Consider the following 56,470-nt stretch of genomic DNA (forward strand, 5'->3'; position numbering starts at 1 on the left):
GGCCAGGAGCTCCCCCGGTATCCTGCGGATGTCCACCATCCGAAGCCGAAGGGCACATCCGTGTGCGCCGGACCTCCTCAGGCCCCCGGCGCCGCTCGATCAGGGGAGGCCCCCATGGCAGCCGTCATCGTCCTCGCAGCGGGTGAGGGCACCCGCATGAAGTCGAAGACCCCGAAGGTTCTGCACGAGATCTCCGGGCGCTCACTCGTCGGGCATGTCGTCACCGCCGCACGCGAGCTCGACCCCGAGCACCTCGTCGTGGTCGTCGGCCATGCGAGCGAGCAGGTCACCGCACACCTCGCCACCGTCGACAGCCAGGTGCGGACCGCCTACCAGGCTGTCCAGGGCGGGACCGGCCACGCCGTGCGCACCGCGCTCGAAGAACTCGGCGGCACCGTCGAGGGCACGGTGATCGTCGTCTGCGGCGACACCCCGCTGCTCTCCGGCGCGACGCTCACCGCGCTCGCCGCCGTCCACACCGCCGACGCGAACGCCGTCACCGTGCTGACCGCCGAGGTCCCGGACGCCACCGGCTACGGCAGGATCGTCCGCGACGCCGCAAGCGGCGCGGTCACCGAGATCGTCGAGCACAAGGACGCCACCGACGCGCAGCGCGCCATCCGCGAGATCAATTCCGGCGTCTTCGCGTTCGACGGACGGCTGCTCACGGACGCCCTCGGCAAGGTCCGCGCCGACAACAGCCAGGGCGAGGAGTACCTCACCGACGTGCTGTCCATCCTGCGTGAGGCCGGGCACCGCGTCGGCGCCTCGGTCGCCGCCGACCACCGCGAGATCCTCGGGATCAACAACCGCGTCCAGCTCGCTCAGGCCCGCACCCTGCTGAACGAGCGGCTGCTGGAGCGGGCGATGCTCGCCGGCGTGACCGTCGTGGACCCGGCGACGACGCTGATCGACGCCACGGTGACGTACGAGCAGGACGCGATCGTGCACCCCGGCACCCAGCTGCTCGGCACCACGCACCTCGCCGAGGACGCCGAGGTCGGCCCGAACAGCCGGCTGACGGACACCACCGTCCACGCGGGCGCCCGGGTGGACAACACGGTCGCGGTCGGGGCGGAGATCGGCCCGGGCGCGACGGTCGGCCCGTACGCGTATCTGCGCCCCGGCACCACGCTCGGCCCGAAGGCCAAGGCCGGTACGTACGTGGAGATGAAGAACGCCACGATCGGCGAGGGCACGAAGGTGCCGCACCTGAGCTATGTCGGCGACGCGACCATCGGCGATCACACCAACATCGGCGCCGCCAGCGTCTTCGTGAACTACGACGGGGTGTCGAAGCACCACACGACGATCGGGTCACACTGCCGCACCGGGTCGGACAATATGTTTGTGGCACCTGTCACGGTCGGGAACGGCGTGTACACCGCCGCGGGCTCGGTCATCACGAAGGACGTACCGGCCGGTTCGCTCGCCGTCGCCCGCGGCCAGCAAAGGAATATCGCGGGTTGGGTGGCACGTAAGCGTCCGGGCAGCGCCGCCGCACAGGCGGCTCAGGCCGCCACGGAGGAGACCGACAGCGAAAGCTGACCGGAAACGGGTACGCCGCGCACGGCGTACCGTGATAGATGCTCACCCCATTTCGGCTGGCTCGTTGCACATCGGGACACATGCGTGCAGCGCCAGGAACACGTCTGAGGAGACTGTGCTGTGACCGGGATCAAGACGACCGGCGAGAAGAAACTGATGCTCTTCTCCGGCCGCGCCCACCCCGAGCTGGCCGAGGAGGTCGCGCATCAACTGGGTGTCGGCCTCGTGCCGACGAAGGCCTTCGATTTCGCCAACGGTGAGATCTACGTCCGCTTCCAGGAGTCCGCACGCGGCGCCGACTGCTTCCTGATGCAGAGCCACACGGCTCCGATCAACAAGTGGATCATGGAGCAGCTGATCATGCTGGACGCGCTGAAGCGCGCGTCGGCCCGCTCCATCACGGTGATCGTGCCGTTCTACGGCTACGCCCGCCAGGACAAGAAGCACCGTGGCCGCGAGCCGATCTCGGCCCGCCTGGTCGCCGACCTGATGAAGACCGCGGGCGCCGACCGCATCCTCACGATCGACCTGCACACCGACCAGATCCAGGGCTTCTTCGACGGCCCGGTCGACCACCTCTTCGCGCTGCCGATCCTCGCCGACTACGTCGGTGCCAAGGTCGACCGCTCGAAGCTGACGATCGTCTCCCCGGACGCCGGCCGCGTGCGCGTCGCCGACCGCTGGTGCGACCGCCTGGACGCCCCCCTGGCGATCGTCCACAAGCGCCGCGACAAGGACGTCGCCAACCAGGTGACCGTCCACGAGGTCGTCGGCAACGTCAAGGGCCGGGTCTGCGTCCTGGTCGACGACATGATCGACACCGGTGGCACCATCTGCGCCGCCGCCGACGCCCTGTTCGCGCACGGCGCCGAGGACGTCATAGTGACGGCGACGCACGGCGTGCTCTCCGGCCCGGCCGCGGACCGGCTGAAGAACTCCAAGGTCAGCGAGTTCGTCTTCACGGACACCCTGCCGACCCCGGGTGAGCTGGAGCTCGACAAGATCACGGTGCTCTCGATCGCGCCGACGATCGCGCGCGCGGTGCGCGAGGTCTTCGAGGACGGCTCGGTCACGAGCCTCTTCGAGGAGCAGTAGAAACACCTGACCCAGAAGATCCACTTTGGGTGCGGCCTCCCCGCCGGGTAGACTCAGCGAGTTGCTCGGCGAGGGAGGCCGTACTCATAGGTACGGCGGTCCGTTATCGACGCGCTCTTCGTAGCAGGCCTGTCGTGGGCCGGGTGACCATCCAGTTTTCGTCACCCCACGAGGAGTGCAGTCATGGCCGAGATCAAGCTCGCCGCCCAGCCCCGTACCGAGTTCGGCAAGGGCGCCGCCCGCCGCGCCCGTCGTGACAACCAGGTCCCCGCGGTCGTCTACGGCCACGGTGCCGAGCCGATGCACGTCACCCTGCCGGCCCACGAGCTGCTCCTTGCGCTCCGCACCGCCAACGTCCTGATCGGCCTCGAGCTCGAGGGCAAGGACGCGCTGGTCATCCCGAAGGCCGTGCAGCGCAACCCGCTCAAGGGCGACATCGAGCACGTCGACCTGCTGACCGTCAAGCGCGGCGAGAAGGTCAACGTCGAGATCGCCGTGCACGTCGAGGGCGAGCTGGCCCCGGGCGGCAACCTCCTCGAGTACGTGCAGAACACCCTGCTCGTCGAGGCCGAGGCCACCCACATCCCCGAGTCCGTCACGGTCTCCATCGCGGGCCTCGACGCCGGTGACTCCATCGTCGCCAAGGACATCCCGCTGCCCGCCGGCTCCGTGCTGGCCGGCGACGAGGACGCCGTCGTGCTGCAGGTCGTCTCCGCGCAGGCCGAGGAGCCGACCGCCGAGGCCGAGGCCGAGGGTGCCGAGGCCTGAGCCTCGTCCTCCCCGCTTCACCTGCTTCACTGACGGGGCGGCGGTTCCTTCCCCAGGGACCCGCCGCCCCGTCCGCCTGTATCCGGGTCATCCGGAACCATCCGTACGCGAAGGAGACCGAGCGCAGATGTCCGACGCCACCGACCCCTGGCTCATCGTGGGCCTCGGCAACCCCGGCCCCGAGCACGCGGCGCAGCGGCACAACGTCGGCTTCATGGTCGCCGACCTCCTCGCCGAGCGGATCGGCGGGAAGTTCAAGCGGGCCCAGAAGGCGCAGGCGCAGGTCGTCGAGGGCCGCATGGGCCCGCCCGGACCGGCCAACCGCCGCGTGATCCTGGCCAAGCCGATGTCGTACATGAACCTCTCCGGCGGCCCCGTCACCGCGCTCCGCGACTTCTACAAGGTGCCGACCGATCACATCGTGGCGATCCACGACGAGCTGGACATCGACTACGGGACGCTCCGGCTGAAGCTGGCCGGCGGCGACAACGGGCACAACGGACTCAAGTCGATGACCAAGTCGATGGGGTCCGGCTACCACCGGATCCGGTTCGGGATCGGCCGCCCGCCGGGCCGGATGCAGGTCGCCGACTTCGTCCTGAAGGACTTCTCGTCCACCGAGCGCAAGGAACTCGGCTATTTCGTGGACCGGGCGGCGGACTCGGTGGAGTGCCTGCTCGCGGAGGGTCTTGAGCGCGCACAGAGCGCGTACAACTCATGAGATAGCAGGGCGATCCCGGACCATTTCCGACCGGGGTCCGACGTGAAGTTGACCGAAAGCGTTCGCCTGCCCAAGGATCGCTCCCCATGAAGCGGAGCACCTCCCACCGCGCACTGCTCTACGGCCGCAGCGCCGCCCTGGGCTGCGTCGTCCTGCTGCTGCTCGTCGCGGGCGTCCTGACGTCCTGGTCCTCGACGCAGCACATCGTCCTCGCCAAGGGCCGTGAGCACGGCACGATGACCGTCACCGGCTGCGGCGCCGATGTCTGCACGGGACCGTTCGCCCCCGCCGAGCACGCCACCGCGCGCTCGCGTGTGACGATCGAGCGGTCCGTCGCGGTGAAGAAGGGCGGCAGGTTCCCGGTCGTCGTGAAGCCCGGCACCGACGAGGTCGTACGCACGGGGATGCCGGGCTTCCTGCACTCCTGGGTGCCGCTCGGCGGCGCACTGCTGCTCGCCTCCTTGATCATCGGCGGCGGCCTGCGGCTCACCCGGACCGCATGGGGAACCGGGATCGCGGGCGCGGCCCTGCTGGTGGCGACGTTCCTCGCCCTCTGAACCTCGCCCTGAGCGGCTTCCGGGCCACGCGCTCCGAGCCCTTCCCCAGGGCGCCCCGAGTCGTGGACTCCCGCACCGGAGCCGCGTGTTCGTTCGATCGTTATCCAGAACCATTGAGGCAGAGCGCTACACAAGGGACGGATGTGGACACATCAACCTTGACCGGCGGAAGCAAGAACAAGAGGCTTGACCGACCCCCCACGGCATCCCTCATCCTCTACGTTGGACTGCCCATGCGCATACTCATTCCCGCCGGCGCTCTGGTCACCGCGGTGACCGCCTCGATGCTGCTGGCACCTTCCGCCTTCGCGACGCCCAAGGGCGACAACGGCACGGTGAAGATCCACGACGCCAAGACCGGCGAGGAGCTCCGCAGGAACGAACCAAAGGTCTGCTCCTTCTACCTCGACGCCTTCGGCTTCGACGCCACCCAGAAGGTCCAGTGGCACATCGAGGCCTGGGCCAACAACGACCTGGACAAGGGCGAGACGGTCAAGACGGGCGCCTTCGCGCTCGACGGTTCCGGCCACGGCCGTACCACCGACATGACCCTGCCCGACGGCCAGTACAAGCTGTTCTGGAACTTCGAGGGCGAGAACGGCAAGGCCAAGCACAAGGTCTTCAAGACCGACTGCGAGCCGGGCAAGCCCGGCGAGGAACCCACCAAGCCCGGCGAGGAACCCACCAAGCCCGGCGAGGAACCCACCAAGCCCGGTGAGGAACCCACCAAGCCCGGCGAAGAGCCCACGAAGCCCGGCGAGGAGCCCTCAGCCACGCCGTCCACCAGCCCGTCCGCTCCCGGCGGCGAGCAGCCGTCCGGTGCCCCGTCCCCCTCGGAAAGCACCCCGGCCGGTGCCCCGTCCACCCAGGGCGGTGCGTCGGGCAACCTCGCCGAGACCGGAAGCAGTGCCCCGGTCGGCACGATGGCGGCGGTCGCCGCGGCGCTCGCCGCGGCCGGCGGCTTCCTGGTGATGCGCCGCCGCAAGGCCCAGCAGCACTGACGTCCGCGCAGCACAGTGCCCCCACCGGATGCGTCCGGTGGGGGTACTGCCGTACTGCGGGCGAGAGGGTCAGCCGGTGTTGCGCAGACCCGCGGCGACACCGTTCACCGTGAGCAGCAGGGCCCGGGCGAGCAGCGGGTCGGCCTCCTCGCCGCGTTCGGCGGCACGGCGCTGGCGGGCCAGCAGCGAGACCTGGAGGTACGAGATCGGGTCCAGGTAGGCGTCCCGGATGGCGAACGTCTGCTGGAGCACGGGGCTGGTGCCGAGCAGCTCGGTCCCGCCGGTGACCTTCAGGACTTCCTTCACGGTGAGCGCATGTTCGGCCTCGATGCCGGCGAAGACGTGCTTCAGCCCGTCGGGGACGAGCGTGTCGACATAGTGGCGGGCGATCCGCAGGTCGGTCTTGGCGAGCGTCATCTCCACGTTCGAGATGAAGTTCCGGAAGAAGTGCCAGTGCTCGTGCATCTCGTCCAGAACGGTGCCCAGACCGGCGTCGCGCAGCGCCTTGAGCCCCGAGCCGACGCCGTACCAGCCCGGCACGATCTGCCGCGACTGGGTCCAGCCGAAGACCCACGGGATGGCCCGCAGGCCGTCGAGACCGGCGCCGGAGTCCGGGCGCCGCGACGGACGGGAACCCAGGTGCAGCTCGGCGAGCTGGTCGACCGGGGTGGACGCGAAGAAGTACGCGGGCAGGTCCGGGTCCTCGACCAGCTTGCGGTAGGCGTCGTGCGCGGCGTCGGAGACGGTGTCCATCGCCGCGTCCCAGCGGGCCAGTGCCTCGTCGGACTGGCGGGGCGCGGTGTGCAGCGCGGAGGCCTGGAGGGTGGCCGCGACGGTCAGTTCCAGGTTCTCCCGGGCGAGCGCCGGGATGAGGTACTTGTCGGAGATGACCTCGCCCTGCTCGGTCACCTTGATCTCGCCCTCCAGCGTGCCCCACGGCTGCGCGAGGATCGCGTCGTGCGAGGGGCCGCCACCACGGCCGACGGTGCCGCCGCGGCCGTGGAAGAGCCGCAGCCGAACGCCGTAGCGGTGCGCGACGTCACGCAGCCGGCGCTGCGCCCGGTGGATCTCCCACTGCGAGGTGGTGATGCCGCCGAACTTGGAGGAGTCGGAGTACCCGAGCATGACCTCCTGGACGTCGCCACGGAGCGAGACGAGCCGCCGGTACGACGGGTCGGCGAGCATCTCGTCGAGGATCACATCGGCGGCGCGCAGCTCGTCGGTGGTCTCCAGGAGCGGCACGATGCCGATCTTGGCCCAGCCGCCGTGCAGATCGATCAGACCGGCCTCGCGGGCGAGGACGGTGGCGGCGAAGACGTCGTCGGCGCCCTGGCACATCGAGATGATGTACGACTCGATGACCTCGGGGCCGAACCGCTCGAACGCCTCCTTGACGGTGAGGAAGACGCCGAGGGTCTTCGCGCCCGCGGCGTCCAGCGGGGCCGGGGTCGGGGCGAGCGGGCGGCGCGAGCGGAGCTCCTTGGCGAGCAGCTTCTGCCGGTAGTCGCGCGGCATGTCGGCGTACCGCCAGGACTCCTCGCCGAGCCGGTCGAAGAGCTGGCCGAGGGCGTGGTGGTGGGCGTCCGCGTGCTCACGCACGTCCATGGTGGCGAGCTGCAGACCGAACGCGGAGAGCGTGCGGATCGTGCGGTTCATCCGGCCGTCGGCGAAGAGACCGCCGCGGTGCTCGCGCAGCGAGGTCTGGATGAGCACCAGGTCCTCGATGAGCTCGGCGGTGCCGAGGTAGTCGCAGCCGGGGCGGTGCGGGGTGCCGTTGGCGAGGCGCTCGCGGGTGTTGACGAGCTTCTGCCGGATGCAGGTGGCCTTGAGGCGGTACGGCTCCTCGGAGTTCAGCCGCTTGTAACGCGGGCTGATCTCGGGGAGCCGCTCCAGGTCGGCCTGGAGGGAGGTGAGCAGCTCGTCGGTGGCGCCCGTGTAGCGGATGGAGTTGGAGAGCAGTCCGCGCAGGTGGTCGACGAGTTCCAGGGCGTCGGTGATGCCGTGCTCGTGCTGGAGGATCAGCACTTCGCGGGTGACGGCGGGCGTCACGTTGGGGTTGCCGTCGCGGTCGCCGCCGATCCAGGTGCCGAAGGTCAGCGGGCGGGTGCCCGCAGGCAGTTCGACGCCGACCCGCTCCAGCTCGGCTGCGAGGTCCTCGAGTACGTCCCCGACGGCGTTGGCGTGCAGCTCGTCGAGGTAGTAGATGGCGTTACGGGCCTCGTCGGCCGGCTCCGGGCGGACGACGCGCAGCTCGTCGGTCTGCCAGATGAGGTCGATGTTCTCGGCGAGCCGCAGGTCGTGGCGGCGCCGGTCGGCCTCGATGACGGGGGTCTCCAGCAGCTCGGCGATGCGGCGGAGCTTGTTGAGCACGGAGCGCCGTGCGGCCTCGGTGGGGTGCGCGGTGAAGACGGGCCGTACGTTGAGGTTCTTGACGGTCGCGCGCAGGTGCTCGGGGTCCGCGTCCTTCAGCCGGTCGGCGGTACGGGCCAGCAGACCGCCCTCGGCGGCGCGCCGGTCGCGCATCTCGTGGGCGCGGTGGACCTGCTCGGTGACGTTGGCGAGGTGGAAGTAGGTGGAGAAGGCCCGCACCAGCTGCGCGGCGGTCTCCAGGTCCGTTTCGCCGAGGAGTTCGGCGGCTGCCTCGCCGTCGGTACGGGTCAGGGCGCGGACCCGCTCGACGAGGTCGAGGAGTTCCTGGCCCTCCTGACGTACGAGGGTCTCGCCCAGCAGATCGCCGAGGCGCCGGATGTCGGCGCGCAGCTCGGGGCTGGCGGCGGGGGTCTGGTCGGCACTGCTCACAGTGTGCGGCTCCTTGCAGTGATTGAGGAGGTGCGTCGCGAAGCGTCTCCCCACAAGGGGGGTCCGGGGTCCGCGGCTGCAGCGGTGCTGTCGCCGCCCCGGGAAAGCAGAGTGCGGACCGCGCTGTCCGACGCTTCCAGGATAGGTGTCCGTGCCGTCGGCGTTGCCCGGAGCCCCCGGCGGCCCGGTGGAGCGGTAGCTCCGACGGCTCAGCTCTCGTGCTGCGGGCCTCCGCGCTGCCATACTTACGAAACCGTAGGTTACGGATGCGTAGCCAGAGTTGTCCTCGTACTCCTCACCCTCCAGGGGACTCCCCATGAACACCAGCCCCGATGTGATCGACGACGCCCCGGCAGCGGCGGCCGACGGTCCGGTCCTCTCTTCCGCCACGCTCGGCGGCGACAACAAGCGGTCGATCGAGCAGATCGCCCTGCTGCTGTTCATCGTGGTGCCGTTCATGGCCCTGGTCGCGGCGGTGCCGCTGGCCTGGGGCCGCGGTGTGAGCTGGCTCGATCTCGGTCTGCTGGTCACGATGTACTTCATCGGCTGCCACGGCATCACGATCGGCTTCCACCGCTACTTCACCCATGGCTCCTTCAAGGCGAAGCGCCCGCTCCGCATCGCCCTGGCCGTTGCCGGATCGCTGGCCGTGGAAGGCCCGCTGGTGCGCTGGGTGGCCGACCACCGCAAGCACCACCGCTTCTCCGACGCCGAGGGCGACCCGCACTCGCCGTGGCGGTTCGGCGAGACGCTCCCTGCCCTGCTGAAGGGGCTGTGGTGGGCGCACATCGGCTGGATGTTCGACGAGGAGCAGACCCCGCAGCAGAAGTACGCCCCGGACCTGATCAAGGACCCGGCGATCCGCGGGATCTCCCGCCACTTCCTCACCCTCACGATCGCGTCGCTGGCGATCCCGCCGCTGGTCGGCGGTCTGGTGACGATGTCGTGGTGGGGAGCGGCGACGGCGTTCTTCTGGGGCTCTCTCGTACGGGTGGCGCTTCTGCACCACGTCACCTGGTCGATCAACTCCATCTGCCACGCGGTCGGCAAGCGCCCGTTCAAGTCCCGTGACCGGTCCGGCAATGTGTGGTGGCTGGCGGTCCTCTCCTGCGGCGAGTCGTGGCACAACCTGCACCACGCGGATCCGACGAGCGCCCGGCACGGGGTGATGAGGGGCCAGGTCGACTCCAGTGCCCGGCTGATCCGCTGGTTCGAGAAGCTCGGCTGGGCGTACGACGTGCGCTGGCCGGACTCCGCCCGGATCGAGTCCCGCCGGATCGACTCCCGGCGCGAGTCCGCGCACGCCGACGCGGCATGATTGACGACGTGGCGACCGACGGCAGCACGAGCAGCGAGAAGAACCGTCCCTCCACCCGGCGTACCCGCCGCGTGAGGATGACCGGCAAGGAACGCCGCGAACAGTTGCTGGACATCGGCCGCACCCTCTTCGCCGACAAGGGCTTCGAAGGCACCTCGGTGGAGGAGATCGCGGCCCGCGCCGGCGTCTCCAAGCCGGTCGTCTACGAACACTTCGGTGGCAAGGAGGGCCTGTACGCCGTCGTGGTCGACCGCGAGATGCGCCAGCTCCTCGACATGGTCACCAGCGCCCTGACCGCAGGCCACCCGCGCGAACTCCTGGAACAGGCGGCGTTCGCGCTGCTCGACTACATCGAGACGTACACGGACGGCTTCCGCATCCTGGTCCGCGACTCCCCGGTCGCCCAGTCGACCGGCACGTTCGCATCCCTGATCAGCGACATCGCCACGCAGGTCGAGGACATCCTGGGGCTGGAGTTCAAGGCCCGCGGCTTCGACCCGAAGCTCGCCCCGCTGTACGCGCAGGCGCTGGTCGGCATGGTCGCCCTGACCGGCCAGTGGTGGGTCAACGCCCGCAAGCCGAAGAAGGCGGAGGTGGCGGCGCATCTGGTGAACCTGGCCTGGCACGGCCTGGAGAACCTGGAGTCGAAGCCGCGCCTGGTAGGTCACCGGAAGAGCTGAGCGGGGGCGGTTCGGGGTGCCGGGCGGGTGCGGGGTCCCGCCCGGCACCCCGCACCGCTGCGGCTTCTGTGCTGCCGCCCCGCCGCTCCGAGCAACAGAAACCCCGCTGATTGCTCATCGTTGAACCACTTCAGTCCCGTGCGTCACAGTTGTAGAGTCTGTGACCATCCCGGGAACGGTTCACTATGCATGTAACGCATCCGTGAACTCGTTCGACCCAGTTCCACCACTTACCCCTGGGGGGGCTTTGTCTTCTGTGGAACCCATCCGGTCCGTCCCCGCGCGCCCGAAGCGCGCGCGCCGGATCGCGGCCTGTACCGCTCTTGTTCTTTCGGCCGGCATGCTGCTGGCCGCCCCGGCTTCGGCCGATGACGCTCCCGCACCGCACGCCCCGGCCGTCGAGCGGCCCGCGCAGCCCCGGCTCGACCAGCTGCCGACGCTCACTCTGCCGAAGCGCACCGCCAAGAAGTCCGCGGCCGCGCGTGCCGCGGGCGCGGCCGACGCGGTCGTCCCGGCGAAGCCTCGTCAGGACGTGGACGGCGACGGGTACAGCGATCTGATGTACCGCGCCATCGACGGACAGGTGTACGTCGAGCCGTCGACCGGTGCTGCCGGCAACGTCTACACGATCAATGGCGACTACGAAGAGCAGTACAAGGACATCATCGCGCCGGGCGACCTCGACGGCGGCGGCGGTCCCGAGTTCTTCACCCTGTCGGCGACCGGCACTCTCTCGCTCTTCCAGAGCTGGGGCTCGGACAGCACCGGCTACGCCACCTGGTCCGGCAAGGGCTGGCAGATCTACAACAAGGTCTTCGCACCCGGCGACCTGAACGGGGACGGACGGGGCGATCTCCTGGCCCGCACGCCCTCGGGCGAGCTGTACCTCTACACGACCAACGGCGCGGTCGACAGCAATCCGCTCGCCTCGCGGGTCAAGGTCGGCAACGGCTGGGGCGTGTACGACCAGCTCGTCGGCGCGAACGACATGAACGGCGACGGCATCGGCGACCTGCTCGCCCGTACGACCGGCGGCGAGCTGTACTTCTACGCCGGCACCGGCACCGCCGCGACGCCGTTCAAGGGCCGGGTGAAGGTCGGCAACGGCTGGAACGCGTACAACCAGCTCATCGGGGTCGACGACCAGACCGGCGACGGCCTGGCCGACCTCCTCGTGCGCACCCAGTCCGGCACGGTCTACTTCTACGAGTCGACCGGGCGCGGCACCTTCCTCGCCCGCACCGGTGGCGACCCGGGCTGGAACGCCGCCTCGCTGTTCCTCGGTGCGGGCGGAAACCCCGACTTCGGCAAGAACGAGCTGATGGGGCTGGACGGCAGCAACAAGCTGTACTGGTACTACTCGAAGAACAACGGCCAGCTCAGCCCCCGCGTGCTCGTCGACGAGCTCTGGCCCGGCGTCAACCTCTCGCTGGCGTCGTCCTTCGACAAGGACGGCCAGGCGGACCTGCCGATCGTGTTCGACGGCACGCTCTACAACGGCCAGTACACGATCGGCAAGGGCTGGGGCATCTACAACAGCCTCGTCGGCCCCGGCGACCTGAGCGGCGACGGCAAGGGCGACCTGCTGGCGCGGGACCGGTCCGGCAACCTCTATCTGTACCGCGGCAACGGCACGGGCAGCGCGTTCGCCACCCGGATCAAGGTCGGGTCGGGCTGGGGTGTGTACAACAAGCTCCTCGGTGCGGGCGACTACACCGGTGACGGCCGCACGGACCTCCTGGCCCGCACCACCGGCGGCACCCTCTACCTGTACGCGGGCACGGGCAACGCCTCCGCCCCGTTCAAGTCGCGGGTCGCCATCGGCGGCGGCTGGAACACGTACAACAAGCTCGCCGCACCCGGCGACATCAACGGGGACGGCAAGGGCGACATCGTCGGCGTCAACTCCGCCGGCGACCTCTACCGCTACACCTCGACCGGAACCGGGAAGTTCACGGCGAAGGTCAAGGTCGGAGGCGGCTGGAACACCTACCGCAACCTGTACTGAGCACCCCGCACCACACAGAGCGCCCCGCGGCCGGACTTCCGGCTGCAGGGCGCTCCTGCGTGCCGGCGCCGGTACTCATCCCACCGGCTCCAGGAACTCCAGCCGGTTGCCCACCGGGTCGTGGGAGTAGAAGCGCCGGTGGCCCGGCAGGCCGGTGTCCCAGCGGACCTCCGCGCCATGGGCCTCCAGCCGGGACGCGTACGCCTCGATGTCCGTGACGCGCAAACCGGGATGGGCCTTCCTCGCCGGGCGGAAATCCTTCTCGATGCCCAGATGCAGCTGGACCGGTCCCGCCTGGAACCAGCAGCCGCCGCGGGCCGCCAGGACCGGGGGCTTGGGGAGTTCGGTCATTCCCAGGACGTCCACGTAGTACATGCGCAGGGCGGGCTCCGAGCCTGCCGGGGCGGCCAGTTGAACGTGGTCCACTGCGGCGATCATTCACTTCTCCTTGTGGGCGACGGCAAAAATGCGGCGGAACGGGAAGACCGTGCCGTGCGGACCCTTCGGGTACGCGGTGCGCAGCAGGTCCCGGTATGCGGCGAGGAACGCCTCGTGCGCCTCCGGGTCGTCCGCGAGCGCCGTCAGGACGGGGCGCAGGCCCGTGCCCTTCACCCAGTCGAGGGCGGCGTCCTCGCCCTGGAGGAGGTGGAGGTACGTGGTCTCCCAGACGTCCGCCGTGATGCCGGGGGCCGTCAGGGCGTCCAGATAGGCGGTGGGGCTGAGGACCGCGTCGGCGTGGCGCAGGACGCCGGTCAGGCGGGAGCGCCAGCGTGGGGACTCCGCCAGTTCGCGCATCAGGGTGTGGGTGGGCTGGTCGAAGTTGCCGGGGACCTGGAAGGCGAACGTGCCGCCCGGGGTGATGCCGTCCAGCCAGTCGGGAAAGCGGCCGGCGTGGCCGGGGACCCACTGGAGCAGGGCGTTGGAGACGATCAGTTCGTACGGTTCCGCCGGCGTCCAGGTCGCCGCGTCGGCCTCGGCGAAGTCCAGGAGGGGTGTGGCGTGGGCACGGGCCTGTTCCAGCATCTGGGGGGAGTTGTCGTACCCGGTGATCCGGGCCGTCGGCCAGCGGGCCGCGAGGAGTGCCGTGACGTTGCCCGCGCCGCAGCCCAGGTCCGCGATGCGGAGCGTGGGGGCGGCCGGGGGCTCCGGGATGCGGGACAGGAGATCCTGGAACGGGCGGGTGCGGTGGTCCGCGTGGCGCAGGTACTGCTGCGGATCCCAGGTCGGTGTCGTCATGGCAGCCAGGATCACCGCAGAGATATCTTGATGTCAAGACACTCGAATTCAAGAGACTTCATGTCGACAGACCCTTTACACTGATCCACATGGAGGACGAGGTTGACCGACTGGTCGCTGCATGGCGTCGCGAGCGCCCCGACCTCGACGTGGAACCGCTTGAGGTCCTCAGCCGCGTCTCACGCCTGGCCCGTCACCTCGACCGGGCCCGCCGGATCGCCTTCTCCGAGCACCATCTCGAGCCGTGGGAGTTCGACGTACTCACGTCCCTGCGCCGCGCCGGGGCCCCGTACCAGCTCTCCCCCGGTCAGCTGCTCACCCAGACGCTGGTCACCTCGGGCACGATGACCAACCGCATCGACCGGCTGACCAAGAAGAACCTCGTCGAACGGCTCCCCGACCCCAGCGACCGGCGCGGCGTGCTGGTCCGGCTCACCGCGGAGGGGCGCGACAAGGCCGACCAGTCGCTGGCCGGACTGCTCACCCAGGAGCGCGCCATCCTCGGCGAGCTCTCCCGCCACCAACGCGGCGAACTGGCCGGGCTGCTACGCCAGTTGACCGCCCCGTTCGACAACATCCCCGGATAGCTCGGCCGGTCCGACACCGGCGCGTCGGGCCAGCGCCACCGCGGCCAGCGTCGAGTGCACGCCCAGCTTCCCCAGCACGTTCTGCATATGCGTCCGCACCGTGTGCGGGGAGAGGTACAGCCGCTCCGCCACCGCCTTGCGACCCAGCCCCGCCACCATGCAGCGCAGCACCTCGCGCTCGCGCGGGGTCAGCGACTCGACCAGCTGCTCGCTCTCGGTGCGGTGCTTGCGGGCTGCCGTCAGCTCGCGCAGGACGCCGGTGAGCAGCGCCGGAGGCAGATGCGTCTCGTCGCGGAGCACCCCCCGGATGACCGTGAGCAGCCGTTGCAGCGAGCAGTCCTTGGCGACCCAGCCGGACGCCCCGGCCTGCAACGCCAGCGCGGCCCGGCGCGGGTCGTCCTTCTCGGCGAGCACCACCGTACGGACGGACGGCTGGCCCGAGCGGACCCCGGCGACCAGCGAGATCCCGTCGACCGGGGCGGGTTCGCCACTGCGCGGGGCGGGGACCGGGACCGGGCCGGGGACGGTACGTCCCGTGGCCGTCGCCAGGGTGCCCAGTTCGGCATCGACGAGTATCACGTCGTAACTACGGCCTTCGGCGGCCGCCCGCTCCAGACTCCGAAGCGCGGCCGGGCCGCTGCCCGCCGCCGCCACCTCGACGTCCGGTTCCGCCGCGAGTGCCGCCGCGAGCGACTCGGCGAAAATGCGGTGGTCGTCCACCACGAGAACCCGGATACGAACCACAGGCACCCCCCACACTGCATCTGCTCCGGGGCCACCCCAGGACCCCCCGAACGGGACGGACCGGTGCGGGCACGGCGCCCGGAGCGATGAGGGTGAACCGCAGTTCCACGGCCGCCGCCGTGTGCCGACTGCCACCCCGCCCCGGGCGTCGTGCCCGACTGTCTCGTACCCCTGAATCAGCACCGGCCCCCACCGGTGCTGAGCATCAGCGTACGGCCGGGGGCCCGGAGCGGAAGGCAATTCGCAGAACTGATGGACCTCGGTGTTTAGGGTGCGGTTCATGTTTCGTCTTGAGACAGAAGTAGACAAAGATCGTCGCCTTCTGCTGGACGAGCGGCTGCACCACAGCACTACGGGCTGTTCCCCTCCCGGCTGGAGACTGGGATTTCCAGGCTCCGGACCTCTACCGGAAGCGGGGCTACGAGGTGATCCGGCAGGTCGGCACCTACCCGCCCGGAGTCACCGAGTTCATCCTGAGAAGACCTTCACCCGATGCGACGGGCCCCTGCCGACGGGACCGCCGGGAAGACACCGGGCGTCGCGTACCCGGCCGAGGTGAATGCCTCCAGCACCGACGTGGTGACCGCGTCCGCGTCCGCCTCGTCCACCAGCACGATCGCCGAACCACCGAAGCCGCCGCCGGTCATCCGCGCACCGAGCGCCCCGGACGCGTTCGCCGTCGAGACCACCAGGTCCAGTTCCGGGCAGGAGACCCGCAGATCGTCGCGGAGCGAGACATGGCCCGCGGTGAGCACCGGTCCCGCCGCCCGCACCTCGCCCGCGTCGAGCAGTGCGATGACCTGCTCCACCCGCGCGTTGTCGCTGACCACATGGCGTACGTACCGCACGACCGACTCGTCCGCGCCGGACTCGGCGAGCGTGTCGAGCGCGGCATCCAGACCCTCGTACGGAAGATCGCGGAGCGTCCCTGCGCCCAGCACCCGCGCACCCTCCTCGCAGCCGGCCCGCCGCTCCGCGTACGCGCCGTCGCCCAGCGCGTGCTTGACCCGGGTGTCGACCACCAGCAGCCGCAGACCGTGCGCGGCCAGGTCGAACGGGACCTGGCGCTGGGTGAGGTCGCGGGTGTCGAGGTGCAGCGCGTGGCCCTCGGCGCAGCACGCCGACGCCATCTGGTCCATGACCCCGCACGGTACGCCGACGAATGCGTTCTCGGCACGCTGCGCCAGCACCGCCAGCTCGGCAGCGGACAGGCCGAGTTCGAAGAGGTCGTTCAGCGCGAGCGCGGTGACCACTTCGAGGGCGGCCGACGAGGAAAGCCCGGCGCCGGTCGGGACGGTCGAGGTCAGCTGGATGTCCGCGCCGGTGACCTGGTGGCCCGCCTCGCGCAGGGCCCAGACGACACCGGCCGGGTACGCCGCCCAGCCGTGGCCCTCGTGCGGCGCCAGCTCGTCGACCCGCAGCTGGACGACACCGCCCGGCACGTCGGTGGAGTGCAGCCGCAGCTCGCCGTCGGTGCGGCGGGCGACGGCCGCGCGCGCGGTGTGCGGCAGCGCGAGCGGCATCACGAAGCCGTCGTTGAAGTCGGTGTACTCGCCGATCAGGTTGACCCGGCCGGGGGCCGCCCAGACTCCTTCGGGGGCGGTGCCGTACAGCTCGGTGAAGGCGGTGACCAGCTCAGCGTTGTCGGTCATGGGGCGGTGGGCTCCTCTCGGCGGGCGAACGTCCAGGCGTCGGAGACGATTCCGGCCAGGTCGGCGCGGGACGGCCGCCAGCCGAGCCGCTCCCTGGCCGTGGCGGCGGAGGCCACCAGCACCGCGGGGTCGCCGGCGCGGCGCGGGGCCGCGGTCTCGGGGACGGGGTGGCCGGTGACCTTGCGGACGGTCTCGATGACCTCGCGCACCGAGAAACCGTTTCCGTTGCCGAGGTTGCAGATCAGGTGCTCGCCCGCGGTGGCCGCGTCCAGGGCGAGGAGGTGGGCCTCGGCAAGATCGGCGACGTGGATGTAGTCGCGTACGCAGGTCCCGTCGGGGGTCGGGTAGTCGTCGCCGTACACGGAGATCGACTCGCGCTGCCCGAGCGCGACCTGAAGCACGAGCGGGATGAGGTGCGACTCCGGGCTGTGGCGTTCGCCGCAACTGCCGTACGCACCCGCCACGTTGAAGTACCGCAGCGAGACCGCGGCCAGTCCGTGCGCGGCCGCCTCGCCGGTGATCATGTGGTCGACGGCCAGCTTCGTGGCGCCGTACGGGCTGGTGGGCGCGGTCGGGTCGGACTCCGTGATGGGGCTGGAGACCGGTTCGCCGTAGGTCGCGGCGGTGGAGGAGAAGACCAGGGTGCGGACCCCCGCGTCACGCATCGCGGCGAGCAGCGCGACGGATCCGCCGACGTTGTTCACCCAGTACTTCTCCGGGTCGGTGACGGACTCGCCGACCTGGGAGTACGCGGCGAAGTGCAGCACCCCGTCGTAGGAGGAGTCCAGCCAGCGGGCAGCGTCCTGGATGCGGCCCTCGATGAACTCGGCCCCGGCCGGGACACCCTCCCGGAACCCGGTCGACAGGTCGTCGAGGACGGTCACCGCGTGACCGTCCTCCAGAAGATGCGCGGCAACCACACTGCCGACATATCCCGCGCCACCCGTGACCAGGTACTTCTTCTGGGGCTTACTCACTCGCTCGCTACCTCTCGCAGTCGCTGTGCCGCGGCCTCCGGCGGCACATCGTTGATGAACACGTTCATGCCGGATTCGGAACCCGCGAGGAACTTCAGCTTGCCGGAGGTGCGTCGGATGGTGAAAAGCTCGAGGTGGAGCCCGAACTCCTCCCGCCCGGGTACCCCGAACGGCGCCTGGTGCCAGGCCGAGATGTACGGCGTCGGCGGCTCACCAGGGCCGAAGATCCGGTCGAATCGCCTCAAGAGTTCCAGATAGATCTGTGCGAACTCCGTGCGCACGGCATCGTCGAGTTCCCGCAGGTCGGGGACGCGCCGGCGCGGGTGGAGGTGGATCTCGTACGGCCAGTGCGCCGCGTAGGGCACGAACGCCACCCAGTGCTCACCGGTCAGCACGATCCGCTCGCCGTCGGCCAGCTCGCGGGCCACGACGTCGTCGAAGAGGTTGCGGCCGGTCCGCTCGCGGTGCGCCTCCATCGAGCGGAGCATCAGCTCGGTGCGCGGGGTGACGAACGGGTACGCGTAGATCTGCCCGTGCGGATGGCCGAGCGTCACACCGATCTCGGCGCCCCGGTTCTCGAAGCAGAACACCTGCTTGACCTGCGGAAGCTCGGCGAGTTCGGCCGTGCGGTCGGTCCATGCCTCCAGGACCAGGCCGGCCTGCTCCTCGGTGAGGTCGGCGAAGGACACCTCGTGGTCGGAGGTGAAGCAGACGACCTCGCAGCGGCCGGAGTCCCCGGCGAGCGAGGGGAAGCGGTTCTCGAAGACGGCTACGTCGTAACTGTCGTCGGGGATCTCGCTGAGCCGGCCGTCCCGGGACGGGCAGAGCGGGCACTCGTCGGCCGGTGGGTGGTACGTGCGCCCCTGGCGGTGCGAGGCGATGGCGACGCTGTCCCCGAGAAGGGGGTCGCGGCGGACTTCCGACGAGGTCGAGACGGCGTCGAGCGGTCGCCGGTCGACAGCGCTCCGGACCACGTCGTCGCGGCTGTCGTAGTAGAGCAGCTCCCGGCCGTCGGCGAGCGTCGTAACCGTCTTCTTCACCAGGTTCCTCCAAACATAACCAACCACAACAAACCACAAGTCAACAAACGCGTCAATGATGTGGTGGAACCGCCCCGCACCTCTTGCGAGGTCACACCCATTTAATCTGGATCTTTCCTCTCATTCGATCACCATCGAACAAGGAACCCCAGGAAGAATCTTTATTTGCGCAAGATCGTGGTTGCTTCGCGTTCAGTTCGCGCAACGAAGCGAGCACCCCCACATGCGATACCTGGCCGAAGGGCTCCGGCTCCCCACGAACGGGGGCGACGACGCCTGGTGCCGCAAGCCGACCCTGCTCGGCCGGGGCGCGATCGTCCTCGCCGCTCTCTGCCACCTGCCCCACTCGGTCCGATCGGAGGCATCACCATGTCCGACCGGCACAAGGAAGTCTCCGAACCGGAGCACACGTCCGCGACCGCGGCCCGCCTCTTCGACATCCGGCGGATCACCGGCGGCCTCTTCGTGGTCTACGGGGCGATCGTCACGATCGCCGGGATCAACCCGTCCGACGCCGACCCGAAGAAGACCGAGGGCGTCCACATCAACCTCTGGACAGGGCCGGCCATGCTGGTCCTCGGGCTGTTCTTCCCGGTGTGGCCGAAGCTGCGCCCGGCCGAGATTCCGGGCGGCTCCGACACCGGAACCGATGCCTGGGCAGTCGGCACACTGCCCCACGGGGGCCGGATGTCACACAGGGTCCGGCCCCTTCTGCCCTGTGTCCACCGCCGCCCGTTCCAGCAGCCCGGTGCGGGCCGCCAGCGCCGCGGCCTCCAGCCGGGAGCCGACGCCCAGCTTCATCAGCACCCGTTGCACATGTGTACGGGCGGTGCTCGGCGCGATCCGCATCCCGACCGCGATCTGCCGGGTGTCCTCGCCCTCCGCGACCCGCACCAGGACCTCGATCTCGCGGGGGGTGAGCATCTGCAGGAGCCGCTGTCCTTCGTCGTCCGGCAGGACGGCCGGGTTGAGCAGCTCGGCGAAGGCGCCCTGGAGCAGTTGCGGCGCGACCGCCGTCTCCCCGGCGCGCGCCTTGACCATCGCCCGCTCGACGCCCTCTATCCGCTCGTCGTGCCTGACGTATCCGGCGGCACCGGCGGCGAAAGCGGCCGCGATCCCGCGCGGGCTGGGCACCGGTCCGAGTACCACGACCGCCACTTGCGGGCGCTCCCGTTTGATCCGGGCGATCGGGTCGAAGGCGCCCGGGTCGGCGGGCGTCGCGGTACCGAACAAGCAGACCTCCGGGGCGCGGCTCACCACGATGTCCGCCGCGCCGGCGGTCGGCGCGGCCGCCGCCAGCACCCGGTGACCCCGCAATTTCAGCGCCGAGGCGAGCGCCTCGGCAAGCAGTCGGTGGTCATCGACCACCATGAGACGCACGCCCATCGAGAACCCCCTATCAGGACCCAGGCCCCCCGGCCCTCTTGACCCGGCAAGCTACACGCTTGTTCGAGCTCGTGTGCCCCTTACCAGGCAGAAGCCCCCCGGAATGCCGAATCATGCGCCGTTCAGGGGCACTTGGCCGATGGCAAGCGGGCAGAAGGGAGCAGGAAACGGGTGGCAAACGAACAGCCCTGCCGGTCGGACGATCGACCGGCAGGGCTGTGGTGCGTGGTGCTTCCCGTGACGGCGTCAGCCGGCGCCGAACGAGACCGCGAGGTGCCGATCGGCGTCGAGCGAGCTGTCGCCCCGCTTGCTCACCGTCGTCTCGGAGATGAACAGCCGGCCGCCCGAGTAGAGGAACTCGGCGTAGTCCGCGGAGAAGCTGGTCTCCGCGTTCCGGTCGGCCTCGTCGGCCGGGTTCTCCAGCAGCAGGGTCTGCTCGAAGGTGGAGCCGTCGATGGAGACGATCTGGCCGCCCTTGTCGTACGGGGGCACCTTGTACGCAATGATGTTGGACCCGTCCATACGGATCGGGAACATCGTGTACCGGTCACCCGCGTCGGCCTTGTCGCTGGTCGGCTTGCCGGTGGTGAGGTCGAACGAGACGACCTCGTTGGTGTCGCCGTATTCGCCCGTGCTCCCGTCGTGCCTCTCGGTCGGCAGATAGATGCGGTTGTTGCCGACCGCGAGATGCTGGCAGGTCTCGACCTCGGTGGAGCCGCAGCGGGCGGCGTACTTCGCGCCGTCCGCGGCGATCTTGGTGAGCAGCTTGCCGGTCGACGCGTCGATCGAGAAGAAGTCCGAGATCCCGCTGCCGTCACCGGCGGTGTCGCCGACGTCGGCGGCGACGACCAGCGGCTTGGTGGAGACGATGCTCGCGTACTCGACGCCGGGCGGCATCCTGTACGAGGAGAGCGGGGCTCCGGTGGTCGGGTTCAGCGCCTGGACGACGAGCTGCGGGTCGTCGTACGTACCGCACCTGCGGACCGCGGCGAGCGCGTCGCCGCCGCCGTACCCCCTGTCGTAGCACCCGTCGGCGCTGACCTTCGGCTTCCAGCGCTCGGCGCCGGTCGCCAGGTCGAATGCGGCGCCGCCCTCGGTGCCGCCCGCGGCGACCGTGGTGCCGCTGAGCGTGATCTCGTCGAACCGGATCGGCTCGTCACCGCCGCCGGCGGCGGTCACCGACTTGCTCCACATCAGCTTGCCGGTGGTCAGGTCGAGCGCACCGACCTGGGTGCACCGCGGGTACTTGTTCGCCTTCGTCGCCTTGCCCGCCTCGAAGGCGATGGCGGTCTTGAAGTCCTTGGACATGTGCCGGGAGGCGGCGCAGAGCTGGCCGTCCAGCGGGATGGACCAGAGCTTGGTGCCCTTGACCTTGTCGTAGGCGACGATCTCGTTCAGGCCGGTCTTCACGAACGCCTTGTCGGTCAGCCAGGAACCGTTGACAACCGTGACGTCGGTGACCTTCGGTTCCGGGAGCTGGAAGGCGGCCGTGGCCCTGGTGTTCGCCGGAGCCTTCTCCTTGCCGCCACCGAGACCGCTGCCGGAGCCGCCCTTGTCCTCACCGGTGGTGCCGGCGGAGTCGGACGCCTCCTTCTTCTTGCCGCCGTCGCCCCCGCTGGAGGCGAACCAGACGCCACTGCCGACGATCAGCGCCACAGCGGCCACCGCGGCGACGATGATCTGCGTCTGGGTGCCGAACTTCTTGCCGCCGTTCCCGCCCTGCTGCGGGGGCACATACTGCGGCTGCATCGGAGCGGTCGGGTAGCCGTACCCCTGCTGCGGCGGCTGACCGGGCGGCATGCCGTACCCGCCGCCCGGAGGTGTCTGCGGGTAGCCGTAGCCGGGCTGCTGCGGCGGGGTCTGCGGGTAGCCGTAGCCGGGCTGTTGCTGCGGCGGACCCGCGGGCGGTATCTGTGGGGCGCCGAACCCGCCCGCGAGCGGCGTCTGCGGGGCGCCGAACCCACCGGCGGGCGGCGTCTGCGGCGACGGGGGCTGCGGGGCCGGCTGCTTGCCGAACGGGTCGGCGGGCGGCGGTGCCGGTGCCCCGAACCCTCCGGGCGGCGGGTCCTGCGGGGCGCCGAACCCGCCCTGGGGCGGCTCGTTGGGCGGCTGGGGCGGCTGTGTCATGGCGTACGTACCTCGGGGGAAAGGAAGCCGGTCGGTCGGGACCCGGCGTGGTCGGTCATGGTCCGTCGGGTGCCTGCGTGAGCCGTCATTTGCCGAAGGCCATCATGGTCTTCGTCCCCTGCTCTGCCTTGTCGTTGGCCGCGCTGAGGTGCCCGCTCGCGATGAAGGAACGGCCGCCTGCGTAGACAATCTTCGGGTTGTAGAACGTGCTCTCGATCTGGGACGTCGACGCCGGGTGCTGCAGCAGCACCTGCGGGGTACCACCGGTCGGTGCCAGGGTGGCGATTCCGCCGCCCTTGTTGTACGAGGCCTCGAGGTAGAGCAGCACGTTGCCGCCCTCCATCCGCAGCGGCGTCATGGTCCGCTCGGCCGGGGCCGCGGCCTTCCACTTGGGCTTGCCGGTGTTCAGGTCGAACGCCACGACCTTGTTCGTACGGGCGGTGCCGCTGGAGTCGGCCGTGGTCGCCATGTAGAAGGTGTCGGCGTCGGCGGCGACGCCGACACAGCCCTCCAGCGACTTGCCGAAAATGCCGAACGCGCTGCCGCAGTCCGGCGCGAACCTGTCGCCCTTGTCGCCAACCAGCTGGGAACGGAGCGTGCCGTTCTCCTTGATGGCGAGGATGCTCCACTTCTTCTTCTCGCGCTGGGTCAGCGAGACGACGAGCGGGCTCACCGAGTAGACCCGGTCGACCTCCCAGCCCACGGCGGGGCGGTACGTCCACTTGGGCTTGCCGGTGACCGGGTCGAGCTCCTGGATCTGGTTCTGGGGCTTGTAGACGTCGGCGGTGCGGCAACTGGAGGCGGCGATCAGCTTCGTACCGCCGGCGAAGGCGTACGGCTGGCAGTCGCCCGACTGCTTGCCGAACAGCTCCTTGCCGTCACTGACGCGGTAGGCGCTGGAGTTGCCGGTGCGTCCGACGGTCACGGTGTCGCCGCTGATGGCGAGGGAGACGTCCGTCATGATGTCCCAGATGCCATTCTTCTTGATCGACTTCTTCCAGCCGGCCTCGCCGGTGTTGAGGTCGATCATCTGCAGGTCCGCGCACTCGGCCCTGTCGGTCGTGCCGTTCTTGACCCCGATGACGATCTTGCCGTCCGTGGTGGTCCCGGCGGGCGCGGCGCACAGGTCCGCGGGCAGCGTCAGTGTCCACTTCTGCTTGCCGTCGGCTGCGGAGTAGCCGGATATCGCCCGGTACACGCCCTTGACGACGGTGTCGCCGACGACCCACGGACCGTACACGGGGGAGCCGTTGCGCGGCAGGTCGACGTCGTTCTTCTGCAGCCAGAGGACCTTCGCCTCGCCTGCCTTGCGCCCGGCATTGAGGTCGTCGCCGGCGTCGCGGCCGTCGCCGTTGCCGTTGCCCTCGTTGACGGAGGGCGAGGCGCTCGCCTTCTGGTCGTCGGCACTCCCGTGCGCGACGGGCTTCTTGTCGTCGTCACCGCCGCTGGTGGCGAGGAACACGCCGGCGCCGATGACCAGCAGCGCCGCGACCGCGGCACCGATGATCACTGCGGGCCTGCCCTTGAAGGGGCTGCCGCCGCCGGGACCCGCCGGGCCGCCGGGCACCGGGGCGCCGGGGTACTGCTGCTGCGGGTAGCCGTAACCGGGCTGCGGCGACTGACCGTACGGTCCGGGCTGCTGACCGTACGGGCCCGGCTGCTGGGCGTACGGGCCCGGCTGCTGACCGTACGGGCCCGGCTGCTGGGCGTACGGGCCCGGCTGGCTGTACGGGCCGGGCTGCTGCGGGTAGCCGTAGCCGGGTGCCTGGCCGGGCTTCTGACCCGGTGCCTGCGGATAGCTGTAACCCGGCTGGGCAGGAGGCGCAGCAGGCGGCGCGGCCGGCATCTGCGGTGGCTGCGCGGGCGGCTGAGGACTCCCCTGCGGCGGCTCCTGCGGAGCGCCGAAGCCTCCCTGCGGCGGTTGCTGGCTGGGCGGCTGGGTCATCAGCACGTCCCCCTTCGTGCGGTCCGGTGCCCGTTCCGGTCTCCCCCGCGATTCCGCAGGGCTGAATTCCCTTCGGAAAGGAGCGAATCGGGCATGGTTCCCGCGGCGTCACGACAGTCGAGCGGGGCTTCTTTGTACCACCCGCACGCATTCGAACACCGGGTCGGTTCATCCCCTGTTCCCAAGGGAGAACCGCCTCGTGATGCCGCCGTTACGCAGCCGGAGCGCGCCCCGGACGACTGCGGCCGGTGTGCCGCACCGGCCGCCGCTCGATGTGCGGGTGCCAACTCTTCGCACACTGCCATCACTTCGGACAGCGGGAGTCCGGCGCATCAAGGACCGTCGCGCATCACCAGGTATCGCCCGGAACCTGGACGGACCGTCAGGACCGCCGGAGTCCGTGACAAACCATCAGAGATCTCGTGGACCTCGCGGACCGTCAGGGACCGAAGACCATGACGGTCTTCACCTTCTTCTCCTCCTTGTCGTCGATCGCGCTGACGCGTGCGCACACCAGGATGGAGCGGCCGCCGGCATAGAGCAGCCTCGCCGCATCGAAGGAGCTCTCGACCTTGGACGCCGACGCCGGATGCCGCAGCAGCATCGTCGGGGCGCCGCCCGTCGGCGCGAGGGTGGCGACGGCTCCGCTCTTCCGGTACGTGCCCTCCACCCGGACGATCACGTTCCGGCCGTCCATCCGCAGCGGCTGCATGATCTGCCCGGCCGGGGCGGCGGCCCTCCACTTGGCCTTGCCCGTGTTCAGGTCGAACGCGACGACCTTGTTGGTGAGAGCGGAGTCCACGGTCACGGGCTTGGTCGCCAGGTAGAACGTGTCGCCGTCGGCCGCGACGCCGGCGCAGCCGTCGAGGTTCCTGCCGCTCACCGCGAGGTCCGCGTCGCAGGTGACGGCGTAGTTCTCGTTCTTGCCGCCGACCATCTGGGAGCGGTACGTGCCGTTGTCCCGCAGCGTGACGATGGCCCACGCCCCGCTCTCGCCCTCGCCCTTCTTCAGCGAGATCACCGGCGGGCTCGTCGAGTAGACCTGTTGAACCCGCCAGCCGGTCTTGACCCGGTACGTCCACTTCGGCATACCGGTGGCCGGGTCGATCCCCTCGACCCGCTCCTTGTCCTGGGTGTCGGCGTCGGCGCGGCAGTTGGTCGCGGCAATCAGCCGGGGACCGCTGGTGAACGCGAACGGCTGGCAGAGGCCCTCCCGCTTGCCGAACACCTTCGTGCCGTCACTGACCCGGTATCCCACCGAGTTGCCGGCCCGCCCGAAGGTGACCAGGTCTCCGCTGATGCCCATGGCGACGTCCGAGAGCAGGTCGACGACGCCCTTGCGCTCGACCGTCTTCTTCCAGCCCGCCTTGCCGGTGGTGAGGTCGATCATCTGCAGCACGGCGCAGTCCGCGTCCGGTGCCGTGCCGTCCTTGAGGGCGACGACCGTCTTGCCGTCGGTGGTGGGCAGCGTCGGCGCGGCGCACAGGGGGGCGGGAAGGTCCAGCTTCCACTTCCGGGTGCCGTCGGCGGCGGAGTAGCCGGAGACCGTGCGGTACGTGCCCTTGGCGAGGGTGTCCCCGGTCAGCCAGGGGCCGTACACGTCGGCGCCGAGCGGCGGTATGTCGATGCCGTTGTCCCGCATCCAGAGGACCTTGGCCTCGCCCGGCTTGCGCGCGGCGTTGAGCTTGCCGACCGGTGCGACCGTGTCGACCACCTCGGCGTCGGCAGTGGGCGAGGCGGGCTGCGAGGCGGTGGGCTGCTTGGCGTCGGAGCTGCCGTGCGCGACGGGCTTCTTGCCGTCGTCACCACCGCTCACGGCGAACCAGACGCCGGCGCCGACCACCAGGACCCCGGCGACCACGGCGGCGACGAGGGCGGTACGCCTGCGGCCGGAGGGATGGCGTCCGGCCGGGCCGCCCGGGCCACCGGTCGCCGGGCCGACGGGGTACGGCTGCTGCGGTTGGCCGTACCCGTATCCGCTCCCGTATCCGTTCCCGTACGGACCGGGCTGGGGCTGCGCCGGAGGTGGGGCCTGCGGGCCGTACCCCTGGGTCGGCCGTATGGGTTCCACCGGCTCGAACGGAGCCCCGAACTCCCCTTGCGGCGGCTGCGGCTGCTGCGGGCCGGGCGGCCAGGTCATCGGGACGTCCCCCTTGATGCGGTCGAACGGGAATCCTTTGTATCACCCGTATCGAACACACCATCAGCACCACCGGCCGCTGAGCAGCTGTCAGGCGTCCTCGGCAAGCTCCATCCAGCGCATCTCCAACTCGTCGCGCTCCGCCACCAGTTCCCGCAGCTCCGCGTCCAGTTTCGCCACCTTCTCGAAGTCCGTGGCGTTATCGGCGATCTGTGCGTGCAGGGTCGTCTCCCTGCTCGACATCTTGTCGAGCTGCCGCTCGATCTTCTGCAGTTCCTTCTTCGCCGCCCGCGCCGCCTGTGCGGACACCGCCGGGGCCACCGCCCCGCCGGACTCCTTCACCGCCGGGGCAGCCGGGGCGGACGAGGACGCCTCCGCCATCCGCTCCCTGCGCTCGATGTACTCGTCGATGCCGCGCGGCAGCATCCGGAGCGTGGCGTCGCCGAGCAGCGCCATCACCCGGTCCGTGGTCCGCTCGATGAAGAACCGGTCGTGGGAGATCACGATCATCGACCCGGGCCAGCCGTCGAGGAGGTCCTCCAGCTGGGTCAGGGTCTCGATGTCGAGATCGTTGGTGGGCTCGTCGAGGAAGAGGACGTTCGGCTCGTCCATCAGCAGGCGGAGGATCTGCAGCCGGCGCCGCTCACCGCCGGACAGGTCGGCGACCGGGGTCCACTGCTTCTCCTTCGAGAAGCCGAACTGCTCGCAGAGCTGCCCCGCGGTCATCTCCCGGCCCTTGCCGAGGTCGACCCGGTCCCGTACCTGCTGCACGGCTTCCAGCACCCGCAGGTTCGGGTTGAGCTCGGCGACCTCCTGGGAGAGGTAGGCGAGCTTGACGGTCTTGCCGACGACGATCTTCCCGGCCGCCGGCTGTGCGTCGCCCTGGGTACGGGCCGCCTCGGCGAGCGCCCGCAGCAGCGAGGTCTTGCCCGCGCCGTTGACCCCGACCAGACCGATCCGGTCGCCCGGACCGAGCTGCCAGGTGAGGTGCGTGAGCAGCGTCTTCGGGCCGGCCTGGACGGTCACGCCCTCCAGGTCGAAGACGGTCTTGCCGAGCCGGGCATTGGCGAACTTCATCAGCTCGCTGGTGTCGCGCGGCGGCGGCACATCGGCGATCAGCTCGTTGGCCGCCTCGATGCGGTAGCGCGGCTTCGAGGTACGGGCGGGGGCGCCGCGCCGCAGCCAGGCCAGCTCCTTGCGCATCAGGTTCTGCCGCTTGGACTCCTCGGTCGCGGCGATCCGCTCGCGTTCGGCGCGGGCGAAGACGTAGTCGCTGTAGCCGCCCTCGTACTCGTGGACGGTGCCTCGCTGGACGTCCCACATGCGCGTGCAGACCTGGTCGAGGAACCACCGGTCGTGAGTGACGCAGACCAGCGCCGAGCGCCGGTTCTGGAGGTGCCGGGCCAGCCAGGAGATGCCCTCGACGTCGAGGTGGTTGGTCGGCTCGTCGAGGACGATCAGGTCCTGTTCGGCGATGAGCAGCTTGGCGAGCGCGATCCGGCGCCGCTCGCCGCCGGAGAGCGGGGCGATGACGGTGTCCAGGCCGTGCTCGAAGCCTGGCAGGTCGAGCCCGCCGAAGAGTCCGGTCAGCACGTCACGGATCTTGGCGCTGCCCGCCCACTCGTGGTCGGCGAGATCGCGGATGATCTCATGGCGGACGGTCGCCTTCGGGTCGAGCGAATCGTGCTGGGTGAGGACACCGAGGCGCAGGCCGCCGTTGTGGGTGACGCGGCCGGTGTCCGCGTCCTCCAGCTTGGCGAGCATCCGGATGAGGGTCGTCTTGCCGTCGCCGTTGCGGCCGACGACACCGATCCGGTCCCCCTCGGACACGCCGAGGGACACACCGTCGAGCAGGGCACGGGTGCCGTACACCTTGCTGACCTGCTCGACATTGACCAGATTGACGGCCATTTCACTCCTGACTGGGGGGATCGATCGACCTCCCAGGGTAATCGCCACGCGGGTGGGTTAGCGTGCGGCGATCGATCAAGGGCGGGGACAGGGGACTTCCATGGTGCGCAATTCAATACGGGGCACGGTCACGGCCGTGCTGGCAGCGGTGGCGGTGACCGGCTGCACGTCGTCCGCCCCGGACGACGGCGGGAACGGCAGGAGGACGGCGCCGGAGCCGAGGGCCGCGGCGAAGAGCGCGGTGAAGGGCGGCAGTATCGGAGGCCCCGGTTCTGCCTGCGCCCTGCCCGTCACCTTCGACCTCGCGGCCTCCTGGAAGCCGGCGGCCGTCCGGGCCGTCGAGGACGACGCACTGAGCGAACTGGCCAAGCAGGGCCCGTTCACGCTCGTCTGCGAGATCGACGCGAAGCCCGCCGGGAACATCGGTTTCCTGCGGGTGTGGACGGGGGACCGTACCGACGGCACCCCGCGCCAGGTCCTGAAGGGTTTCCTGGCCGCCGGTCCGAACGCCGGCCGGGCCACGTACACCGATGTGAAGGCCGGCTCCCTGACCGCGGCCGAGGTCCGCTACACCTTCAGCGGCGAGGTGCTGGACGAGCCCATGAAGCAGCGGGCCTTCGCCGTCTCCACCCCGAGCGGACCGGTCGTGGTGCACCTCGGCGGACTGGACCCGCAGGAGCACCAGGAGATGCTCCCGGCGTACGAGCTGGCGAAGAAGAGCGTGCGGCTCGGCTGAGACGGGCGTGGGCCCCGGCCGGGACCGGCGCGACCCGGTCGGCTGCACCCGCGGTCAGAGCACCGTGGCGCCCGGCGCCGGGGACACCGCGACGCGCGCGGTCCGGCAGGTCCCCGACGTCAGCAGCGCGTCCGCGACCTTCCGCGCCGACTCGGCGTCCGCCACCAGGAACGCGGTGGTCGGCCCGGAGCCCGAGACCAGGGCGGCCAGGGCGCCCGCCCCGGTGCCCGCGGCGAGGGTGTCGGCGAGCGAGGGCCGCAGGGACAGCGCGGCGGGCTGCAGGTCGTTGGACAGCGCACCGGCGAGCGCGTGGGTGTCGCCGGTGCGCAGAGCGTCGAGGAGCGCCGGGGAGGCCGCCGGTGCGGGGACGTCGGTGTCCGCGGTGAGCCGGTCGAACTCGCCGTAGACGGCCGGGGTGGACAGCCCGCCGTCGGCGACCGCGAAGACCCAGTGGAAGGTGCCGCCGACGTCGATCGTGGTCAGTTGTTCACCGCGGCCGATCCCGAGGGCGGCGCCGCCGACCAGGGAGAACGGCACGTCGCTGCCGAGTTCCGCGCAGATGGCGAGCAGCTCGTCCCGGGTGGCGCCGGTGGACCAGAGGGCGTCGCAGGCGAGCAGCGCTGCCGCACCGTCGGCGCTGCCGCCCGCCATACCGCCCGCGACGGGGATGTCCTTGGCGATGTGGATGTGCACGTGGGGCGCGATGCCGTGGCGTTCGGCGAGCGCGATCGCGGCGCGGGCTGCGAGGTTGGAGGCGTCCAGCGGGACCTGGGCGGCGTCCGGACCCGAGCAGGTGACCATCAGCTCGTCGGCGGGGGTGACGGTCACCTCGTCGTACAGGCCGACGGCGAGGAAGACGTTGGCCAGGTCATGGAAGCCGTCGGGGCGCGCGGCGCCTACCGCGAGCTGGACGTTGACCTTGGCGGGGACGCGGACGGTGACGCTCACTCGTTGCTCCCGGCGGGCTGGTCCTCATCGGTCTTCAGCGCGGGCTTGTTCTCGGCGATGGCCGCGAACTCCTCGACCGTCAGCGCTTCGCCCCGGGCCTGCGGCGAGATCCCGGCCGCGACCAGGGCCGCCTCGGCGGCGGGCGCGGAACCCGCCCAGCCGGCCAGGGCCGCCCGGAGCGTCTTGCGGCGCTGGGCGAACGCCGCGTCGACGACGGCGAAGACCTCGGCCCGGCTCGCGGTCGTCGTGATCGGCTCGGCGCGCCGGACCAGCGAGACCAGACCGGAGTCGACGTTGGGGGCCGGCCAGAAGACGGTGCGGCCGATGGACCCGGCCCGCTTGACGTCCGCGTACCAGTTGGCCTTCACCGAGGGCACGCCGTAGACCTTGTTGCCCGGCCGGGCGGCCAGCCGGTCGGCGACCTCGGCCTGCACCATGACCAGGGTCCGCTCGATGGTCGGGAACCGCTCCAGCATCGTCAGCAGGACCGGCACGGCGACGTTGTACGGCAGGTTGGCGACGAGGGCGGTGGGCGCCGGGCCCGGCAGCTCCGTGACCAGCATCGCGTCGGAGTGGACGAGCGAGAACCGGTCGGCGCGGCCCGGCATCCGAGCCGCGACCGTGGCGGGCAGCGCCGCCGCGAGCACGTCGTCGATCTCGACGACGACGACCCGGTCCGCCGCCTCCAGCAGCGCCAGGGTCAGCGAACCCAGCCCCGGCCCGACTTCCACCACCACGTCGTCCGGGCGGACCTCCGCGGTCCGTACGATCCTGCGGACGGTATTGGCGTCGATGACGAAGTTCTGACCGCGCTGCTTCGTGGGGCGTACGCCCAGCTTCGCGGCCAGGTCGCGGATGTCTGCGGGCCCCAGGAGGGCGTCGGGCTCTGTGCTGCTCACCCGGTAAGCCTACGGCCGCAGTGCGGCCACGGGCTCGCCCCCCGTTGCACGTAGAGCTTCTTCGCCCGGAACGTCTGCTCGGACGCCGGGGCGTCCTGCGGGCGCCGTCGACCGTGCCGGCGGTGGTCCACACCCGGCGCCGGACCCCGTCGAGGGTGAGGGTCACCGGGCGGCTGTGCCGGACGGTGACCTCGTCGCCGTGTTCGAGCTCACTGCCGCGCGCGGGGATGGACCGGCTCAGAGCCTGTCGGATGACCTTCGATCGGAAAGCGGACGCGGTCTGGTGCGTGCGATTCCAAGGCGCTGGGATGGCCTTGCAGCGGAGCTACTAGGCCATTTTGGCAACGCGGGAAGCGTGCGTGCCAGGGCGTGGCCGCCCGATCAGAGGTCACCCGACAGGCTCTCAGGGAGCGACAAACGGCGCGGGGACGTTCGGCGGCGTCTCCACCGCTGTACCGCCCCTGCGCGTTGCCGCACGGTGACTGCCCTGGAGATTGCTCACGACGCTCCAGAAGATCCGTCCGTCCCGGTCGCCCGAGAGGCGTCCGGGACGACAGTGGGCCTTCCGCCACTCTCCAAAGCGACGCGACGGCACATCGTCATGGCGCGATGCGTCAGTAATCGAACGCGCGAGCCGTGTTCTCGTTGACCGCCGACGCCAGGGTGTCCTCGTCGACGCCCTTCACCTCCGCCATGGCACGGAGCGTGACGGGAATGAGATACGGCGCGTTGGGGCGTCCGCGGTACGGGGCGGGGGTGAGGAACGGCGCGTCCGTCTCCACCAGGACCAGCTCGATCGGCGCCACGGACAGCGCGTCCCGCAGCGGCTGGGCGTTCTTGAACGTCACATTGCCCGCGAACGACATGAAGTACCCGGCGTCCGCGCAGATCCGGGCCATCTCGGCGTCACCGGAGTAGCAGTGGAACACGGTCCGCTCGGGGGCGCCCGCGTCGGCGAGGACGCGCAGCACATCGGCGTGCGCCTCGCGGTCGTGGATGACGAGCGCCTTGCCGTGCCGTTTGGCGATCTCGATGTGGGCCCGGAAGGACTCCTCCTGGGCGGCCATGCCCTCGGGGCCCGTGCGGAAGTAATCGAGCCCGGTCTCACCCACGCCGCGCACCTGGTCGAGGGCGGCCAGCCGGTCGATCTCGGCGAGCGCCTCGTCGAGTGCCGCCTTCCCGCCGGGTTCGCGGCCACCCTGCCGCGACCAGCCATCCGGGTCCCCGTGCACGATGCGCGGCGCCTCGTTGGGGTGGAGCGCCACCGCCGCGTACACGCTCGGGTGCGCGGCGGCGGTCTCGGCGGCCCAGCGCGAGCCCTTCACGTCGCAGCCCACCTGGATCACGGTGGTGACGTTCACCGCCGCGGCCCTGGCCAGGCCCTCCTCGACGGTGGCGTCCTGCATGTCCAGATGGGTGTGCGAATCGGCGACCGGTACCCGAAGGGGTTCGGGCAGCGGCGGGGCGTCCTTGGAGCTCATAGGGCGATCCTATGAGAGCCCGGTGTCACCGGGCCCGGACCTCACTTACGGCGCTGCCGCGCGCGAAACACATGCACGAAACGCCAGTGGTGCGGGGGGCGCTCCGACGTGCTCTCCGAGGACGGTATGGGCCCGGCGGTGGCGCCGGTCGGGGTCGCGAAGTTCAGGCGTCGCAGGGTTTCCGCGATGGAGGAGACCCGCCCAGCGCGCATGATGCGGACTTTGTGCCCGTCGCAGTTGAGGCAGGTGAGCCGGTTCAGCGGTGAGGGAACGAGCTCCCCCTGCACGCGGTACACGACGAAGGGCTGACCGTTTCCGTCCGTGTGGTGCTCGATGTCGTAGACCTGTTCCCAGCCGTATCCGCAACTCATGCAGGCGAAGGCATACGCCTCATGCACGGTGGTTGCTGCGATCTCGCTCATGCCTGCTCCTCTTGTCCGTCGGACAAGCACTCCGGAGAATGCGTCCCTGATTCAGTGGACGCCTTTACTGACGGGAGCGCACCAGGTCCTGTCGAGTGTTGGAGCGGTCTTGGCCCTCTCGTGGCAAAAGTGGCCGGTGCGCGGCTCGCGCTTTGCTTTTCACGATAGACCTTTGCCGTCTGCTGGGCCGGTCCGAGCCGCGTTCTTTGCCGCGACGACCGCATCGAAAACGTCGCGTTTGGGCAGCCCGGCGGCCGCGGCGACGGCGGCGATCGCCTCCTTGCGCCGCTCCCCCGCCTCCTCGCGCACCTGCACCCTGCGTACCAGCTCGGCGGCGTCCAGTTCCTCCACGGATTCCGTAGCGCCCTCGACGACGACGGTGATCTCGCCGCGTACGCCTTCGGCCGCCCAGACCGCGAGATCGCCCAGCGGGCCGCGCTTCACTTCCTCGTACGTCTTGGTCAGCTCCCGGCACACGGCGGCCCGGCGGTCGCTGCCGAACACCTCGGCCATCGCGGCGAGGGTGTCGTCGAGCCGGTGCGGGGCCTCGAAGAAGACCATGGTGCGGCGCTCGTCGGCGACCTCTCGGAGCCGGCCGAGCCGTTCGCCGGCCTTGCGCGGCAGGAAGCCCTCGAAGCAGAACCGGTCGACGGGCAGCCCGGACAGGGCGAGCGCGGTGAGCACGGCGGACGGGCCGGGGACCGCGGTGACCTTGATGTCCTTCTCCACGGCTGCGGCGACGAGCCGGTAGCCGGGGTCGGAGACCGACGGCATCCCGGCGTCCGTGACCAGCAGCACCCGGGCGCCGCCCATCAGCGCCTCGACGAGTTCGGGCGTACGGGCCGACTCGTTGCCCTCGAAGTAGGAGACGACACGCCCCGTGGTGTGGATGCCGAGCGCCTGCGTCAGACGGCGCAGCCGCCGGGTGTCCTCCGCGGCGACGACATCGGCCGTCTCCAGTTCGGCGGCAAGCCGTGGCGGGGCGTCCGCCACATCGCCGATGGGGGTCCCTGCGAGTACCAGCGTTCCAGTCGTTCCAGTCACATCAACCATCCTCCCAGCACGGGCGACAGCAGTCGCACACATGCGTTCCCTACGATGGCGCGGTGACGAGTACTGCGCCCGATGCCCAGCAGGGTCAAGACGCCGGGAACCAGCACGGTGAAGAGCTGTCGTCCTGGCAGCAGCGGCTGCGCCGCTTCGGCCATGCGCCCCGGTCCGTAACCGGGCTGCGTGAACGGCTGGTCCCGCCGTACACCCGGCCGGGACAGCAGCTCTGGGCTGTGCTGGGGGTGTCCCCGCCGACGGCCGACCGGCTGGTGCGGTGGTCGGCCTGGGGCGGGCCACTGCTGGTGGCGCTGGTCGCCGGGGTGCTGCGGTTCTGGCATCTGGGCAGCCCGAAGGCGGTGATATTCGATGAGACGTACTACGCCAAGGACTCCTGGGCCCTGATCAAGCAGGGGTATGAGGGGTCCTGGCCGAAGGACGTCGACAAGTCGATCCTGGCCGACCCGTCGCTGGTGCCGGTGCCGACGGACCCCGGTTATGTGGTGCATCCGCCGGTCGGCAAGTGGATCATCGGGTTCGGTGAGCAGCTCTTCGGGTTCACGCCGTTCGGCTGGCGGTTCATGGTGGCGGTGCTCGGCACGCTGTCGGTGCTGATGCTGTGCCGGATCGGGCGGCGGCTGTTCCGGTCGACGTTCCTGGGATGTCTGGCGGGCGCGCTGCTCGCCGTCGACGGGCTGCACTTCGTGATGAGCCGCACGGCGCTGCTCGACCTGGTGCTGATGTTCTTCGTGGTGGGGGCGTTCGGCTGCCTGCTGATCGACCGGGACTGGGCGCGGCGCAGGCTGGCCGCGGCGCTGCCGGTCGACGCGGAGGGCGTGCTGCGCCCGGACACTCAGGTCGCGGAGACGCTGCGGCTGGGGTGGCGGCCGTGGCGGATCGCTGCGGGGCTCTCGCTGGGACTGGCGTCGGGCACGAAGTGGAACGGGCTGTACTTCCTGGTCGCGTTCGGCCTGATGACGGTGTTGTGGGATGTCGGCGCCCGCCGGACGGCCGGTGCGGTCCGCCCGTACCAGGCGGTGATCAAGCGCGATCTGCTGCCGGCGTTCGTCTCGACGGTGCCGGTCGCGATCCTCACCTACCTCGCCTCCTGGACCGGCTGGATCATCAGGAACGACCCCAAGCACCACGGCTACTACCGGGACTGGGCGACGACCGACGGATCGGGCGGCCACTGGACCTGGCTGCCGGACTGGCTGCGCAGCCTGTGGCACTACGAGTACCAGGTCTACGAGTTCCACGTGAACCTGACCTCGGGGCACACGTACCAGTCGAACCCCTGGAGTTGGATCGTCCTGGGCCGTCCCGTCTCGTACTTCTACGAGGAGCAGAACGGCTGCGCGAGCTCGGCGACCGGCAAGTGCGCCCGCGAGGTCCTGGCGATCGGCACACCGCTGCTGTGGTGGGCCGCGTGCTTCGCGTTGCTGTACGTACTGTGGCGCTGGTTCTTCCGCCGCGACTGGCGGGCGGGTGCGATCGCGTGCGGGGTGGCGGCGGGCTGGCTGCCCTGGTTCCTCTACCAGGAGCGGACGATCTTCCTCTTCTACGCGGTCGTCTTCGTGCCGTTCCTCTGTCTCGCGGTGGCGATGATGATCGGCGCGATGCTCGGCCCGGCGGCGGGCACCGGGACCAAGCAGGAACTGGGTCTGGTGTCCGGCGACCCGTCCGGTGAGCGGCGTCGGACCTTGGGGGCCATTGCGGCCGGCGTTCTGGTTCTGCTGATTTTCTGGAATTTCATCTATTTCTGGCCGCTGTACACGGGAACGCCCATTCCAGAGAATTCCTGGCGCAACCGCATGTGGCTGGATACCTGGATCTAGCTGGGTAGGAGCAACAAGAGGGCGGTTGCCTCGCCCCTCATTGAGCTCGTTTCAACCTGACGTTGCAGCGCGCGGGGTTGGCGTGAGACAGTCCGGCCCTGCACCCCCGAGTCCACACACGGCCCATAGGGCGCCGCACCCCCTCCAGCGGGGCCTTTGAAAAGACCCCCAGGGCTGCGTTCGGCCGCGAGATGCCCCGTGGCGACGCTGCGTAAGGGAAGTTTCGCATCTCGCGCGCACACGTAGGGGCCCGGTCAGATGCCAGGAAACTGGAAACTCCGCTACTGCGCGTGGTGGTGACGAGCAGTCGCAGGACCTGTCACCACTCGCCCCTTGGAAGGCAGGCAGTCACCAACGGCCGGCGCGGCGACAGTAACCAGTTGATGAGACCCCTCTCTGAGAGCCTGTCGGGTGACCTTCGATCGGAGAGCGGACGCGGCGTGGTGCGTGCGATTCCAAGGCGCCGGGATGCCCTCGGATGGGGTCTCCCCTGCTCGAACGAAGCTGAGAGCTTGGGAAAGGAGCTACTAGGGCATCCCGGCAACGCCGGAAGTGTGCGTGCCACGCCGTGGCCGCCCGATCAGAGGTCACCCGACAGGCTCTCAGAGAGGGGGTCCCAGCCGCAGCGCTCACTCCGCCGAAGTCCACCCCGCCCAGTGCGGTGACCACGAATGTTCACCGGGTCTGGTGACACGCCGGTCGATGTTCGCAGAGGTTGAATCTCAAGCTCATTGCTTGAGGCTTGACATGACGTCACGCATGTCGCTGATCATGGCCGATTGGTACGGGGACAGGTCAGGGATGTCCGGCCCATCACCGGCCTCGGCTTCGCTGTGGTCGTCGCTCTGGTACTGGGTGAAGGCGGAGAGACTCAGCGAGAGGACCGCTCCACCCTCCAGCACCCGCAGCTCCGAGTTACCGTCATCCCGGGTCAGCAGATACGCCTTGTCGCCAAGGTCCGCAACCGTCTCCAGCTTCGCTTCAGGATCAACGCCGAATTCGGTCACTCGTCGGCGCGCCTCGAATTCAGCGCCGGGGTCCATCTTCTTGTGCAGTGCCACCGTGATTCCGACGCTGTAGTCGATGGACCAGCCGTTCCCGGGCCGCTCTGCCCAGGCCCGAGACCGAAGAGGAACGAAGCACTGGACCTGGTCGAGGGCAGCATGGTTCAACAGCCCTGATTCGACCATGGTGGTGGACTCTCTCGGTGCGATCGCCGCGCCGATCGACTTCAGTTGTATAGATGGGCAAGGGTCTTGGACCAGCCGGTACCCATGCATGTCCGGCGTCCGATCACCTACTCCATACAGAAACAGCGCCGCCGTCCAGAGGGCCGACGCCATTACACCCCCGCCCAGCGCCCACAGCCACGGCCTTCGCGGCCGACGTTCCCCAACGAACTTCCCGTTGAAGTCGCCCATCACCTCGCGGGTTTCAACCGCACCGAACTCCCCCGCCATCTCCGGCTCAGAAATCATCCTGCTCCCCCTCCGCCGCGCCTTCCGCCTGCGTCATGATGATCGCAGCACTGACTCTGCCCCCGCAGAGACGGGCAGACGGATCCCGGACACGGTGAACCTATGTGGTCACAGCACTAACTAGAGCCCGCCTGGCCGATCATGAGGGTCTTCAGGAAGCGCGTGGACGCGCAGCACGGCGGGTGCCATGATCACGCGGGCGTCCGGCGCGGGTCCGGCGCGCAAGGAGGGACCGTGGAGCTCTACATCGCCATACTTGTTGTTATACCTGCTGTTCTGGTGGCGTTGCTCCTCTCCGCCTCCGGCGTAGCTGCGGTTACCCGTGGCTGGGTGCTCCCCGGGAACCGGCGACCGGTCCACCGCCCTCGCCTCTACGGCTGGGGCCAGTTGGCGGGTGCCTTCGCCCTGTGGTGGCAGATGGTCTTCTGGCTGGTGCTCAACGACCCCGACACCCTCGACCCCAACATCCGGGAGTGGGGGACCCTGGCAGGCGGCGCGCTTCTGCTGACCGGCCTCACCCTGATGGCGTTGAGCTATCGCACGGGTGGTAATCGGCAGGGCAATGGCACGCCCTAGCTGGGCGAGAGCACGTACGTCTACTGTCTACTGCCAACTTGCCACTAGCCAGTAGAACGGGCCCCTACGCGTTTACATGGGGCAAGGAACCATGATCACGGCCCAGCGGGCCCCAAACTGCCCCGTCCGGCAAGGAAATTGCTAGTCGGGACCTACCTCTCCGCGACTCGCGAGGCTTCATCCATTTCTGGCCGCTGTACACGGGAACGCCCGTTCCGGAGAATTCCTGGCGCAACCGCATGTGGCTGGATACCTGGATTTGACCGACCCGTTCACACCCTTGTGGATCGCGTTCCGATAACAACAGACCCCGCTGTCACCACCGTTCCGTAGGGTGCCCACAAGCGCTCTCTTGAACCTGTTCAAGAGAGTCTCCTGGGGAGGGTGACTGCACAGATGCGCAGTGGAGCGAAGGTCGCTGTCATCGGCGGAGTGTTCGTGCTGGTGGTCGGCGGGGTGGGGTACGGGGCGTACAACGTCCTCGACGGATTCGGCGGCAGCGGGGGCGGCGGTACGGACGGACGCTCCACCTCCGCCGAGGTGAAGACCGGGCCGCCGAGCAAGGCGGAGATCAGCGAGACGTCGAAGAAGTTCCTCAAGGCCTGGGCGGCCGGCCAGGCGTCCGCCGCGTCCCAGCTCACCAACAACGCCGTCGAGGCCGAACCGGCCCTCAGCGGCTACAGCGCACTGGCCCACGTCACCGAGGCCGTGATCACCCCGGGCCCGGCGACCGGCTCGAAGGTCCCGTTCACCGTGAAGGCGACGGTGAGCTTCGAGGGGAAGTCCAAGCCCTGGTCGTACTCCTCGGAGCTGACCGTCGTGCGCGGCCTGACCACCGGCCGGGCGCTGATCGACTGGAAGCCGTCCGTGATTCATCCGGACCTGGCGGACGGCGAAACGCTGAAGACCGGCGAGGCATCGACCCCGTCCATCGAGGCGCTCGACCACAACGGCCGGGTGCTGACGAAGGAGAAGTACCCGTCGCTGGGGCCGATCCTGGACACGCTGCGCAAGAAGTACGGACAGAAGGCCGGCGGCACCGCGGGTATCGAGACCTGGATCGAGTCGGCGAACGAGAACACCCCGGACAAGACGCTGCTGACCCTCACCAAGGGCAGGCCGGGCAAGCTGCAGACCACGCTGGACGCGGGGATACAGGCGGCTGCGGAGCAGGCCGTGAAGCGGTTCGGGGAAACGTCCGTGGCGGCGGTCCAACCGACGACCGGGGCGATACGGGCGATCGCCAACAACCGGAAGGACGGCTACAACGCTGCCATGTCGGGCCGGTTGGCGCCGGGATCCACGATGAAGATCGTCACGGCCGCGATGATCGTCCAGAACGGTCTCGGGAGTGCGGGATCGAAGGTGGAGTGCCCGTCCACCGTGTCGTGGGAGGGAGTGGTCTTCCATAACCTGAAGGACTTCTCCATTGCCGACGGCACCCTGCGGGAGGCCTTCGCCCGGTCCTGCAACACGGCCTTCATCAAGCCGATCAAGCCGCTGGGCGACCGGGCCGGCACAGCGCTCGGCCAGGAGGCCCGCGACTACTTCGGCCTGGGCCAGGACAACTGGAAGACCGGCATCGAGTCCTTCGACGGCAGCGTTCCAGAGTCCTCGGGGGCCGAGACCGCGGCCTCGTACATCGGCCAGGGCAAGATCCTCATGAGCCCGCTGAACATGGCGTCGGTCACCGCGACCGCGAAGAACGGCGCTTTCAAGCAGCCGTATCTCGTCGCCCAGGACCTGGACGACCGTCCGTTCGCCACCGCCCGCAAACTGCCGGGAAACGTGGCGGAGCAGCTGCGGCAGATGATGCGCTACACCGCGACCAGCCCGAGCGGCACTGGCACGACAGCCATGGCAGGCGTGGGCGGCGACAAGGGCGCCAAGACGGGCTCGGCGGAGGTGGACAGCCAGTCCACGTCCAACAGCTGGTTCACCGGCTTCAGCAACGATCTCGCGGCCGCGGCGGTCGTCCAGTCCGGCGGCCACGGCGGCGACGCGGCGGGGCCGGTGGTGGCCCAGGTACTGCGCGCGGGGCCGTGACACGTTCCCCCGGTGCCCGAAACCGGATCGCGTGCCCCACTGGGCGGCCGCTACCGTGCGGGGCATGAGTACTCCCGACGCGACCGCTCCCGTGCCCGAAGCCACCCTTTCGGCCGCACACCCCCGATTCGCCGAGGCCCTGCGCGAGCTGGGACTCGACGTCGAGATCCGCCGCTTCCCGGACGCCACCCGTACCGCCGCCGAGGCCGCCGCGGCCATCGGCTGCGAGCTCAGCGCCATCGTCAAGTCTCTGATCTTCGAGGCCGACGGGGCTCCCGTGCTGGTCCTGATGGACGGCTCCTCGCGGGTCGACGTGGAGCTCGTACGGCGGGAGCTGGGCGCCGGGAAGGTCAAGCGCGCCGGGGCCGATCTGGTCCGGGAGACCACCGGCTACGCGATCGGCGGTGTGCCGCCCTTCGGCCACCGTACGAAGACCCGGGTGCTGGCCGACCGCGGGCTGCTCGACCACGACGTGGTGTGGGCTGCGGCGGGCACCCCGCACACCGTCTTCCCGCTCGATCCCAAGGCAGTCATCAGGCATGCCGGCGGCACCGTGGTGGACGTGCGCGAGCAGTCCACGTGACGTAGAAGCACTGGCGCGGACGGCAGACGCGGGCGCGGGTGCCGGTGCAACCCGCGCAGCCCGCTGCTGGGCCGCCCGCCGGGCCTCAGTCCTGCGCGATCGCCCTCCGGAAGCCCGCGTTCACGGCGAGCAGCCCGCCGTCCACCCGCAGCGTCGTCCCGGTGATCCAGGCAGCGTCGCGGGAGGCGAGGAAGGCGACCGCCGCCGCGATGTCGTCCGGTTCGCCGACCCTGCCGAGGGGGTAGAGCGGGCTCACCCGGTCCAGTACGTCGGCGCGGTCCGCCCACGCGTCCGTGCGGATCGTGCCAGGGGCCACGAGGTTGACGCGGACCCCGCGCGGGCCGGCGTGGCCGGCGAGCGTACGGGTCAGGCTGCCCAGGCCCGCCTTGGCGGCGCTGTAGGCGTGATTGCCGAAGTCCTGCTCCCCGTTGACGGAGCCGATGTTGACGATCACGCCCCGGCCGGAGGCCACCAGGTGCGGCAGTGCCGCCCGTGAGCAGCGGTACGGGCCGGTGAGCGTGGTGTCCAGATCGCCCTCCCAGACGTCGTCGGGCTCGTCCTCGAAGAGCGGGGTGTCGGGGGTACAGCGGTACGCGTTGTTGACCAGCACGTCCAGCGTGCCGAACGCCTCGACCGCACGGGCCACCGCCGCCTCGACCGCCGCCCGGTCGCCCACGTCACAGGGCAGCGCCTCGGCGGTGGCGCCCGTCTTCCGTATCGCCGCCGCCGTGTGCTCGGCGCGGTCACCGTCCCGATCGGTCACCAGGACGCGTGCGCCCTCGGAGGCCAGCCGACGGGCCGTGGCAGCGCCGATGCCCTGTCCCGCGCCCGTGATGAGTACGCCGTATCCATCGAACCTGGAATCACCGGTAGGAGTCATAGCGCCGACCGTACTGCTCTGACCAGGGCCTGGGCACGGGGATCGGCGGTGACTCCCTTCTGCAGACCGTTCGTCACATAGCCGAGCGAGATGCCCGATTCGGGGTCGGCGAAGCCGAGCGAGCCGCCGCGGCCCGGGTGGCCGAAGGAGCCGGGAGCGAGGAGCGGGGCGGCCGGGCCGTGCAGCATGTAGCCGAGGCCGAAGCGGGTGTTCACGACGAGCACCCGGTCCGGGCCCGCGGACTCCTCGGTGCGGGCGAGGGTGAGCGTGGCCGGGGCGAAGAGCCGGTGACCGTCGACCGGGCCGATCATCGCGGCGTAGGCGCGGGCCAGCGCGCGGGCGGTCGCAATGCCGTTGGAGGCGGGGAGTTCGGCCGCCCGGTAGCCGGCGTCGTTCTCGTCGGGGAACGGGTCGATGGCGCCGAACGCGCGGCGGGTCAGCGACTCGGGATCACGGTAGGCGTCCACGACCGACCGCTTGGGGCGCATCCGCAGCGCCCCGCCGTTGCCGCCCGGGACGGGCGGCTCGACCCGTCCGATCCGGCCCACCCGGTGCGCCTCTTCCTCCGGGAGCCCGAACCAGAAGTCGAGGCCGAGCGGGCGGGCGATCTCCTCGGCGATCCAGCGGCCCACGGTGCGCCCGGTGACCCGTCGCACCAGTTCGCCGATCAGCCAGCTGTACGTCTGTGCGTGGTAGCCGTGTGCGGTACCGGGCTCCCACTGCGGGCGCTGCGCGGCGACGGCGTGCGCCCCGGAGCTCCCGTCGGCGGCCTCCTGGGGCGTCAGCGGCCGGTCGAGGGCGGGGACTCCCGCACGGTGGGCGAGGAGGTGCCGCACGAGGACGCGCTCCTTGCCGGCCGCCTTGAACTCCGGCCAGTACGTGCCGACCGGGGCGTCCAGGTCCACCTGTCCGCGCTGGTGCAGCAGCAGCGGTACGGCCGCGGCGATGCCCTTGCCCGCGGAGCGGACGATCTGCACCGTATCGACCGCCCACGGTTCGACGCCGTCGACGTCTCTCGTACCGGCCCACAGATCGACGACCTTGCGCCCGTCCCGGTAGACGGCGACCGCCGCCCCCCGCTCCCCCCGCTGCTCGAAGTTACGGATAAAGGCGTCCCTGACCGGTTCGAATCCGGTCGCCACCGTGCCCCGTACGTCCACGCCTGCTCCTGCGCTCCCGCTCATCCCCCCATGGTGCATCGCTGCGCAGGTGAGCTGTACCGCGGGGAGGCCGTCAGCTCAGCACGATCGAGACGTCGATGTCGCCGCGGGAGGCGTTGGAGTACGGCCAGACCTGGTGCGCACTGTCGACCGGCCCGGCGGCCGGCTCCTGGTCGACGAGCGGCAGCGAGGCCGCGGGATGGCTCCTTTCGTCGCCGGTCACGCGCCCATGGTCACGGAGCGCGGGTCGAACCCGAAGGGCAGCTCCAGCCGGTGAGCTCGCATCAACTCCTCGTCACAGAGCAGGTCCTGAGTACGGTTGTCGGCCGCGATGGCGCCTTCGCTGAGGATGACGGAGCGCGGGCAGAGTTCCAGGGCGTACGGCAGGTCGTGCGTGACCATCAGCACGGTGACGTCCAACGACCGGAGGATGTCGGCGAGTTCGCGCCTCGATGCGGGGTCCAGGTTGGACGAGGGCTCGTCCAGGACGAGGATTTCCGGCCGCATGGCGAGCACGGTGGCGACGGCGACGCGGCGGCGCTGACCGAAGGACAGATGGTGCGGGGGGCGGTTCGCGTACCCCTCCATGCCGACCTGTTCGAGCGCCTCGGTGACCCGCTCCTCCAGTTCGGCGCCGCGCAGCCCGGATGCGGCGGGCCCGAAGGCGACGTCCTCGCGGACGGTCGGCATGAAGAGCTGGTCGTCGGGGTCCTGGAAGACGATGCCGACGCGGCGGCGGATCTCCGCGAGATTGTGCTTCTCCACCGGAAGACCGGCGACCCGGACGGTGCCCGCGCCCGCGTCGAGGATGCCGTTGAGGTGGAGGACGAGCGTGGTCTTGCCGGCGCCGTTCGGGCCGAGCAGGGCGACGCGTTCGCCGCGGGCGACGGTCAGGTCGACGCCGAAGAGCGCCTGGTGACCATCGGGGTAGGCGTAGGCGAGGCCACTGACCTCAAGGGACGGCGCGGTGCTGCTGGACGGGCTCATAGGGTCCATCCCAGCAGACAGACCGCGAGGGCGAGCACGGGGAGTGCCGAGGCGTACGCCCACTGCGCGCCGGATGCCGTCACCTCGTCGATGACCGGCATCGAGCCGGTGTAGCCGCGGCTGACCATCGCGAGGTGGACGCGTTCGCCGCGCTCGTAGGAACGGATGAAGAGCGCGCCCGCCGACTTGGCGAGGACGCCCCACTGCCGTACCCCACGCGCCTCGAAGCCGCGGGAGCGGCGGGCGATCGACATCCGCCGCATCTCGCCAGTGATCACATCCCCGTACCGGATCATGAAGGAGGCGATCTGGACGAGCATCGGCGGCAGCTTGAGCCGCTGCAGACCGAGCAGCAGGGAGCGCAGTTCGGTGGTGGACGCGAGGATCACCGAGGCGGCGACGCCGAGGGTGCCTTTGGCGAGGACGTTCCAGGCGCCCCAGAGACCGGGGACGCTGACGGATACGCCGAGGAGCTCCGTCTGTTCACCCGGCACCACGAACGGCATCAGCACGGCGAACGCGACGAACGGCACCTCGATGACCAGCCGCTTGAGGAGGAACCCGGCGGGGATCCGGGCCACCGCGGCGACCCCGGCGAGCAGCGCGGCGTACAGCGCGAACGCCCAGACCGCCTCGCGCGGCGTCAGGACGACGACCAGCACGAAGCTGAACACAGCGGCGAGCTTGCAGTGCGGGGGCAGGTCATGGACCGGCGAGTGCCCGTGCCGGTAGAGCTTGTGCGCGTGGCCCGCGCCCATCAGACGGCTTCCTTGGTGCGGATGCCGGCGGGTGCGTCCGGCGTACGGCGGCGGCGGACGGCCCAGAAGACCCCGCTGCCGACCACGATCGTGGCACCGACCCCGATCACTCCGGCGAGACCGCCGGAGAGCCGCGCGTCGGAGATGTCCTTGACGCCGTAGTCGGCGAGCGGTGAGTCCTTGGCCGCGTGCTCCTCGACCCTCTTGTCGATGCCCTGGTCGGCGGCGACCTTCTCCAGGCCGTCCGGGTTGGCGGAGGCGTAGAAGGAGACGAAGCCCGCCAGCACGAGGGCGGTGACCAGGCCGGTGGCCCAGAGCCCGCGCGTGGAGCGGGCGGCGACCGGCGCGACGGACGGCCGGGCGGGGGCGTCGACGAGTTCGCCGTCGATCCGGAGCTTGAGCGGGGAGGTGAGACCGCGGGCGCCGTGGACCAGATCGGGGCGGACTGCGATGACGGCTCCGACGGTCAGCCCGGTGATCACGGCCTCGCCGATGCCGATCAGGATGTGCACGCCGACCATCGCGGTGAGGACCTTGCCGATCGGGATGTCGGTGGTGCCACCGATCCAGTAGATCAGCGTGAAGACGCAGGCCGCGGCCGGTACGGAGATCAGTGCGGCGACGAATGCCGCGGCGGTCGTGGAGCGGCGGGTGCGCGGCAGGACGGTGGCGAGACCGCGGAAGAGGGCGTACGAGACGACGGTGGTGGTGACGCCCATGACGGTGATGTTCACACCGAGCGCGGTGAGCCCGCCATCCGCGAAGAGGATGCCCTGCATGAGCAGTACGACGGATATACAGAGCACCCCGGTGTACGGCCCGACCAGGATCGCGGCGAGCGCCCCGCCCAGCAGATGTCCGCTGGTACCGGCCGCGACCGGGAAGTTCAGCATCTGCACGGCGAAGATGAACGCGGCGACGAGGCCCGCGAGCGGCGCGGTGCGTTCATCCAGTTCGCGGCGGGCGCCCCGCAGACTGACCGCCACGGCACCCGCGGCGACCACACCGGCGGCGGCGGAGACGGGGGCGTTGATGAATCCGTCGGGTACATGCATGGGGAGGCTCCGCTTCCTGCGTTCCTGCACTGCTGCGCGGGGTCATGAACCTCTCAATGATAGGGCCTTGTTGCGAATGGCTCGCAAGAGCGCATTCGCAACAAGTACTCGGCTTCCGCATCGTGCCCTTTGACCGAAATGTGCGACATTAGATATCAAACATTCATAAACAGTCGGTAACAGGAGGATTCGGCCCATGCCCCCCGTGATCGAAGAACAGGCCGAAGCCCGGCTCATCACCGAGGCGACCGACACCTTCTCCGTCCCCGTCGACCTGCGGTACGACGCGGCCGTCGACCCGCGTACGGTCCATCTCACCTTTCCCGGCGGCACCGACTGGGCCTTCGGCCGAGACCTGCTGGAGGGCGGGCTGCACTCGCCGACCGGGCACGGCGCGATACGGATCTGGCCGTGCGGACGGGCGCAGCTGGTCGTGGAGCGGCACTCGCCGGATGGCGTCGAGGTGGTGCAGTTCGACAACGCGCCGCTGATCCGCTTCCTGGACCGCACCCACGGCGAGACCAGGAAGTCCGAGACCGCACCGGCGTGACCCTGACGGAGCGGCGATGAGCCCCCGTGCCGCTCGCACGGGGGCTCATCGCCGCTCCGGCCCCACGTCCCCACAGGTAACCGGCGCATTCCGGGGCCGCGTTCCGCTCGGACGCGGCCCCCGGGGCTCGTACGGATCAGACGCGCGTCAGCTCACGCTTGCCCTGCGCGTCGCCCTGCCCGTCCTCGCCGGACGTCTCGCCGAGCTGCTTGCGCAGCCCCTCGCCCTCCACGTCGACATTGGGCAGCAGCCGGTCCAGCCAACGCGGCAGCCACCAGGCGCGCTTGCCGAGCAGGGCGAGGACCGCGGGCACGATCGCCATCCGGACGACGAACGCGTCGAAGAAGACGGCGATGGCGAGCGAGAAGCCGATCATCTTGATCATCGATTCGCTGGAGCCGATGAACCCGGCGAAGACCGCCATCATGATCACGGCCGCGGCGGTGACGACGCGGGCGCCGTGCTTGAAGCCGGTGACGATCGCCTGCGGGGCCTTCTCCCCGTGGACGTACGCCTCGCGCATCCGGGTGACGAGGAAGACCTCGTAGTCCATGGCGAGGCCGAAGACCACACCCACCATGAAGATCGGCATCATGGACATGATCGGGCCGGTCTGTTCGACGCCGAAGAGCGAGCCCAGCCAGCCCCACTGGAAGACCGCGACGACCGCGCCCAGGGCCGCGACGACCGAGAGCAGGAAGCCGAGGGCCGCCTTCAGCGGCACCAGCACCGACCGGAAGACCAGCATCAGCAGCAGGAACGCCAGGCCGACGACGAGCGCCAGATACGGCAGCAGCGCGTCGTTCATCTTCTGCGAGAAGTCGATGTTCATCGCCGTGGATCCGGTGACCAGGACCTCGGCGCCGGTGCCGGACTTGATGTCCGTGCCCGCGTCACGGATGGCGTGAACCACGTTCTCCGTCTCGGCGGAGCTCGGCCGGTCCTTCGGGATCACGGTGATCATGGCGGTGTCGCCGGCCTTGTTGAAGTGGGCCGGGGTGACCGCGACGACGTGCGGGATGCCGGAGATCTCGTCGGAGACCTGCTTGACCGCGGCCTTGCCGTCCGAGCTGTTCGCCGTGTCCACGACGACCATCAGCGGCCCGTTGAAGCCGGGGCCGAAGCCGTCGGAGAGCAGGTCGTAGGCGCGGCGCTGGGTGGTGCTGGTGGGCTGGGAGCCGTCGTCGGGCAGGCCCATCTCCAGCGAGGCGGCCGGTACGGCGATGGCCCCGAGGCCGAGGACTCCGACCAGCAGCACCCAGACCGGCTTGCGCAGGACGAACCGCGCCCAACGGGTACCCATGTTCGGCTTCGCCTCGGGCCGGCTCGAAGCCTCGGCGGCCTTGCGCGCCTTGCGTCCCATGACCCGCTTGCCCGCGAAGCCCATCATCGCCGGGACGAGGGTGAGCGCGATCAGGACGGCGATCGCGACCGTGCCGGCCGCGGCGAAGCCCATCTTCGACAGCATCGGGATATTGACGACGGCCAGGCCGACCAGGGCGATGACGACAGTGAGACCGGCGAAGACGACCGCGGAACCGGCCGTGCCGACCGCCCGCCCCGCCGCTTCCTCGCGCTCGCGGCCCTCGGCCAGCTCGGCGCGGTAGCGGGAGACGATGAAGAGCGCGTAGTCGATGCCGACCGCGAGGCCGATCATCATCGCGAGGGTGGAAGTGGTGGAGCCCAGGTCGAGCACGTTGGCCAGGGCCGTGATCGTCGAGACGCCGATGCCGACGCCGATGAGCGCGGTGAGCAGCGGCAGACCCGCCGCGACGAGCGAGCCGAAGGTGACGACCAGCACCACTGCGGCGATCGCCACACCGATGATCTCGGTGGCCCCGGTCTTCGGCATCACCTGGAGCGCGTCGCCGCCGATCTCCACGGTCATCCCGCTCTTCTGCGCCGCGTGGCCCGCGTCCTCCAGGGCGCTCCGGGTCGCATCGGTCAGCGCCATCGAGTTGACCTTGTAGGACACGGAGAAGTAAGCCGTGGAGCCGTCCTTGCTGACGGCGTTGCCGGTGTACGGGTCGGTGACCGAGGCGATCTGGTCCGAACCCGACTTCAGCTCGTCCGCGATCCGGTTGACCTCGGCCTTGTTCGCCGGGTCCGTCATCTTCTGGCCGTCGTCGGCCTTGAAGACGACCCGCGCGGTCGCGCCGTCGGCGCTGGAGTCGGGGAAGCGCTGTTCCAGCAGGTCGAAGGCCTTCTGAGCCTCCGTACCCGGAATGGAGAAGGAGCTGGAGGTGGCGGTGGACGCGGAGGCGGCGCCGAATCCGGCGAGCGCCAGCAGTGCCACCCAGACAAGGGCGACATAGCGGCGGCGCCGGAACGCGAACCGTCCGAGCTTGTAAAGGAATGTGGCCACGGAGGCGTACTCCCGGTCAGGTCGTGTGGGTGGAAAAGGGCGTGAGGAACCAGCCCGACGACGAGAGCGGCGTGTCAGGTGGGGCTTTGGGGAGTGGGCCGTACGGAAGGGACGGGGTCAGACGCCGAGAGCGGGGAGGATCACGGAGTCGACGTAGTCGGTGAGAAACGCCTGGTCGACGGGGCGGCCCTCGACCAGCTGCCGAGCGGTGAAAGCACCGACCAGCATGTGCGGTACATATTTCAGCGCCGGGTTGTCCGGACGCAGTTCACCCCGGTCCACGGCTCGGCGGAGCAGCGAGTCGAGGCCGGATATCTCCGGCTCGATGAGCAGTTCGCGCAGTGCCTGGTGCAGATCGGGATTGTCGTGGACGGCTTGCATCAGGCCCCGCATCAGCGCGGAGCTCTTCTGCATCCGGCAGTCGTCGGTCCGGCCCAGCGCGGCATGAAAATCTCCGCGCAGCGAACCGGTGTCGATCTCGGCAAGGTCGCCCGGCTTGTCGTGGCGCAGCGCCTTGACGACCAGCTCCGGTTTGCTCCCCCACTGCCGGTAGAGGGTGGCCTTGCTGGAGCGGGTGCGGGCGGCGACGGCGTCCATGGTCAGGGCGTCGTAGCCGACCTCGCGCAGCAGGTCGAGCACCGCGGCGTAGAGCTCGCTCTCGCGCTCGGGCGTGAGGCGGGTGCGTGCCATGGGCCGACCTCCTGTCCTGTCACTCGTACGTCATTCAGCCGAACGAAACTGTTTCGTACACCTCGAAGGTACCCCGCCGCTGAGCGAAACTGCATCGTTTCGCTTGTGTGTCGCACCACACTTTCTTCCGCACCACGAGTTGCCGCGTCCCGCTCACGCGGAAAGCATTGGAAGGTGAGTGACGACGTCGCGTATCTCCGTTTCCCGCACCTTCACAAGGACCTGCTCTGCTTCGCGGCCGAGGACGACCTCTGGGTCTCCCCCCTCGCCCCCGAGGGGCAGCAGCCCGGCCGGGCGTGGCGGGTGACCGTCGACCGGACGCGGGTCAGCCACCCGCGCTTCTCGCCCGACGGGACCCGTATCGCGTACACGACCTGGCGCACCCTGGATCCCGAGATCCACCTCGCCCCGGTCGAGGGCGGACCGGCCCGGCGGCTCACCTACTGGGGGTCGACCGACGCCCGGGTCTGCGGCTGGACCCCCGATCCGGACGAGACGTCGCACATCCTCGCCGTGTCCTCGCACGCGCAGCCGTTCTCGTACTTCTCCTGGGCCTACAGCCTTCCCACGGACGGCTCCCCCGGCGGCAAGCTCCCGTGGGGTCCGGTCTCCGACATCGCGGTCGCGGACATCGACGGCGAACGGCGCACGCTGCTGCTCACCGGCACACCCCCGCACGAACCGGCCGCCTGGAAGCGGTACCGGGGCGGGGCGATGGGGCGGCTGTGGCTGCACGGCAAGCGACTGCTGCCCGATATCGGCGGCCACCTGGACTCGCCGATGTTCGTCGCCGGCCGGATCGCGTTCCTCTCCGACCACGAGGGCGTCGGCAACCTGTACTCCTGCCTGCCCGACGGCTCCGACCTGCGCCGCCACACCGACCACGACGCCTTCTACGCCCGGCACGCGTCCAGCGACGGACGCCGGGTGGTCTACCAGTGCGCGGGCGAGCTGTGGCTGGTCGACGACCTCGAATCACCGGACGCGGTGCCGCGGAAGCTGCAGGTGCGGCTCGGCGGGCCGCGGGCCGGGCGACGTACGTACCAGGTGCCCGCCGCCACCAATGTCGACTCGCTGTCCGTGGACGAGACGGGCCGGGCGAGCGCCGTCTCGGTCCGCGGCAGTCTGTACTGGCTGACCCACCGCGACGGGCCCGCCCGTACGATCGCCGACACCCCCGGGGTCCGGGTCCGGCTGCCCGAGATGCTCGGCAGCATGGGCCAGGTCGCCTACGTGACGGACGCGGACGGCGAGGACGCCATCGAGATCGCGTACCTGCCGCGCGCCAGCGGTGACCGGGCACCGCGCCGGCTGGCCTCCGGGCAGGTCGGCCGGGTCCACGAACTGATCGCCGACCCGGAGGGCGAACGGCTCGCGATCGCCACGCACGACGGCCGGCTGCTGCTCCTCGACACGGCCGAGGAGTCCACCGGCGAACCGACCGAGCTGATCCGCTCCATCAACGGACCGGTCCGCGATCTGGCGTTCTCACCGGACGGCGCCTGGCTGACCTGGTCGCATCCCGGGATCGGCCGCTCGCTGCGGCAGATCAAACTGGCCCGGATCATGGGACCGGGCGCCCCGGTGATCGTCGATGTCACCAACGGCCGCTTCGAGGACCAGAACCCGGTGTTCACCGGCGACGGCCGGTATCTCGCGTTCCTCTCCTGGCGCGGATTCGACCCGGTGTACGACGTCCACACCGGCGACCTCTCCTTCCCGCTCGGCTGCCGCCCGTACCTGGTGCCGCTCTCCTCCGCCACCCCGTCCCCCTTCGCTCTCTCACCGGAGGGGCGCCCGGCGGCGGGCGGCCTCGACCCGGGTGACACCCCGGAAGCGACTCCGGCCGAAGGGGCCACGGTCACGGTCGAGTTCGAGGGGCTGGAGAACCGGGTGACGCCGTTCCCGGTCACCGCGTCGAAGTACTCGGCGCTGCACCCGGTCAGCGGCGGCGGGCTCGTCTGGCTGCGCTGGCCGATCTCGGGCGCGCTCGGCGAGACGTTCGCCAACCCGGCCGACATGTCGGGGCGTCCCACGCTCGAACACTTCAACATCACGAAGGCCAGGAAGACCGAACTCGTCGGCCATCTCGACTGGTTCGCCGTCAGCGGCGACGCGACCCGGCTGGTCGTCATGGACGACGGAGAACTGCGCGCCGTACCGGCCACCGAGCCCGGCGACAGCGACTCGACGGTCTACCTCGACCTGCGGCGGATCCTGCACGATGTCGACCCGGCCGCGGAATGGCGGCAGGCGTACGGGGAAGCGGGCCGCATCATCCGCTCCTACTTCTGGGAACCCGACATGTGCGGCATCGACTGGCCGGGCGTGCTCGACCAGTACCGTCCGCTGGTCGAACGGGTCGCGACCCCCGACGAGTTCGCGGACCTGCTGCGCGAGGTCCTCGGCGAACTGGGCACCTCGCACGCGTACGTGGGACCCGCCCGCCGCAATGAGGGCCCACCGCACTACCAGCGGGCGATCGGACTGCTCGGCGCGAACCTGGTGTGCCGGGACGGCAAGTGGCTGGTCCGGCGGATCCTGCCGGGCGACTCCTCGGACTCCAAGGCGCGCTCACCGCTCGCCGGCACGGGCATCCGGGACGGCGCGATCCTCACCCACGTGGACGGCCGCCCGGTGGATCCGGTCGCGGGCCCCTACCCCCTCCTCTCCCAGGCGGGCGGGACCACCGTCGAACTCACCTTCTGCCCGCCCGAGGGCGAAGGCCCCTCCCGCCGCGTCGCCGTCGTCCCCCTGGTCGACGAGCGCCCGCTCCGCTACCAGGACTGGGTCGCCAAACGCCGCGAAGTCGTACGGGAGCTGAGTGCCGGCAAGTGCGGCTACCTGCACATCCCCGACATGGGCGGCTCCGGCTGGGCCCAGTTCAACCGCGACCTGCGGATGGAGGTCTCCCGCCCCGCCCTGATCGTCGACGTACGCGGCAACGCGGGCGGCCACATCAGCGAGCTGGTCGTCGAGAAACTGACCCGCACGATCCTCGGCTGGGACCTGACCCGCCACGCCCAGCCGGTCTCGTACGCCTCCAACGCCCCCCGCGGCCCGGTGGTGGCTCTCGCCGACGAGGCGACCTCCTCCGACGGCGACATGATCACCGCCGTGTTCCGCCTGCTGGAACTGGGCCCGGTGGTGGGCCAGCGGACATGGGGCGGGGTCGTCGGCATGACGGGCCGGCACCGGTTGGGCGACGGCACGGTGATCACGGTGCCGATGAACGCGGCGTGGTTCGACGCGTACGGATGGTCGATCGAGAACCACGGTGTCGAACCGGACCTGGAGGCGCTGCGCACTCCGCTGGACTGGGCGGAGGGCCGGCACGCGGTGCTGGACGACGCGGTGCACATCGCGCTCGAACTCCTGAAGTCCCACCCGGCGTCGACCCCACCGACCTACGAGGACGCCCCGAACCGCGCACGGCCACCGCTGCCGCCGCGATAGGCACCACATCAAAGCCCGTCCGGCAAACACATCAAGCCCGTCCGGCGATTGAGGACAAAAGAAGGGGGCCGGGGGCGTGCCCCCGGTTTCGGGAAGGGGCGGGGTGGGGGAACAGGCCCCGCGCACGCGAAAGGCGCGTCCGGTCTCCCGAACGCGCCCCTCACACCGACGAGTCAGGACTCGTCGTCGTACCGGTCGCGCGCCCCCTGCGCCGCGCCCCGGGCCTTGTCCCGCGCCCCCTGGGCCGTGTCCCGGGCCTTGTCCCGCGCCCGGTCCGACGCAGCGGACGTCCGCCCGCGCGGCTCGCCCTTCTTCTCGCCCGTGTTCTTCTTCGCCTGCTCGGCGAGCTCCTGCGCCTTGTCCTTGAACTGGTCTGCGATACCCATGCTGTTCACTCCTGGGGTGCTCGGGATGCGTTGGGGGGTGACCCCGTTGGGGCCTCGACCAGACTTACACGGCAGGACATCCCACGCATTTCGATCACTTACGCTGCGTGCTCGCACCCCGCGCGACCTCGTCCGCCGCACCTCCGGCGCCCACAAGTCCCTTGCTCACACCATCGAGCCGCGACCCGAACCGCTTCATCTCGCGCTGCCCGGCCACCCCGATGACCGCCGGCAGGTATCCCCGCACCGATTGCATGCCGCGCAGCCACCACTGCGCGTACACGTGTGCCGAACGCCGCTCGATGCCGGCCACGATCCGGTCGACCGCCGGGCCCAGCGGATACGTGCGGTTCGCCGGCCATGGCAGCCGCTGCCGCAACTCCCGCATGACGTCGTCCTCGTCGGCACCCCGCACCATGTCGGTGTCCGTCCAGGACAGGTAGCCGACACCGACCTTCACGCCCCGGTATCCGACCTCCGCCCGCAGACTGTGTGCGAACGCCTCCACGCCCGACTTCGACGCGCAGTACGCGGTCATCATCGGCGCCGGAGCGATCGCGGCGAGCGACGCGATCTGCAGGAAGTAGCCGCGGCTCTCCATCAGTACGGGCAGGAACGCCCGCCCTGTCACCGCGCCGCCGATCAGATTGACCTCGATGACCCGCCGCCACGCCTGCGGGTCGGAGTCGGCGAACGGCCCGCCCGAGGCGACCCCGGCATTGGCGACGACCACGTCGACCTTGCCGAAGCGCTCCTTCACCTCCTGCGCGACCCGTGCCATCGCCACATGGTCGGTGACGTCCGCGTACCAGTGGTCGCTCTCCGCGTGCAGCCGCTCGGAGACCTTCTTCAGCTCGTCCGGCTCCAGGCCGACCAGCGCCAGCTTCGCGCCCCGCGCCGAGAGCTTGCGGGCCAGCAGCTCGCCCACGCCGCGCGCCGCGCCGGTGACGACCACGACCTGTCCTTCGAGACTGCGCCTGCCGCTCATACGACCTCCTCCTCAACAGTGCCACTGACCGCTCCGGTGGCAGCGGTGACATACCCGGCGACCAGTTCCCGGATTTTCGCGGTGACCGCCTCCGGCGCCTCCACCGGTGTCATGTGGCCCATCCCCGCCAACTCGGTGAGCCCCAGGCATTCGGGCAGCGCCGCCGCGAGGGCGCGCGCGTGGACGGGCGGCGTCAGCCGGTCATCCGTACCCGCGATCACGGCGGTCGGCACCCGCAACTCCCGTACGCCCGCGTCGAGATCGAGCTCCGCGAGCACATGCCCCCAGGAGACGCGGGCCGCCCGCGGGCAGGCGTGCACGATCCGGGCACAGCACTCGACCCGCTCCGGGGCCGAACCGGCGCCCATCGTCGCGTACTTGAGGATCCGCTTCGAGACGGGTGTGACCGGCCCGAGCGGGGCCCGCGCCCCGAGGATCGCGCGGGTCATCCGGGTGCGGACCGCACCGGCCCGCATCGGTACGACGAGCGACTCGGCGATCAGCCGCGAACTGCCGGTGCTGCACAGCAGTACGGCTGCCGCGTGCTCGCGCAGCCCGGCCCGCCGCGAGGCGGCCATCAGCGTCATGCCGCCCATGGAGTGCCCGGCGAGCACCGCCTGCTCGCCGGGGGCCAGCGCGGCGGCCAGCACCGCTTCGAGGTCGTCGGCGAGCGCGTCGGTGCTGTACCCCCCGGGGCGGACGGCGGGCGTGCGGCCGTGGCCGCGCTGGTCGTAGGCGACGACCCGGTGGTCTGCCGCCAGGTCCCGGATCTGCTCGGCCCAGAAATGGGTGTTGCAGGTCCAGCCGTGCGCGAGCACGACCGCGGGGGCGCCGTCCGGTCCGTGCAGCTCGACGTGGATGCGGGAGCCGTCGGCGGAGACGGCGGTCAGTTCGCGCGTGGGCACCGGCGGGGCGTCCTCGCTCCGCAGCGGCCGGCTCATCGCGCGGCCTCCTCGGCGACGGCCTTCCCGGCGACGACGGTCTCGGCGGCATCGGTCCTCCGGGGGCGGATGACCTCGTACTCCCCGAGGTCCACCGTCCGTGTCTCCCGGCGGAACTCACCTGTCGTTCCCGGCCAGACCGTGGTGTTGCGCCCGTCTGCGTCCAGATACCAACTGGTGCAGCCACCGGTGTTCCACACGGTCCGCCGCATCCGCTCCTGGACCCGCCGGTTCCACGCCCCGACCGCCGACGTCCGCGCACCGAGCGCGGTCCGCCCGCCCAGGACGTTCAGCTGGCGCAGATAGTCCGCCATGTAGTTCAGCTGGGACTCGATCATCAGGATCATGGACGAGTTCCCGAGCCCCGTGTTGGGGCCGATGATCGTCATCCAGTTGGGGAAGCCCGCCGCGGTCGCGCCCCGCAGCGACTGCATGCCGTCCTTCCAGGACTCGGCGAGCGTGACGCCTTCCGCGCCGACGACCCGGTCGGCGATCGGCATGTCCGTCACATGGAAGCCGGTGCCGAAGATGATCGCGTCGACCTCGGCCTCCGTGCCTCCCCCAGAGACTCCGTCCTGGGAGGTGCCCCCTCCGGCGACGACGGCCCTGCCGCGCACCTCGGTCAGCCCGGAGGCGACCACATCCACATTGGGCTGGGCGAGCGCTGGGTAGTACGTGCTGGAGAGCAGGATCCGCTTGCAGCCGATGCGGTACGAGGGCGTCAGCTTGGCCCGCAGCGCCGGATCCTTGATGGCCCGTGCGATGTTGGACTCGGCCATCCTCTCCACCAGGCCGAGCTCGTCGGGGTGCTTGGTGAAGGCGCTGACCTGCAACTCCCTTATGCCCCACAGCAGTCCACGGCGCGCGGTGCCGGTGAACGGAAGCGCGCGGTGCAGCCACCGCTCGGCGCCGCTGATGTTCCGGTCCATGCGCGGCATGACCCACGGCGGGGTGCGCTGGAACAGGGTCAGCCTGCCGGCCTTCGGCTGGATCGCCGGCACGATCTGGATCGCGGAGGCGCCGGTGCCGACCATGGCGACGCGCTTGCCGGTCAGGTCGTAGTCGTGGTCCCAACGGGCCGAGTGGAAGACCTTGCCGGGGAAGTCGGCGAGACCGGGTATGTCCGGCATCTTCGGGTCGGAGAGCGGGCCGGTCGCGGAGACGACGACATCGGCGACGATCGTGGTCCCGTTCGCGGACTCGATCACCCAGTTCAGCTCGTCGTTGTCCCACCGCATCATGGTCACTTCATGGCCAAGCCTGATGTGCGGGCGCAGCCCGAAGGTGTCGGCGACACGTTCCAGGTAGGCGCGGATGTGCTCCTGCCCGGAGAAGGTGCGCGGCCAGTCCGGGTTGGGGGCGAACGAGAACGAGTAGAGGTGGGACGGTACGTCGCAGGCGCAGCCGGGGTAGCTGTTGTCGCGCCAGGTGCCACCGACGGAGTCGGCCCGCTCCAGGACGACGAAGTCGGTGATGCCTTCGCGGCGCAGCCGGACCGCGGCCCCCAGGCCCCCGAATCCGGATCCGATCACCGCCACTCGTACATGCTCGTGCTGGGCCATGCTGCCGCCTCCCGCGGTACGTCACACGACTCCGCCAGCAATCGCTGGCATCGTTGGGAGAGTAGAGCAGCCCCGTACCGATGGGTAGGGGTCCGGTCAGGGAAAGTTACCGGCGGTACAACATAGGGTGCGGTGGTGGCTGAAGGACGCGAGCACCGCGAATACCGCATGGAGGAGCTGGCCAAGGAGGCAGGCATCCCCGTGCGGACCCTGCGCTTCTACCGGGAGCGCGGTCTGATCGCGCCACCGCGCCGGGAAGGGCGCATCGCCTGGTACGACGACCACCACCTGGCCCGGCTGCGGACCATCGCCGCGCTGCTGGAGCGCGGCCACACCCTCACCGGCATCGCCGATCTGGCCCGCACCTTCGAGAGCGGCCGCGACGTCGCCGAGGTGCT

Annotated in this window: 48 protein-coding genes and 3 pseudogenes (1 of these 51 running past the window's edge); 20 read left to right on the forward strand and 31 right to left on the reverse strand. The window is 70.2% G+C overall.

Going from position 1 to position 56,470, the window contains the following annotated elements:
• Positions 1 to 114: 114 nt before the first annotated feature.
• The 6 genes from glmU to ACGFSA_RS17435 all read left to right on the forward strand — a co-directional run bounded on the left by glmU (position 115) and on the right by ACGFSA_RS17435 (position 5,690).
• Positions 115 to 1,548: a bifunctional UDP-N-acetylglucosamine diphosphorylase/glucosamine-1-phosphate N-acetyltransferase GlmU gene (gene glmU / locus ACGFSA_RS17410; RefSeq protein ID WP_393305030.1), complete on the forward strand. Its 1,434-nt coding sequence runs from the start codon at positions 115 to 117 to the stop codon at positions 1,546 to 1,548.
• Between the two features lie 120 nt (positions 1,549 to 1,668).
• Positions 1,669 to 2,643 (forward strand): ribose-phosphate diphosphokinase, encoded by a 975-nt coding sequence (locus ACGFSA_RS17415; protein ID WP_393305032.1) that lies wholly within the window; start codon positions 1,669 to 1,671, stop codon positions 2,641 to 2,643.
• 183 nt (positions 2,644 to 2,826) lie between these two features.
• Positions 2,827 to 3,411 carry a 50S ribosomal protein L25/general stress protein Ctc gene (locus ACGFSA_RS17420; protein WP_393305034.1) on the forward strand — a complete coding sequence of 195 codons (585 nt, stop codon included), beginning with the start codon at positions 2,827 to 2,829 and terminating at the stop codon, positions 3,409 to 3,411.
• Positions 3,412 to 3,538: 127 nt separating this feature from the next.
• Positions 3,539 to 4,132 carry an aminoacyl-tRNA hydrolase gene (gene pth / locus ACGFSA_RS17425; protein ID WP_393305036.1) on the forward strand — a complete coding sequence of 198 codons (594 nt, stop codon included), beginning with the start codon at positions 3,539 to 3,541 and terminating at the stop codon, positions 4,130 to 4,132.
• 86 nt (positions 4,133 to 4,218) lie between these two features.
• Positions 4,219 to 4,689, forward strand: coding sequence for a hypothetical protein (locus tag ACGFSA_RS17430; protein ID WP_393305038.1), 471 nt, complete (start codon positions 4,219 to 4,221; stop codon positions 4,687 to 4,689).
• Positions 4,690 to 4,922: 233 nt separating this feature from the next.
• Positions 4,923 to 5,690 carry an LPXTG cell wall anchor domain-containing protein gene (locus ACGFSA_RS17435; protein ID WP_393305040.1) on the forward strand — a complete coding sequence of 256 codons (768 nt, stop codon included), beginning with the start codon at positions 4,923 to 4,925 and terminating at the stop codon, positions 5,688 to 5,690.
• 69 nt (positions 5,691 to 5,759) lie between these two features.
• Here the strand turns inward: ACGFSA_RS17435 and ppc are convergent, their stop codons facing one another.
• Positions 5,760 to 8,489 (reverse strand): phosphoenolpyruvate carboxylase, encoded by a 2,730-nt coding sequence (gene ppc, locus ACGFSA_RS17440; protein WP_393305042.1) that lies wholly within the window; start codon positions 8,487 to 8,489, stop codon positions 5,760 to 5,762.
• Between the two features lie 316 nt (positions 8,490 to 8,805).
• On the opposite strand from ppc, the gene ACGFSA_RS17445 reads away from it, so the two are divergent.
• The 3 genes from ACGFSA_RS17445 (at position 8,806) to ACGFSA_RS17455 (ending at position 12,495) form a co-directional block, all read left to right on the forward strand.
• On the forward strand, positions 8,806 to 9,807 hold the full coding sequence (locus tag ACGFSA_RS17445; RefSeq protein WP_393305044.1) for an acyl-CoA desaturase: 1,002 nt from the start codon (positions 8,806 to 8,808) through the stop codon (positions 9,805 to 9,807).
• On the forward strand, positions 9,804 to 10,487 hold the full coding sequence (locus ACGFSA_RS17450; RefSeq protein ID WP_393305046.1) for a TetR family transcriptional regulator: 684 nt from the start codon (positions 9,804 to 9,806) through the stop codon (positions 10,485 to 10,487). The genes ACGFSA_RS17445 and ACGFSA_RS17450 overlap by 4 nt, the downstream gene beginning before the upstream one ends.
• A gap of 340 nt (positions 10,488 to 10,827) precedes the next feature.
• Positions 10,828 to 12,495 (forward strand): FG-GAP repeat domain-containing protein, encoded by a 1,668-nt coding sequence (locus ACGFSA_RS17455; protein WP_393305048.1) that lies wholly within the window; start codon positions 10,828 to 10,830, stop codon positions 12,493 to 12,495.
• A 75-nt stretch (positions 12,496 to 12,570) separates the two neighbouring features.
• On the opposite strand, the gene ACGFSA_RS17460 is transcribed toward ACGFSA_RS17455, so the two are convergent.
• Together ACGFSA_RS17460 and ACGFSA_RS17465 are read right to left on the reverse strand one after the other, a co-directional pair.
• Complete coding sequence (locus ACGFSA_RS17460; RefSeq protein WP_393305050.1) at positions 12,571 to 12,933, reverse strand: VOC family protein; 363 nt, start codon at positions 12,931 to 12,933, stop codon at positions 12,571 to 12,573.
• Positions 12,934 to 13,731: a trans-aconitate 2-methyltransferase gene (locus ACGFSA_RS17465; protein WP_393305052.1), complete on the reverse strand. Its 798-nt coding sequence runs from the start codon at positions 13,729 to 13,731 to the stop codon at positions 12,934 to 12,936.
• An 89-nt stretch (positions 13,732 to 13,820) separates the two neighbouring features.
• On the opposite strand from ACGFSA_RS17465, the gene ACGFSA_RS17470 reads away from it, so the two are divergent.
• Positions 13,821 to 14,318, forward strand: coding sequence for a MarR family winged helix-turn-helix transcriptional regulator (locus tag ACGFSA_RS17470; RefSeq protein WP_393305054.1), 498 nt, complete (start codon positions 13,821 to 13,823; stop codon positions 14,316 to 14,318).
• Here the strand turns inward: ACGFSA_RS17470 and ACGFSA_RS17475 are convergent.
• Positions 14,277 to 15,062 carry a LuxR C-terminal-related transcriptional regulator gene (locus ACGFSA_RS17475; RefSeq protein ID WP_393305133.1) on the reverse strand — a complete coding sequence of 262 codons (786 nt, stop codon included), beginning with the start codon at positions 15,060 to 15,062 and terminating at the stop codon, positions 14,277 to 14,279. The two genes, ACGFSA_RS17470 and ACGFSA_RS17475, sit on opposite strands and share 42 nt — an antisense overlap.
• A 380-nt stretch (positions 15,063 to 15,442) precedes the next feature.
• Here ACGFSA_RS17475 and ACGFSA_RS17480 point away from each other — a divergent pair.
• Positions 15,443 to 15,538, forward strand: a pseudogene (locus tag ACGFSA_RS17480) (N-acetyltransferase); the annotation flags it as partial.
• 9 nt (positions 15,539 to 15,547) lie between these two features.
• On the opposite strand, the gene galK reads toward ACGFSA_RS17480, so the two are convergent.
• The 3 genes from galK to galT are packed head-to-tail and all read right to left on the reverse strand — an operon-like array spanning position 15,548 to position 18,731.
• A complete protein-coding gene (gene galK, locus ACGFSA_RS17485; protein WP_393305056.1) occupies positions 15,548 to 16,714 on the reverse strand; it encodes a galactokinase in 1,167 nt (388 codons plus the stop codon).
• On the reverse strand, positions 16,711 to 17,691 hold the full coding sequence (gene galE / locus ACGFSA_RS17490; protein WP_393305058.1) for a UDP-glucose 4-epimerase GalE: 981 nt from the start codon (positions 17,689 to 17,691) through the stop codon (positions 16,711 to 16,713). Before galE ends, galK begins: the two co-directional genes overlap by 4 nt.
• On the reverse strand, positions 17,688 to 18,731 hold the full coding sequence (galT, locus tag ACGFSA_RS17495) for a galactose-1-phosphate uridylyltransferase (protein ID WP_393305060.1): 1,044 nt from the start codon (positions 18,729 to 18,731) through the stop codon (positions 17,688 to 17,690). The genes galE and galT overlap by 4 nt, the downstream gene beginning before the upstream one ends.
• A 369-nt stretch (positions 18,732 to 19,100) precedes the next feature.
• On the opposite strand from galT, the pseudogene ACGFSA_RS17500 reads away from it, so the two are divergent.
• Positions 19,101 to 19,358: pseudogene (locus tag ACGFSA_RS17500) on the forward strand (hypothetical protein); the annotation flags it as partial.
• Positions 19,359 to 19,421: 63 nt separating this feature from the next.
• On the opposite strand, the gene ACGFSA_RS17505 reads toward ACGFSA_RS17500, so the two are convergent.
• The 5 genes from ACGFSA_RS17505 to ACGFSA_RS17525 all read right to left on the reverse strand — a co-directional run bounded on the left by ACGFSA_RS17505 (position 19,422) and on the right by ACGFSA_RS17525 (position 28,240).
• Complete coding sequence (locus ACGFSA_RS17505) at positions 19,422 to 20,117, reverse strand: LuxR C-terminal-related transcriptional regulator (protein WP_393305062.1); 696 nt, start codon at positions 20,115 to 20,117, stop codon at positions 19,422 to 19,424.
• Between the two features lie 246 nt (positions 20,118 to 20,363).
• Positions 20,364 to 22,244 carry a PQQ-binding-like beta-propeller repeat protein gene (locus tag ACGFSA_RS17510; protein WP_393305064.1) on the reverse strand — a complete coding sequence of 627 codons (1,881 nt, stop codon included), beginning with the start codon at positions 22,242 to 22,244 and terminating at the stop codon, positions 20,364 to 20,366.
• Positions 22,245 to 22,329: 85 nt separating this feature from the next.
• Complete coding sequence (locus ACGFSA_RS17515) at positions 22,330 to 24,189, reverse strand: PQQ-binding-like beta-propeller repeat protein (RefSeq protein WP_393305066.1); 1,860 nt, start codon at positions 24,187 to 24,189, stop codon at positions 22,330 to 22,332.
• Between the two features lie 439 nt (positions 24,190 to 24,628).
• Positions 24,629 to 26,329, reverse strand: coding sequence for a PQQ-binding-like beta-propeller repeat protein (locus ACGFSA_RS17520; RefSeq protein WP_393305068.1), 1,701 nt, complete (start codon positions 26,327 to 26,329; stop codon positions 24,629 to 24,631).
• 90 nt (positions 26,330 to 26,419) lie between these two features.
• Entirely contained in the window at positions 26,420 to 28,240 is a 1,821-nt protein-coding gene (locus tag ACGFSA_RS17525; RefSeq protein WP_393305070.1) for an ABC-F family ATP-binding cassette domain-containing protein, read from the reverse strand.
• Between the two features lie 100 nt (positions 28,241 to 28,340).
• Between ACGFSA_RS17525 and ACGFSA_RS17530 the strand changes: the two genes are divergently transcribed.
• Complete coding sequence (locus tag ACGFSA_RS17530; RefSeq protein ID WP_393305072.1) at positions 28,341 to 28,976, forward strand: lipoprotein; 636 nt, start codon at positions 28,341 to 28,343, stop codon at positions 28,974 to 28,976.
• A 54-nt stretch (positions 28,977 to 29,030) separates the two neighbouring features.
• Here ACGFSA_RS17530 and ACGFSA_RS17535 read toward each other — a convergent pair whose 3' ends face one another.
• From ACGFSA_RS17535 to rsmI, 6 genes and pseudogenes are all read right to left on the reverse strand, one after another.
• Entirely contained in the window at positions 29,031 to 29,924 is an 894-nt protein-coding gene (locus ACGFSA_RS17535) for a 4-(cytidine 5'-diphospho)-2-C-methyl-D-erythritol kinase (RefSeq protein ID WP_393305074.1), read from the reverse strand.
• Complete coding sequence (gene rsmA / locus ACGFSA_RS17540; RefSeq protein WP_393305076.1) at positions 29,921 to 30,823, reverse strand: 16S rRNA (adenine(1518)-N(6)/adenine(1519)-N(6))-dimethyltransferase RsmA; 903 nt, start codon at positions 30,821 to 30,823, stop codon at positions 29,921 to 29,923. Before rsmA ends, ACGFSA_RS17535 begins: the two co-directional genes overlap by 4 nt.
• Positions 30,820 to 30,936, reverse strand: a pseudogene (locus ACGFSA_RS17545) (transglycosylase); the annotation flags it as partial. The pseudogene ACGFSA_RS17545 and the gene rsmA, both read right to left, overlap by 4 nt.
• 501 nt (positions 30,937 to 31,437) lie before the next feature.
• Positions 31,438 to 32,304, reverse strand: coding sequence for a TatD family hydrolase (locus tag ACGFSA_RS17550; protein ID WP_393305078.1), 867 nt, complete (start codon positions 32,302 to 32,304; stop codon positions 31,438 to 31,440).
• Positions 32,305 to 32,345: 41 nt separating this feature from the next.
• On the reverse strand, positions 32,346 to 32,726 hold the full coding sequence (locus ACGFSA_RS17555) for a hypothetical protein (protein WP_393305080.1): 381 nt from the start codon (positions 32,724 to 32,726) through the stop codon (positions 32,346 to 32,348).
• Between the two features lie 159 nt (positions 32,727 to 32,885).
• Positions 32,886 to 33,779 (reverse strand): 16S rRNA (cytidine(1402)-2'-O)-methyltransferase, encoded by an 894-nt coding sequence (gene rsmI / locus ACGFSA_RS17560; protein ID WP_393305082.1) that lies wholly within the window; start codon positions 33,777 to 33,779, stop codon positions 32,886 to 32,888.
• A 53-nt stretch (positions 33,780 to 33,832) separates the two neighbouring features.
• On the opposite strand from rsmI, the gene ACGFSA_RS17565 reads away from it, so the two are divergent.
• Positions 33,833 to 35,611, forward strand: a complete 1,779-nt coding sequence (locus ACGFSA_RS17565; RefSeq protein ID WP_393305084.1) for a dolichyl-phosphate-mannose--protein mannosyltransferase — start codon at positions 33,833 to 33,835, stop codon at positions 35,609 to 35,611.
• Positions 35,612 to 36,339: 728 nt separating this feature from the next.
• Here the strand turns inward: ACGFSA_RS17565 and ACGFSA_RS17570 are convergent.
• Entirely contained in the window at positions 36,340 to 37,089 is a 750-nt protein-coding gene (locus ACGFSA_RS17570) for a hypothetical protein (RefSeq protein WP_393305086.1), read from the reverse strand.
• A 234-nt stretch (positions 37,090 to 37,323) separates the two neighbouring features.
• On the opposite strand from ACGFSA_RS17570, the gene ACGFSA_RS17575 reads away from it, so the two are divergent.
• From ACGFSA_RS17575 to ACGFSA_RS17585, 3 genes are all read left to right on the forward strand, one after another.
• On the forward strand, positions 37,324 to 37,665 hold the full coding sequence (locus ACGFSA_RS17575; RefSeq protein ID WP_393305088.1) for a hypothetical protein: 342 nt from the start codon (positions 37,324 to 37,326) through the stop codon (positions 37,663 to 37,665).
• Between the two features lie 396 nt (positions 37,666 to 38,061).
• The gene (locus tag ACGFSA_RS17580; RefSeq protein WP_393305090.1) at positions 38,062 to 39,711 is read left to right on the forward strand and encodes a penicillin-binding transpeptidase domain-containing protein; all 1,650 of its coding nucleotides are present in this window, start codon (positions 38,062 to 38,064) and stop codon (positions 39,709 to 39,711) included.
• 64 nt (positions 39,712 to 39,775) lie between these two features.
• Positions 39,776 to 40,294, forward strand: a complete 519-nt coding sequence (locus ACGFSA_RS17585; protein WP_393305092.1) for a YbaK/EbsC family protein — start codon at positions 39,776 to 39,778, stop codon at positions 40,292 to 40,294.
• Between the two features lie 85 nt (positions 40,295 to 40,379).
• Here the strand turns inward: ACGFSA_RS17585 and ACGFSA_RS17590 are convergent, their stop codons facing one another.
• The 6 genes from ACGFSA_RS17590 to ACGFSA_RS17615 all read right to left on the reverse strand — a co-directional run bounded on the left by ACGFSA_RS17590 (position 40,380) and on the right by ACGFSA_RS17615 (position 45,134).
• A complete protein-coding gene (locus ACGFSA_RS17590) occupies positions 40,380 to 41,174 on the reverse strand; it encodes an SDR family NAD(P)-dependent oxidoreductase (protein ID WP_393305095.1) in 795 nt (264 codons plus the stop codon).
• Entirely contained in the window at positions 41,171 to 42,334 is a 1,164-nt protein-coding gene (locus tag ACGFSA_RS17595) for a serine hydrolase domain-containing protein (RefSeq protein WP_393305135.1), read from the reverse strand. The genes ACGFSA_RS17590 and ACGFSA_RS17595 overlap by 4 nt, the downstream gene beginning before the upstream one ends.
• Positions 42,335 to 42,407: 73 nt before the next feature.
• A complete protein-coding gene (locus ACGFSA_RS17600; protein WP_393305099.1) occupies positions 42,408 to 42,557 on the reverse strand; it encodes a hypothetical protein in 150 nt (49 codons plus the stop codon).
• On the reverse strand, positions 42,554 to 43,321 hold the full coding sequence (locus tag ACGFSA_RS17605) for an energy-coupling factor ABC transporter ATP-binding protein (protein WP_393305100.1): 768 nt from the start codon (positions 43,319 to 43,321) through the stop codon (positions 42,554 to 42,556). Before ACGFSA_RS17605 ends, ACGFSA_RS17600 begins: the two co-directional genes overlap by 4 nt.
• Entirely contained in the window at positions 43,318 to 44,079 is a 762-nt protein-coding gene (cbiQ, locus tag ACGFSA_RS17610; protein ID WP_366135796.1) for a cobalt ECF transporter T component CbiQ, read from the reverse strand. Before cbiQ ends, ACGFSA_RS17605 begins: the two co-directional genes overlap by 4 nt.
• Positions 44,079 to 45,134: an energy-coupling factor ABC transporter permease gene (locus ACGFSA_RS17615; protein ID WP_393305103.1), complete on the reverse strand. Its 1,056-nt coding sequence runs from the start codon at positions 45,132 to 45,134 to the stop codon at positions 44,079 to 44,081. The genes cbiQ and ACGFSA_RS17615 overlap by 1 nt, the downstream gene beginning before the upstream one ends.
• Positions 45,135 to 45,330: 196 nt before the next feature.
• On the opposite strand from ACGFSA_RS17615, the gene ACGFSA_RS17620 reads away from it, so the two are divergent.
• The gene (locus ACGFSA_RS17620) at positions 45,331 to 45,684 is read left to right on the forward strand and encodes an SsgA family sporulation/cell division regulator (RefSeq protein ID WP_393305105.1); all 354 of its coding nucleotides are present in this window, start codon (positions 45,331 to 45,333) and stop codon (positions 45,682 to 45,684) included.
• A 136-nt stretch (positions 45,685 to 45,820) separates the two neighbouring features.
• Here ACGFSA_RS17620 and ACGFSA_RS17625 read toward each other — a convergent pair whose 3' ends face one another.
• Together ACGFSA_RS17625 and ACGFSA_RS17630 are read right to left on the reverse strand one after the other, a co-directional pair.
• Positions 45,821 to 48,049, reverse strand: coding sequence for an MMPL family transporter (locus ACGFSA_RS17625; protein ID WP_393305107.1), 2,229 nt, complete (start codon positions 48,047 to 48,049; stop codon positions 45,821 to 45,823).
• A 117-nt stretch (positions 48,050 to 48,166) separates the two neighbouring features.
• Positions 48,167 to 48,739: a TetR/AcrR family transcriptional regulator gene (locus ACGFSA_RS17630; protein WP_393305109.1), complete on the reverse strand. Its 573-nt coding sequence runs from the start codon at positions 48,737 to 48,739 to the stop codon at positions 48,167 to 48,169.
• 174 nt (positions 48,740 to 48,913) lie between these two features.
• On the opposite strand from ACGFSA_RS17630, the gene ACGFSA_RS17635 reads away from it, so the two are divergent.
• Positions 48,914 to 52,195, forward strand: a complete 3,282-nt coding sequence (locus tag ACGFSA_RS17635; RefSeq protein WP_393305111.1) for a S41 family peptidase — start codon at positions 48,914 to 48,916, stop codon at positions 52,193 to 52,195.
• A gap of 173 nt (positions 52,196 to 52,368) precedes the next feature.
• Here ACGFSA_RS17635 and ACGFSA_RS17640 read toward each other — a convergent pair whose 3' ends face one another.
• From ACGFSA_RS17640 to ACGFSA_RS17655, 4 genes are all read right to left on the reverse strand, one after another.
• Positions 52,369 to 52,581: a hypothetical protein gene (locus tag ACGFSA_RS17640; RefSeq protein WP_393305113.1), complete on the reverse strand. Its 213-nt coding sequence runs from the start codon at positions 52,579 to 52,581 to the stop codon at positions 52,369 to 52,371.
• A gap of 94 nt (positions 52,582 to 52,675) precedes the next feature.
• Positions 52,676 to 53,569 (reverse strand): SDR family oxidoreductase, encoded by an 894-nt coding sequence (locus ACGFSA_RS17645; protein ID WP_393305115.1) that lies wholly within the window; start codon positions 53,567 to 53,569, stop codon positions 52,676 to 52,678.
• A complete protein-coding gene (locus ACGFSA_RS17650) occupies positions 53,566 to 54,510 on the reverse strand; it encodes an alpha/beta fold hydrolase (protein WP_393305117.1) in 945 nt (314 codons plus the stop codon). The genes ACGFSA_RS17645 and ACGFSA_RS17650 overlap by 4 nt, the downstream gene beginning before the upstream one ends.
• Complete coding sequence (locus tag ACGFSA_RS17655) at positions 54,507 to 56,072, reverse strand: flavin-containing monooxygenase (RefSeq protein ID WP_393305119.1); 1,566 nt, start codon at positions 56,070 to 56,072, stop codon at positions 54,507 to 54,509. The genes ACGFSA_RS17650 and ACGFSA_RS17655 overlap by 4 nt, the downstream gene beginning before the upstream one ends.
• 168 nt (positions 56,073 to 56,240) lie before the next feature.
• On the opposite strand from ACGFSA_RS17655, the gene ACGFSA_RS17660 reads away from it, so the two are divergent.
• A protein-coding gene (locus ACGFSA_RS17660) for a MerR family transcriptional regulator (protein ID WP_393305137.1) crosses the window boundary here: on the forward strand, positions 56,241 to 56,470 show its start. 433 nt of this gene lie beyond the right edge of the window; the window shows 230 of its 663 coding nt (coding positions 1-230); its start codon is at positions 56,241 to 56,243; the stop codon falls past the right edge of the window.

Source organism: Streptomyces sp. NPDC048496 (assembly GCF_043200055.1).
Taxonomy (GTDB): domain Bacteria; phylum Actinomycetota; class Actinomycetes; order Streptomycetales; family Streptomycetaceae; genus Streptomyces.

Coding starts and splice junctions, on each gene's coding strand:
- glmU (WP_393305030.1), top strand. CDS start 115: ATGGCAGCCGTCATCGTCCTCGCAGCGGGTGAGGGCACCCGCATGAAG.
- ACGFSA_RS17420 (WP_393305034.1), top strand. CDS start 2,827: ATGGCCGAGATCAAGCTCGCCGCCCAGCCCCGTACCGAGTTCGGCAAG.
- pth (WP_393305036.1), top strand. CDS start 3,539: ATGTCCGACGCCACCGACCCCTGGCTCATCGTGGGCCTCGGCAACCCC.
- ACGFSA_RS17430 (WP_393305038.1), top strand. CDS start 4,219: ATGAAGCGGAGCACCTCCCACCGCGCACTGCTCTACGGCCGCAGCGCC.
- ACGFSA_RS17435 (WP_393305040.1), top strand. CDS start 4,923: ATGCGCATACTCATTCCCGCCGGCGCTCTGGTCACCGCGGTGACCGCC.
- ACGFSA_RS17445 (WP_393305044.1), top strand. CDS start 8,806: ATGAACACCAGCCCCGATGTGATCGACGACGCCCCGGCAGCGGCGGCC.
- ACGFSA_RS17450 (WP_393305046.1), top strand. CDS start 9,804: ATGATTGACGACGTGGCGACCGACGGCAGCACGAGCAGCGAGAAGAAC.
- ACGFSA_RS17455 (WP_393305048.1), top strand. CDS start 10,828: ATGCTGCTGGCCGCCCCGGCTTCGGCCGATGACGCTCCCGCACCGCAC.
- ACGFSA_RS17460 (WP_393305050.1), bottom strand. CDS start 12,933: ATGATCGCCGCAGTGGACCACGTTCAACTGGCCGCCCCGGCAGGCTCG.
- ACGFSA_RS17465 (WP_393305052.1), bottom strand. CDS start 13,731: ATGACGACACCGACCTGGGATCCGCAGCAGTACCTGCGCCACGCGGAC.
- ACGFSA_RS17470 (WP_393305054.1), top strand. CDS start 13,821: ATGGAGGACGAGGTTGACCGACTGGTCGCTGCATGGCGTCGCGAGCGC.
- galK (WP_393305056.1), bottom strand. CDS start 16,714: ATGACCGACAACGCTGAGCTGGTCACCGCCTTCACCGAGCTGTACGGC.
- ACGFSA_RS17505 (WP_393305062.1), bottom strand. CDS start 20,117: ATGGGCGTGCGTCTCATGGTGGTCGATGACCACCGACTGCTTGCCGAG.
- ACGFSA_RS17510 (WP_393305064.1), bottom strand. CDS start 22,244: ATGACACAGCCGCCCCAGCCGCCCAACGAGCCGCCCCAGGGCGGGTTC.
- ACGFSA_RS17515 (WP_393305066.1), bottom strand. CDS start 24,189: ATGACCCAGCCGCCCAGCCAGCAACCGCCGCAGGGAGGCTTCGGCGCT.
- ACGFSA_RS17520 (WP_393305068.1), bottom strand. CDS start 26,329: ATGACCTGGCCGCCCGGCCCGCAGCAGCCGCAGCCGCCGCAAGGGGAG.
- ACGFSA_RS17525 (WP_393305070.1), bottom strand. CDS start 28,240: ATGGCCGTCAATCTGGTCAATGTCGAGCAGGTCAGCAAGGTGTACGGC.
- ACGFSA_RS17530 (WP_393305072.1), top strand. CDS start 28,341: ATGGTGCGCAATTCAATACGGGGCACGGTCACGGCCGTGCTGGCAGCG.
- ACGFSA_RS17550 (WP_393305078.1), bottom strand. CDS start 32,304: ATGAGCTCCAAGGACGCCCCGCCGCTGCCCGAACCCCTTCGGGTACCG.
- ACGFSA_RS17555 (WP_393305080.1), bottom strand. CDS start 32,726: ATGAGCGAGATCGCAGCAACCACCGTGCATGAGGCGTATGCCTTCGCC.
- rsmI (WP_393305082.1), bottom strand. CDS start 33,779: ATGGTTGATGTGACTGGAACGACTGGAACGCTGGTACTCGCAGGGACC.
- ACGFSA_RS17570 (WP_393305086.1), bottom strand. CDS start 37,089: ATGATTTCTGAGCCGGAGATGGCGGGGGAGTTCGGTGCGGTTGAAACC.
- ACGFSA_RS17580 (WP_393305090.1), top strand. CDS start 38,062: ATGCGCAGTGGAGCGAAGGTCGCTGTCATCGGCGGAGTGTTCGTGCTG.
- ACGFSA_RS17585 (WP_393305092.1), top strand. CDS start 39,776: ATGAGTACTCCCGACGCGACCGCTCCCGTGCCCGAAGCCACCCTTTCG.
- ACGFSA_RS17590 (WP_393305095.1), bottom strand. CDS start 41,174: ATGACTCCTACCGGTGATTCCAGGTTCGATGGATACGGCGTACTCATC.
- ACGFSA_RS17605 (WP_393305100.1), bottom strand. CDS start 43,321: ATGAGCCCGTCCAGCAGCACCGCGCCGTCCCTTGAGGTCAGTGGCCTC.
- cbiQ (WP_366135796.1), bottom strand. CDS start 44,079: ATGGGCGCGGGCCACGCGCACAAGCTCTACCGGCACGGGCACTCGCCG.
- ACGFSA_RS17615 (WP_393305103.1), bottom strand. CDS start 45,134: ATGCATGTACCCGACGGATTCATCAACGCCCCCGTCTCCGCCGCCGCC.
- ACGFSA_RS17620 (WP_393305105.1), top strand. CDS start 45,331: ATGCCCCCCGTGATCGAAGAACAGGCCGAAGCCCGGCTCATCACCGAG.
- ACGFSA_RS17630 (WP_393305109.1), bottom strand. CDS start 48,739: ATGGCACGCACCCGCCTCACGCCCGAGCGCGAGAGCGAGCTCTACGCC.
- ACGFSA_RS17640 (WP_393305113.1), bottom strand. CDS start 52,581: ATGGGTATCGCAGACCAGTTCAAGGACAAGGCGCAGGAGCTCGCCGAG.
- ACGFSA_RS17645 (WP_393305115.1), bottom strand. CDS start 53,569: ATGAGCGGCAGGCGCAGTCTCGAAGGACAGGTCGTGGTCGTCACCGGC.
- ACGFSA_RS17650 (WP_393305117.1), bottom strand. CDS start 54,510: ATGAGCCGGCCGCTGCGGAGCGAGGACGCCCCGCCGGTGCCCACGCGC.
- ACGFSA_RS17655 (WP_393305119.1), bottom strand. CDS start 56,072: ATGGCCCAGCACGAGCATGTACGAGTGGCGGTGATCGGATCCGGATTC.